Below are 57,164 nucleotides of genomic sequence, written 5' to 3'. Positions count from 1 at the left end.
GAAAATCAGCGCGATATTTTTGCCGACCAGCGTTTTCTTTTCGCGTCCGGCTTTTTTGTCGGCTTTGAGTTGCATAGCGAGATCGATGAGGTACTGGATCTCCGCCGGGGTGTAATCAAGCAGCTTCAGGAAATTACGGTTTTTCAGGTTGATAGTCATGAGGAAATCCTTTTTGTGTCAAAGAGAGAGGCGCCATTTACTGGCGGATCAGCGTGCCTTTATCGCCCGCGAGTATCGCCGGGCCGTCAGCCAGCGCGCCGATCCCGGCGATACCGCCGCACTGCCGGACAAAGGCGCAGCACGCCGCCACTTTCGGCCCCATCGAGCCTGCATCGAAGCGCAGCTCAGCAAGCTGCGCGGGCGTGACGTGCGTCAGCGGCCGCTGGGTCGGTTTGCCCCAGTCGTGATACACCGCGTCGGCGTCGGTCAGGATCAGCAGCGCGTCGGCGTGAAGCTGGCGCGCCAGCAGGGCGCTTGAGAGGTCTTTATCGATAACGGCTTCGACGCCGTGGTAACCGTCGGCTTTCTCCACCACCGGCACGCCGCCGCCGCCATTGCAAATAACCAGATGATCGCGGGCGATAAGCGCCTCAATGGCGTCGCTCTCGACAATCCGTTGCGGCTGCGGCGAGGGCACCACGCGGCGGAAATACGCGCCGTCGGCTTTCATCGTCCAGCCTTTTTCCGCGGCAAGCCGGTCCGCCTGGGCTTTGTCATACACCGGGCCGATGTATTTGGTCGGGTTTGCAAACGCCGGGTCGGCGTCGTCTACCGTCACCTGAGTCAGCAGCACGCTCACCTCGCGTTCCGGCAGCGCATTTTTCAGCGACTGCTGGAGCAGATAGCCGATCATCCCCTGGCTTTCGGCGCCCAGAATATCGAGCGGATAGGGCGTGACGTTAAGGTAGGCGCTGTTTTGCAGCGCCAGCAGTCCGACCTGCGGCCCGTTGCCGTGCACCAGCACCACGCGCCACTCACCGGTGAGCTGCGCGATGGTGCGCGCCGCAAGCTCGACGTTATGGCGCTGAATATCGGCTTCCAGCGGTTCGCCGCGTTTCAGCAGCGCGTTGCCGCCAAGCGCCACGACCAGCGTGGGTTTCATTTCCATGGTGTTCTCCTTAAATGCCGTCGCGTTCCAGCGGGCAGCTCATGCAGCGGGCGCCGCCGCGTCCACGGCCCAGCTCGTCGCCAGGAATGGGCAGCACGGTGATGCCGGCCTTGTCATATTTCTCGTTGGTCCAGATGTTGCGCTCATAGCCAATCACGACGCCGGGGCGCACGGTCAGCACGTTATTGGCGTCGTTCCACTGCTCGCGCTCGGCTTCAAAGGCGTCGCCGCCAGTGGTGATAAGCGTGATGCGATCGACCCCGAGCGCCTGCTCCAGCGCATGCACCAGGCTTTTCTCCTCCCGGCGCGCGAGACCGCCGCGCCCGTCCGGCGTTAAGGTCCAGCATTTCACGTCGGGACGTACCACTTCGGGGTAAACGGAGAAGGTGTCGACATCGATATGCGTCATCACGGTATCGAGATGCATACAGGAGCGGTGTTTTGGTAATTCCACGGCAATCACGCGCGTCGCCTGCTGGTGGTTAAACAGGGCGCTGGCCAGGAATTCCACACCCTGCGGCGTAGTGCGCTCAGACATGCCGATTAACACCGCGCCGCGACCAATCACTAATACATCGCCGCCTTCCAGCGTGGCGTGGTCGTAATTAATGTTCTGGTCGCCAAAATATTTTATAAATTCGCCGTCAGCGAAAGCCGGATGCCAGCGATAAATCGCACGAAGATTATTGGTCTCGCGCTGGCGTGCCTGTTTGGCCATTGGGTTAATCGACACGCCGTTATATATCCAGCAGGAGGTGTCGCGAGTGAATAAATGATTAGGCAGCGGCTCCATAATAAAATCATGGGCGCCGTGGGTATCCACCACCATATTATGAATAGAGGCGGGGATTTCGCTGAATGTCAGACCGCCGCTTAAGCGCCGCGCCAGCTCCCGGTGGGGTAAATCGGCAAGCCAGCCGCGCACGTCCGAGGCGAAAGAAGGGCCGAGGCGGTATTCGGAAACCTGGGTCTCCAGCAGCCAGGCTTTGGCCTCAGGGATATCCAGCGTGCGGGTAAGAAGATCCGTCAGTAATAATACTTCGACGCCCTGGTCACGCAATGTGCGGGCGAAAATGTCATGTTCTTCGCCCGCACGCTCTACCGATAATACATCGTCAAAAAGTAATTCCTGACAATTAGATGGCGTCAGTCGTTTCAGACTTAAATTAGGTCGGTGCAGCATCACGCTGCGTAACTGGCCAATTTCCGATCCCACGTAATGCTTTTCCATATTTATCCCTTGCTGATTTCAGAATAAAAAAGGTGGCGTTATGCGACAGGTGTTCGCATAACCGGTTACCGTGCATATTGAATTCGGAATAAATAGTAATAGAGCACAGGTTTAACTTTGTGATGAAAGTCACGTCAATTAAGGTTTGGCCATTATTCCGCCGTAATGATGATTTATTTCATGGAAACTTTAATTAATTCATCGGGTGATATGAATCGCTACGCAGAAAATGCAGGTCTTATGCAGGCGTGTTAATAAATTGTTTATGATTAATTCGCGCCCAATAATTTAAAATTTTGATAAATAATGATTTTTATTAACGCTGAATATTATTATGCGATAACTTCGCAAGTTTATTTGTGGCTATGAAAAATAGGACAAATAATTATGGCGCCATCGCGCCTGCCTGCACGGTAAGCAAAACGTGACGGCATCGCCTTTTTTATCATAAACGCTGTTAAAACAAGGGCCTGTAATGAAGCTGCAAATTATATTCGTCAGGGTTATGCATAAATGCTGCATAAATGTCGGGCGCGCATTAACAAGCCCGTAACGGCTGGTGCGATAACTATGCGTCAGAGCAGGTTTCCTCGAAAAAGCGGTGGCGAACCGACGCGATTCCTCGTATAACACGTAAAAATGAAACGCTGTTTTACATAAGGAGTTGGCGATGATTATCGGTAATATTCACGCGCTGGGCGCCTGGCTGCCTGCGCCGTTCCGCGAGGCTATTGAGCAGGTGAAGCAACAGGTCACGACGCAGACCGCGCCGGGTAAATACGATCTTGATGGCAACCGGCTGTTCTTCCTGCTTTCGGAAGATACGACAGAGCCGCTGGTGGACCGCCGCGCCGAGTATCACGCGCGTTATCTGGATATCCAGATTGTGCTGGCGGGCCGCGAGGGGATGACTTTCAGTACCCTGCCGCCGGGCGTACCCGAGACCGACTGGCTTGCGGATAAAGATATCGCCTTCCTGCCCGCAGGCGCGCAGGAGAAGACGGTGGTGCTGGAAGAGGGCGATTTCGTGATTTTCTGGCCGGGCGAAGTACACAAGCCGCTGTGCGCGGTTGGCGATCCAGCGCCGGTACGCAAAGTCGTGGTGAAAATGTTAATGGAGTAAGGGGTTTCCAGGGGGGACGCGCCAGAAGCCAACCAGGCGGGGGCGCGTGCGCTTACCCGCCGTCATTATAGTGCGTTCCGGTTTGTCGTTTTGCAGAAGGGTAAGCGCGTCGCATCCACCATTGGGCTATCGCGGGTGCGTTTACTGCGAAAGCGTCGCGACCATCACCGCTTTGATCGTATGCATCCGGTTTTCGGCCTGATCGAACACGATACTGTGGGGCGACTCAAACACCTCGTCGGTCACTTCCATGCCGCCTTTGAGGCCATATTCCTGTGCCATCTGCTTACCGAGCGTCGTCTGATCGTCATGAAACGCCGGCAAACAGTGCAGGAATTTGACGTTCGGGTTGCCGGTAAGCGCCAGCATCTGGCTGTTAACCTGATATGCGCGCAGCAGCGCGATACGCTCCGCCCATTTTTCCTTTGCCTCGCCCATCGACACCCAGACATCGGTATAGATGAAATCCGCGCCTTTCACACCTGCGGCGATATCTTCGGTGAGCGTAATACGCCCGCCAGTCTCTTTCGCCAGCGCCTGGCACTCGGTCACCAGCTCCGGCGCAGGCCAGCAGGTTTCCGGGGCGACAAGACGTAAATCCAGGCCCATCAGCGCAGCGGCTTCCAGCATTGAATTGCCCATGTTGTTGCGCGCGTCGCCTGCGTAAACCAGCGTCATCTCATTGAGCGTTTTCCCCGGCAGATGCTCCTGCATGGTGAGCAGATCCGCCAGCAGTTGCGTCGGGTGAAACTCGTCGGTCAGGCCGTTCCACACCGGCACCCCAGCATATTGCGCCAGCGTTTCGACGATTTCCTGACCAAAACCGCGATACTGAATGCCGTCATACATCCGGCCCAGCACGCGGGCGGTATCCTTAATTGATTCTTTATGCCCAATCTGGCTGCCGCTCGGGCCAAGATAAGTCACGCGCGCGCCCTGGTCATATGCGGCAACTTCGAAAGAGCATCGCGTGCGGGTCGAGTCTTTTTCGAAGATGAGCGCAATATTTTTTCCGGTAAGTTTTTGAACTTCAACGCCGTTTTTCTTATCGTTTTTTAGCTTTGCAGAAAGCGCCAGCAATGAACGGATCTGAGCGGGCGTAAAATCGAGCAGTTTTAAAAATGATTTTTGATACAAGGCGGTCATGTTTCCCTCGCTGGCTAACGCCACTTATTGAATTAAAATTCAACATATATGTATGAATATGCATTTGCAACCCCTCGGGTTAAAACTTTGCGGGGAAAGGTGGAGGCATTCCCGATGGTGTGTGAAAATAGAAGGTATCTGCCGACACACTGAGGAACGAGCCATGGCAAACCCGGAATTACTGGAAGAGCAGCGCGAAGAGACGCGTCTGATTATTGAAGAGCTGCTTGAAGATGGCAGCGATCCTGACGCACTGTACACCATTGAACACCACTTCTCGGCAGACGATTTCGATACGCTGGAGAAACTGGCGGTTGAAGTCTTTAAGCTTGGCTATGAAGTGACAGACCCGGAAGAGCTGGAGCTGGAAGAGGGCGGCGAAACGGTGATCTGCTGCGACGCGCTGAGCGAATGCGCGCTGAACCCGGAGCTTATCGACGCGCAGGTTGAACAGCTGATGAACCTCGCGGAAAAATTCAATGTCGAATATGACGGCTGGGGCACCTATTTCGAAGACCCGGACGGCGAAGACGAAGACGACGAAGGCATGGATGAAGACGACGACGGCGTTCGTCACTAAGTCGCATTATGCGGCAGCGCTGCGCTGCCGCATTTCAGGAACCCCGCATGAATTACGACGCACTCCTTCTCCCCGTTAAAAATTTCCTTCACTGCGCCACCCCGCAAGCCTGGATAGATGAAGCCAGAGCGCCAGAAAACCTGCCGCTGCTGCTGACCGACCACATGATCTGCGAGCTGAAAGCCGCGCAAACCGCGATGCTGCTGATTCGCCGCTATGTCGCGGATAAGAGTGGTTCTGACGAACTCCTCGGCTGGCTGAAGCCGTATGAAGATTTTACCTACCGCGAAGGGCCGGAGCCGGATTTTCTGGCGTTGCATAAGCGCATCGGTAAAAGCGTGATGCCGCAGACTGACGACCCGTGGGGTCAGACGCTTATCGAAAGCATGGTGCTGCTTATCAAAGAAGAGCTACACCACTTCTGGCAGGTGCGCGAAGTGATGCAGGCGCGTAACATCCCCTACGTGAAAATTACCGCCAGCCGCTACGCGCGCGGGCTGCGGCGCGAAATGCGCACGTACGAGCCTGCGACGCTTGTCGATAAGCTGATTTGCGGCGCGTATATCGAAGCGCGCTCCTGTGAGCGCTTCGCCGCGCTGGCGCCGTATCTGGATGACGATTTGCAAAAGTTTTACCTGTCGTTGCTGCGTTCGGAAGCGCGCCACTATCAGGATTACCTGGATCTGGCGCAACGAATTTCACCGGAAGATATCGCGCCGCGCGTACAGGCGCTGGGCGAAGCGGAAGCACGGCTGATTAACCAGCCCGACGCCGAATTTCGTTTTCACAGCGGCATACCGGCGCAAGCGTAAGCGCGCGGGATATATAAAAACTATCAATACCAAAGGGATAAAAAATGAACTGGCATCATGTCTGGCTTTCCGCTGTGGTTGGCGTTGCGCTCGCGGGCGTCGCCTCGACGCTCTATAAAAAAGGCAAAGTCAACAAACTCGCCGCAATTGCGATATTTGTCGTCGGCATTGCGCTGTGGAATGTCGCAGATATCGCCTGGCTTAAAGGCAGCAAGGCAACCTCGCCGGAGCAGGGCTTTGATGAAGCGTTCAACAGCATGCCGCTCTATAAGCTGATTAAAGAAAACGATCCGGCGTTTTATGCGCGCATGCGTAACCAGGCCGTGGAAATGGCGAAGCAGGGCAAAACGCAGCAGGATATTATCGACACGATGCAGGCGCAGATGGCGGAACTGGAGATGCAGCGCATTCAGTTCGCGCCGGACAGTGACGTGATGGCGTATATGCGCGTCAATATGGAGCAGACCCGCGAAATGCAGCAGCACAGCGACGACGCCTGTTTCCGTTTCCTGATGCCGCAGGTGAAAGGCGGTGTAAACCCGGTACAGATGCTGTCGAAAGAGGTTATCGCGAAGCGGATGGACGTAGAGATGAAGCTGCTGTCAGCAAGCTACGGCCCGAACCAGCATAAGGTGACGAGCGAAGAGCAGAAACTGGCTGAAGAGACGCTGGCCCCGATTGGCCAGGCGCTGGCGGCAAAATATGGCGACACGATTGACGTCTTTACCGATCCGCAAAAAGGCGTTGGCCAGGAAAAACAGGTCTGCAACATGGTGCAGGAACTCTGGCGCGACGTGCTGGCACTGCCGCCGGAAAAAGCGGGGCCGGCTATTCGTATCTCCATGCAACAATAAAAAAAAGCCGGGTTAGCCCGGCTTTTTTATTTCATTCTTTCAGAGCGTTTTTAACATACGGACTTCGCAATCCACATGCCCCGTACAGCCCAGCGGCTCGGAAATATGTGTAAAACCGAGTCGTTCATACAGCGCGATCGCCTCTTTTAAAAACGCGGTGGTTTCCAGGTAGCAGCGGCGATACCCCTGAGCGCGGGCGAATTCCAGCGCCTGCAGCGCCAGCTTTTTGGCAAGCCCTCTGCCGCGCGCGACGGGCAGAAAATACATTTTTTGCAGCTCGCAGATATCCGTCTGGCTACACGCCAGCGGCGCGATACCGCCGCCGCCCACCACGTCGCCATCGAGTTCCACGACCCAATACGCGTGGCCCGGCTTGCTGTATTGCGTGTAAAGCACGTCGAGATTCGGGTCCGCGACGGTGTAGCCTTTGTCGGCGGTCAGGCCATATTCTGCGGAAACCTGGCGGATCACCCGGGCGACAGTCGCGTTATCCGCGGCCGTCATCCGGCGCATGATAATGTCAACCGGCGCCTCAACATTCATTTTCTGCTCTGATGTCATATATTCAACATAATGTTGTGCTTAATACCATTACCAGAAGAGACACGCAAGCCCAGGAATATTGGTTGCTATTATTCTTCTTTGGCCTTTATTACACTAAAGTACGCACTGAATTAACCCTAAGAAGTTAAGGGTTATAACGGCGCTTTTTTTCTTTTTTACAGAATAAGGATTGTTATGTCAGACGATAATAAATTCCTGGCAGGGAATAAGACACACGCATTCTCGTTTCAGGGCAGCGGCGGTGGTTATTTCCCCGTCTGGCTGGTCAACATACTGTTAACGGTATTCACCGCCGGGCTGTTTTTACCCTGGGCAATGGTGCGTGCGCGCCGTTATTTCTATGAAAATACAGAGCTTGCTGGCGCGCGTTTTTCTTACCACGCCACGGGCCGCGCGATTTTCGTCGGCTGGCTGTGCCTCGCTATCCTCTACGTCGTGTTCCTGATTAACGCGGTGCATGAGAATACCTTTTTAACGCTGTGCATGGTGGTGCTGTTTATCGCCTTCGCGCCGTTCCTGATTATGCAGGGCCTGCGCTACCAGCTGCTGATGACCCAGCTCAACGGGATGCGTTTTAGCTTTAAAGCGAGCCCGCTGCGCGCATGGTGGGTGATGCTCGGCTGCCCGCTGCTGATTGCCGTGCTTATCTTCGTGGTTATCTCTCTGGTGTTTACCCTCGCGGGCTCCAGCGCCAGCCTGACCGGCATTATCGTCGGCATTGTGCTCTCTATCGTTGTTGGCCTCGGCGGTACCGCGCTGATGCAGGGGATTTACGCCGCCCAGTGGTACGGGCTGCTGGTCAATAATCTGCAATACGGTAAACACCGTTTCGCCATTAACCTGAACGTGAAAACCTGCACCTTTATCTATCTGAAAGCGATGCTGCTGTTTGTGCCGTTTATCGTTATCGTGATGGTGATGGTCGTTCCGATGATGACCCAGGTTTTACAGCAAAGCCTGTACGGTGGGGCCAGCGAAGAAGCCATGATGAGCGCGGGCTTGTCGATGTTGTCCACCATGTTCATGGCCTATATGGTTTATCTTGTCGGCATCCTGGTCTGCTTTAGCTTCGCGTTCGTTAAAGTGCGTAACTACGCTTATCAGCAGATGTCCCTCGAGGGCGGTATCAAATTCCGCTCCACCGCGAGCGTCGGCACCTTTGTGTGGCTGATCCTGAGCAATTTCATCGTCTGCGGTATTACCGCTGGCCTGGCGTGGCCGTGGGCGAAAGTGCGCCTGACCCGCTACCTGCTGGAAAATACCCATGTGGATGGCGAGCTGGATAACCTGGCGCTGGTCGATCACGACGAGCAGCCGCGTAACGATCCGGCAAGCGTGCTGGGCCGCGGTTTCTCCGTTCTGCCTTTCGCACTCTGAAAATACGTCTTCGGGCCTCGCGTCCGGGTAAATAAAAACGGCGCTCTCAGGAGCGCCGTTTTTTTTATATTTTACGTCCGCCAGAATAAACGGGCAGGGGATAATGTCGCCCGTTGGTATTAAGGGAAATTAATCGCCGCGAGCAGGAATAAAAAAAGCCGGGTCGCCCCGGCTTTTTCATTAAACACAGCAATTAAAGCGCGCTAATCACGCCCTGCTGTTCAATCAGTTTCGCTTTCGCTTCGTGATAGCCCGCGAGTTTTTCACGTTCTTTCGCGATCACGGCTTCCGGCGCGCGAGCCACAAAGCCTTCATTACCGAGTTTGCTTTCGATGCGCCCGATTTCACCTTCAATTTTGGCGACTTCTTTAGCCAGACGCGCCAGCTCGGCGTCTTTATCAATAAGCCCCGCCATTGGGATCAGCAGTTCGGCGCCGTCGATAATTTTGGTCACGGATACCGGACCTTTGTCATCGGCAGGCAGCACGGTGATGCTTTCGAGGCGCGCCAGCGTCTGCAGGAAGCCGCGGTTGTCGTTCACACGACGCGCAGCGTCAGCGCTGCAACCACGCAGCAGCAGTTCCAGCGGTTTGCCCGGCGCGATGTTCATCTCGGCGCGGATGTTGCGCACGGCGATGATGGCCTGCTTCAGCCACTCGGTATCGGCCAGCGCCGCGTCGTCCACGCGTGATGCGTCAAACGCCGGGAACGGCTGCAGCATGATGGTGTCGGCATTGATGCCCGCAATCACTTTCACACGCTGCCAGATGGTTTCCGTGATAAACGGAATGATCGGGTGCGCGAGACGCAGCAGGCCTTCCAGCACGGTGACCAGCGTGTTGCGGGTGCCGCGCAGCTCGGCTTCAGAGCCGCCGTTCATGACCGGCTTGGTGAGCTCCAGATACCAGTCGCAGAACTGGTTCCAGGTGAATTCGTACAGGATGCCCGCCGCGATATCGAAGCGGAAGTTATCCAGCGCCTCACGGTACGCTTTCACGGTCTGGTTGAATTCCGCCAGGATCCAGCGGTCCGCCAGCGACAGCACTTTCTCGCCGCCGTTGAAGCCGCAGTCCTGATCTTCGGTATTCATCAGCACGAAGCGGCTGGCGTTCCACAGTTTGTTACAGAAGTTGCGGTAGCCTTCGAGGCGCTTCATATCCCAGTTGATGTCGCGACCGGTCGAGGCCAGCGCCGCCAGCGTGAAGCGCAGGGCGTCGGTGCCGTGCGGCTCGATGCCGTCCGGGAACTGCTTCTCGGTGCGCTTGCGGATTTTCTCCGCCAGCTGCGGCTGCATCATGTTGCCGGTGCGCTTGGCAAGCAGGTCCGGCAGGGAAATGCCGTCAACCATATCCAGCGGGTCAATCACGTTGCCCTTGGATTTGGACATCTTCTGGCCTTCGTCATCGCGGATAAGCCCGGTCATGTAGACGGTGTGGAACGGCACTTGCGGCTTGCCGTTTTCATCTTTGATGAAATGCATGGTCATCATGATCATGCGGGCAATCCAGAAGAAAATGATGTCGAAGCCGGAGACCATCACGCTGGTCGGGTGGAACTGACGCAGCGCGTCGGTGTTTTCTGGCCAGCCGAGGGTGGAGAATGTCCAGAGCGCGGAGGAGAACCAGGTGTCGAGCACGTCGTCGTCCTGGCGCAGCGCCACATCCGCGCCGAGATTGTTTTCCTGGCGCACTTCGTCAACGCTGCGGCCAACGTAGACGTTGCCCTGATCGTCGTACCACGCCGGGATGCGATGACCCCACCAGAGCTGGCGGGAGATACACCAGTCCTGAATATCGCGCATCCAGGAGAAGTACATGTTCTCGTACTGCTTCGGCACAAACTGGATATCGCCGTTCTCAACCGCTTCCACCGCCGGCTTCGCCAGCACATCGGCGCGCACATACCACTGGTCGGTCAGCATCGGTTCGATAACCACGCCGCCGCGATCGCCATAAGGCACGGTCAGGTCATGCGGTTTGATCTCTTCGAGCAGGCCGAGTTCATCAACGGCCGCCACGATTGCTTTACGCGCGGCGAAACGCTCCATTTTCTGGAACTGCGCCGGGATCTCGTTTGAGTAAACGTCAGATTCGTTGCCTTTGGTGTCGTAGACTTCCGCGCTTTCGCGAATATCGCCGTCAAAGGTCAGGATGTTGATCATCGGCAACTGATGACGACGACCCACTTCGTAGTCGTTGAAATCGTGCGCTGGCGTTATCTTCACGCAGCCGGTGCCTTTTTCCATATCGGCGTGTTCATCGCCGACGATCGGAATGCGGCGGTTCACCAGCGGCAGCACGACAAATTTACCAATCAGATCTTTATAACGAGGATCTTCCGGGTTAACGGCAACGCCGGTATCGCCCAGCAGGGTTTCCGGACGCGTGGTGGCGACCACCAGGTAATCTTTGCCGTCAGCGGTTTTCGCGCCGTCCGCCAGCGGGTAGCGGATGTGCCACATGGAGCCTTTCGACTCGCGGTTTTCCACTTCGAGGTCAGAGATGGCGGTACGCAGTTTCGGGTCCCAGTTAACGAGACGCTTGCCGCGATAGATCAGATCTTCTTTATAAAGACGGACGAAGACCTCTTTCACCGCGTTGGAAAGACCTTCATCCATAGTGAAGCGTTCGCGCTCCCAGTCGACCGAGTTACCCAGACGACGCATCTGGCGGGTGATGGTGCCGCCGGATTCCGCTTTCCACTCCCAGATTTTGTCGATGAACGCGTCGCGGCCGTAATCGTGGCGGGTTTTGCCCTCTTCAGCGGCGATCTTACGCTCAACCACCATCTGGGTGGCGATACCGGCGTGGTCAGTACCAACCTGCCACAGGGTGTTTTTTCCCTGCATGCGCTGGTAGCGGATCATGGTGTCCATGATGGTTTGCTGGAAGGCGTGACCCATATGCAAACTGCCGGTGACGTTTGGCGGCGGGATCATGATGCAGAAGCTTTCCTGGCTCTCGTCGCCGTTGGGTTTGAAATAGCCCTGCTGCTCCCAGTGCTCGTAAAGCGGCTGTTCGATATCTTGGGGGTTATATGTCTTTTCCATTTCTACTGTGTCGTTCCGGGCGCCGTGAAGGTGGCCGTGGTCAAGTGGAAACCGGCGGCGCGATAGGCTTTGTAGCGTTCGCGCGCCAGTTGTTTCTGGGATTCGTCGTAAGGTACGAAGTCTACCACTTCATAGAAAGCAGTGGCAAAAGCTGCGAAATCCGGCAGCAGGCTTATCAGCAGCTCGCGCGGGCTGCTGCCGCGTTTTTGCGGCCAGGCTATCTCTACCGGCGCGCCGCCTCGCGGCCCTTCGCCCGCCAGGTTATGCGGCACGAAGCTGTCCGGATCGCGCTTCCAGAGCGCCTCGTCGATGCGGGTCGCCTGGGCTTCATCGACGCAGGCTATCAGGATACGTTTCCCCGCGCGCCAGCGTTCTGCGGCAACGTCGCACACCAGCGCTTCTTGTGCGCTCAGCCCGTCGACGGGCGTGTCGTTGTCAAGCAGGTAGAACGTTGCGTTTTTCATAAGCTAAACCCGTGGTCTTTCACGTTGCCTCGTTGTTGGCTGCCTGGGAATGGCGGGTGGCGCTGCGCTGACCCGCCCGGCGGGGAAGTGCCTCGCCGCCGTCGTGCATGTAGGGTGTTGGCAGGGTGGATAAGCGACGCGCATCCACCGTTAATATTTGCGGCGGGCGCGCCGCGCTGACTCGCCCTGCGGACAGTTGTTACGGCCGGGTAAGCCCCGGCCTTTAACATCACTCTTCGCCGTTAAACCCGGCGCGGTTCAGCAGGAACTGCGACAGCATCGCTACCGGGCGGCCAGTCGCGCCTTTGGCTTTGCCAGAGCGCCACGCGGTGCCGGCGATATCCAGGTGCGCCCAGTTATATTTGCGGGTAAAGCGCGCCAGGAAGCAACCCGCCGTTATCGCCCCGCCAGGACGGCCGCCGATGTTCGCCATATCCGCGAAATTGGACTCCAGCTGTTCCTGGAACTCATCCGCCAGCGGCAGACGCCACGCGCGGTCGCCCGCCTGTTCCGAAGCGCCGATAAGCTCATGCGCCAGCGGATTGTGGTTCGACATCAGCCCGGTGATGTGATGACCAAGCGCGATAACGCACGCGCCGGTCAGCGTCGCGACGTCAATCACCACTTCCGGCTCGAAGCGCTCGACGTACGTCAGCACGTCGCACAGCACCAGGCGACCTTCAGCGTCGGTGTTCAGCACTTCAACGGTCTGGCCAGACATGGTGGTCAGCACGTCGCCTGGACGATATGCGCGTCCGCCAGGCATATTCTCGCAGCCCGCCAGCACCCCGATGACGTTCACCGGCAGGTTCAGCTCGGCTACCATGCGCATCACGCCGTAAACCGCCGCCGCGCCGCACATGTCATATTTCATCTCGTCCATCCCTTCGGAGGGTTTGATCGAGATGCCGCCGGAGTCAAAGGTCAGCCCTTTGCCCACCAGGACAATCGGACGGGCGTCTGGCTCGCTGCTGCCTTTATATTCAATGACCGACATCAGAGATTCGTTCTGAGAGCCTGCCCCGACCGCGAGGTACGAATGCATGCCCAGCTCTTTCATCTGCTGCTCGCCGATGACGCGAGTGACGACGTTTTTACTGAACGCGTCCGCCAGCTGGCGGGCCTGCGAGGCGAGGTAAGCGGCGTTGCAGATATTCGGCGGCATGTTGCCCAGATCTTTGGCCGCTTTAATGCCGGAGGCAATCGCCAGGCCATGCTGGATAGCGCGTTCGCCGCTGGTGAGTTCACGGCGCGTCGGCACGTTGAATACCATTTTACGCAGCGGGCGACGCGGCTCGCTCTTGTTGGTCTTGAGCTGATCGAAGCTGTAGAGCGTCTCTTTCGCGGTTTCAACCGCCTGGCGCACTTTCCAGTAGGTATTGCGGCCCTTGACGTGCAGCTCGGTCAGAAAGCAGACCGCTTCCATCGACCCGGTATCATTCAGGGTATTAATAGTTTTCTGAATCACCTGCTTGTACTGGCGCTCATCCAGCTCGCGTTCTTTGCCGCAGCCGATCAGAAGGATACGTTCTGACAACACATTCGGAACGTGATGAAGCAACAAGGTCTGGCCCGGTTTGCCCTCCAGCTCGCCGCGACGCAGCAGGGCGCTGATATAGCCGTCGCTGATTTTATCGAGTTGTTCGGCGATGGGAGAGAGACGGCGCGGTTCGAAAACGCCTACCACAATGCAGGCACTGCGCTGTTTTTCCGGGCTCCCGCTTTTTACACTGAACTCCATGCACTACGCTCCTGAATCTTAAAGACAACGGCGGCGGCTACAGATAGAATTGACCACTTCGTAACTCTTGCTCCGCTGTTGCGATGACTTCGTGTTAATCTTAACGAATGTTGTTTTGGTTTCGGCTCGTCAGCAACGCTTGAAGCGCGAAGCCGTTAAGATATGTAATCTTAGCGATCTTTTCGACGACTCAAGAGAATAAATGACGTTTAAGCCATGAAACAAGCGATTTTCCTGCAAAAAGACTCGTATTCACAGGCGTATTTAATGTGATAATCATAAGATATCTGGTTCGGGAGACGCTCAAAAGCCAACTGGCGATTTTGTTCATCCTGCTGCTGATCTTCTTCTGCCAGAAGCTGGTGAGAATTCTTGGCGCGGCGGTGGACGGCGATATCCCGACTAATCTCGTGCTCTCTCTGCTTGGCCTGGGCGTGCCGGAAATGGCGCAGCTCATCCTGCCGTTAAGCCTGTTCCTCGCGCTCTTGATGACGCTCGGCAGGCTCTATACCGAAAGCGAAATCACCGTGATGCATGCCTGCGGGCTGAGCAAAGCGGTGCTGGTGAAGGCCGCGATGGTGCTGGCGCTGCTGACTGGCATTGTCGCCGCGGTCAATGTGATGTGGGCCGGCCCCTGGTCGTCGCGCCATCAGGACGAAGTGCTGGCGGAGGCGAAAGCCAACCCCGGCATGGCGGCGCTCGCGCAGGGCCAGTTTCAGCAGGCGACCGACGGCAACGCGGTGCTGTTCATCGAAAGCGTGGACGGCAGCAAATTCAAAGACGTGTTCCTGGCGCAGTTGCGCCCGAAAGGCAACGCGCGTCCTTCCGTGGTTGTCGCGGATTCCGGCGAGCTCTCCCAGCGTAAGGACGGCTCGCAGGTGGTGACGCTCAATCAGGGCACCCGCTTTGAGGGCACCGCGCTGCTGCGCGATTTCCGCATCACCGATTTTAAAGATTACCAGGCGATTATCGGGCATCAGGCCGTGGCGCTGGATCCGGACGATGCCGAGCAGATGGACATGAAAACGCTCTGGCAGTCCGATTCCAAATCGGCCCGCGCCGAGTTTCACTGGCGCCTGACGCTGGTGTTCGCGGTCATTGTGATGGCGCTGATGGTTGTGCCGCTCTCGGTGGTCAACCCGCGTCAGGGCCGCGTGCTCTCAATGCTGCCCGCGATGCTGCTCTACCTTATCTTCTTCCTGCTCCAGACCTCGCTGCGCTCTAACGGCGCGAAAGGCAAGCTTGATCCGATGATCTGGATGTGGGCCGTCAACCTGCTTTATCTGGCGCTGGCCGTAGCGCTGAACCTGTGGGACACCGTGCCGGTGCGCCGCATTCGCGCCCGTTTTGCGCGTCGGGGAGTGATCGATGCTGGGATTTAGCGTTCTCGACCGGTACATCGGCAGAACAATTTTTAACACCATAATGATGACGCTGTTCATGCTGGTGTCGCTGTCGGGCATCATCAAGTTCGTGGATCAGCTGAAAAAGACCGGCGAAGGCAGCTATACCGCGCTTGGCGCCGGGACCTATACGCTGCTGAGCGTGCCGAAAGATATTCAGATCTTCTTCCCGATGGCCGCGCTGCTCGGCGCGCTGCTGGGCCTCGGGATGCTGGCGCAGCGCAGCGAGCTGGTGGTCATGCAGGCGTCCGGCTTTACGCGTATGCAGGTGGCGGCGGCCGTGATGAAAACCGCCATTCCGCTGGTGATCTTCACGATGGCCATCGGCGAATGGGTGGCGCCGCAGGGCGAGCAGATGGCCCGTAACCTGCGCGCGCAGCAGATGTATGGCGGCTCGCTGCTTTCGACCCAGCAGGGCATGTGGGCGAAAGACGGCAGCAACTTCGTCTATATCGAACGCGTAAAAGGCGAGAACGAGCTTGGCGGCATCAGCATCTATTCGTTTAATGATAAGCGACGCTTGCAGTCGGTGCGCTACGCCGCCAGCGCGAAGTTCGATGCTGAACACAAGCTGTGGCGCCTGTCGCAGGTGGATGAATCGAACCTGAAAGATCCGCAGCAAATTACCGGCTCCCAGACGCTGACCGGCACCTGGAAAACCAACCTGACGCCGGACAAACTTGGCGTTGTGGCGCTCGATCCGGATGCGCTGTCGATTAGCGGCCTGCGCAACTACGTCACGTATCTGAAGGCGAGCGGTCAGGACGCCAGCCGCTACCAGCTCAATATGTGGAGCAAAATCTTCCAGCCGCTCTCGGTGGCGGTGATGATGCTGATGGCGCTGTCGTTTATCTTCGGGCCGCTGCGCAGCGTACCGATGGGCGTGCGCGTAGTTACCGGCATCAGCTTCGGTTTTATCTTCTACGTACTGGATCAGATCTTCGGCCCGCTGAGCCTGGTGTACGGCATTCCGCCGATTATCGGCGCGCTGCTGCCGAGCGCCAGTTTCTTCCTGATAAGCCTCTGGCTGCTGATGAAACGCGCCTGACGCCTGCCGCGCTCCCTCGCGCCTGGGGGAGTGCGTTTTCTTCGCTTTTCACGTTCGCAGGGATGCCATGAAAAGACTCGCCTCGCTGTTACTGCTGTTTGTCTCTTATCTTGTCTTCATCCCGGAAGTGCTTGTGCTGGCGGTGATAGCGGGTACTTACTTTTATTTTCGCGATGCGCTGTCATGGCTCCTGTGCGAAGCCGGGTTGTTTGCCCTGCTGGCGCTGTTCTTCGTGCTGCTCGCACGGCATGTCGATAGCCGCAGCCTGGCGGTGGGCGTCGTGACGGCAGGTTCCGCCCAGGAGGCGGATGCCGATGACGTGCTGCGCCTGTTTACCCTCGGCGAGCATCTGCTGCTGGCGACAGCGGTCGCCACGCTGCCGTATTTCATTATCAGCTTCTTTATTTTTGACGGGCGCGTCGCCTTCTGGCTGCACACGGCGTGCCTGGCTGTGGTGTTAGTGGGCGTTCACTTCGCTGGGCGCTGGCTGGACCGCCTGCAACAGCGGCGCGGCTACGGCGAATACGGGCGCTGAGTGCCGCCTGCCTGTGAAACGACTATGCTTTGCATACCGTTCACTGACTCGCAGGAAATCATGTCCAGATTCTTCTTTGACGACCGTAAACACCTCATTAATGACGCCGTTGACGGCCTGATCCTCTCCGCTCGCCATCAAAACCTTACCCGCCTTGATATCGACCCCGCCATCCGCGTTGTGGCTCGCCGCGACTGGGATAAAAGCAACGTGGCGGTTATCTCCGGCGGCGGCTCCGGCCATGAGCCTGCCCATGCCGGATTTGTCGGTAAGGGAATGCTCACTGCGGCGGTATGCGGCGACCTCTTTGCCTCGCCGAGCGTGGAGGCGGTGCTGAACGCCATCGTGGCGGTTACCGGCGATCGCGGCTGCCTGCTGATTGTTAAAAATTACACCGGCGACCGGCTGAACTTCGGGCTGGCGGCGGAAAAAGCCAAACGCCTCGGGCTGAACGTGGAGATGGTAATTGTCGCGGATGACGTGGCGCTCGAAGATAACAAGCAGCCGCGCGGCATCGCCGGGACGGCGCTGGTGCATAAAATCGCCGGTTTCGCCGCCGAACAGGGGAAATCGCTGAGTGACGTGCGCGCGCTGGCGCAGCAGGCGAGCGACGCGGTAAAAAGCCTCGGCGTGGCGCTGCAAACCTGCAATCTGCCGGGCAGCAGAGACGAGGACGGGCGCATCAAACCCGGCGAGGCGGAGCTGGGGCTTGGCATTCATGGCGAACCGGGAGCGAGCACCATTAGCACTCAGAACAGCCGGGAAATCGTCGATATGCTGGTGGAACGCCTCGCGCCGCATGTGCCCGCCGACGCGCGCCTCGCGGTGCTGATCAATAACCTCGGCGGCACCTCAACGCTTGAAATGTCGCTGCTGACCCGTGAGCTATCGCGCTCGGCGCTGAAAGACCGCATCGACTGGCTTATTGGCCCGGCGCCGCTGGTGAGCGCGCTGGATATGAAAGGCTTTTCGCTCTCGTTGCTGCCGCTTAACGACACCTTTGAACAGGCGCTCACCGCGCCGGTAGAGACCGCAGGCTGGCTGCCGCCGGTGCCGTCTGGCGAAGTGCATACCGAGCCGCATCCGCGGGTGCGCGACAGCGTGGAGGCCGTGGCGTCTGATAATTCGCATGTCCGGGCGCTGGTGGACAATGCCACTTCGACGCTTATTGCGCTGGAGGCGCGGCTGAATGCGCTCGACGCAAAGGTGGGCGACGGCGATACCGGCTCCACTTTTGCCGCAGGCGCGCGCGATATTGCGCAGAAGCTGGCGCAAAACCAGTTGCCGCTGAACGACACCGCCGCGCTGTTACAGCTTATCGGTGAGCGGCTCGCCACTGTGATGGGCGGCTCCAGCGGCGTGCTGATGTCGATATTTTTCACCGCCGCCGGGCAGGAGGTGGCCGAGGGGGCGCCGTTACCCGACGCCTTGCTGGTGGGCCTTGCGCAGATGAAACATTACGGCGGCGCGGCGCCTGGCGACCGCACGCTTATCGACGCCCTGCAACCGGCGCTGGAGGCGTTGCAGCGCCACGATCTCGCCGCCGCCGCACAGGCCGCAGAGCAGGGGGCGAAGGCCACCGCGCAGATGGGCAAAGCCAGGGCCGGGCGCTCGTCCTATATAGGGCGCGATAACCTCGAAGGAGTAGAAGACCCGGGCGCGGTCGCCATCGCCGAAGTGTTTAAGGCGATGACATAGCGATGCTGCAGGGGGGAAGCGCACCCACCTTTATGATTATTCACGTCTGATGGCGGGGGCGCTTGCGCTTACCCGCCCTGTAAAGCCCTGAACCCACCGCGCCACCTCATGCTCTGATGTTGTGTAGGTGAGCCTTGCGCGTCCACCACGCCACTATGACTACACCACGTACCTCCCCGTATCCCCACCAGAATCAGGAGCATAGCCTTCTCCCGCGCTATGCTACCATTCCGCCTTTTCCCCCTTTAAAACGCGATGAGCGGCCCACTCGGACGGCGGCCTGCATTTTGACGGGCTATTTCGCCTGAGGAGACATCATGAAAGACGCCTGGCTTGCCGCCTGCGATACCACCATCCAGAACTTCGTTCGCGACTCCACGCGCCTTGAGTCGGGCGAGCTTAGCGTCGTGCCTGTCGACTATATCGATTTCCACTACCAGATAAGCCTGCGGCTGATTTTTAACGTCCGTACCGACACGACAAGCCAGGCCGGGCGGGTTTCCGCAGGGCGGGATATCGATGTCTGCCACTCGCGCACGGAGTATGAGCGTGCTTTACAGGCGCAGACCAGCGCCATACTCGCACGCGACAAAACACTGGATGACGCGCGGGCATCGCTGCTCTCGCGCCCTTATGGCGACTGGCAAAGTGAAGAGGCGGTCTACTTTCACCCGATGCGCGTCTGCCTTACGGAAAACTGTAATAACTGCCACGGCAGAGGCTCGGTGAACTGCGGCCAATGTCACGGCTCCGGGAAAACTTCCTGCTATGGCTGCGGCGGCAGCGGGCAGGTGATGCGCCAGCGCAGTTATTACGATCATTACACCAAACAAAACCGTATCGAAAACTACTACGAGAGCTGCCCCACCTGTTACGGCGGCAGGGTGACCTGTAACGGCTGCGGCGGCTCCGGTAAAAAACAGTGTGTACCCTGTAGCGGCACAGGCGTGATTTCACACATTACCTCACTGAAAGCGACCGCCACGCCGGACTATCAACTGGTCTACCCGCAGGCCGACGTGCCGGAGTATATCCGCGAGGGGCTATATAAGGCGGGCGTGCCGTCGCTCGGCAGTTACGGCCCGGTTGCGCTGACATACAATGATGTGGATTACGCGCGTCGCGACGTGCATGTCATTTATGACGCGAACGTACCTTTTGGCCGGCTGGAAAGCCCGCTCCCGGAAGCGGGCGACGAGCCCATCCGCTGGATCCTCTACGGCGTGACGCCGCACATCCTCGATGCCGGGCACGTATTACAGGCGCTGCTCAAAAACGATCTCGATATGCTGGTGCGCCAGGCGACGCCGGGCAAACGCCGCAACCCGTGGGTAGGGGCTGCCAGCCGTAAAACGGTGCAGACGTTTATGGAATCAGAAGCGCACCAGGCGATGCTTATCGAACATAGCCGCGGCAAGCGGGGCGACGCGCTTCGCGAGGCGCTGAACCGGGCGTTCGCCACGCCGTATCTCAACGAGGCGATCGCAAGCCTCGGCAATATCGTCAGCGCGGTGCAGCGCTGGTCGATGGCGAAGTGGAGCCTGTTCACGGCGCTGATGATGTATCTGTTGCTGCCGGTGGTAACGACCTGGCAACGGCAGGGAATGATGAACGTCGATACCGGGCGTATATACCTGACAGCCCCTGGCCATATTGATGGCGTGTGGAATGTGCAGGCGGGGCTACAGGGTATCGCCCTGGCGCATGGCATACCGATGGTCTGTATTGCGCTGGTCGGCACGCTGGCGGGTTATCTGTGGCGAAGCAACTGGCTCCGCCGCCAGTTTGGCAAGCCGCTCACCGCATGGAGCAAGCAGCAGGGAAGGCTGCGCAGCCGCTGGCTGCTCGGCTCGCTGCTGGCTATTGCTATCGCCACCGCGCTGCTGCTGGCGGCCCCGGTCTGGATTTCGCAGGACGAGATGCTCTATGGCGTGGTGCCGGTGCATGAGGTGATTCAGAAAGTGGTGCAATGGCGTACCTGAGAAAAGGAGAACCGCGCCATGAGTGAGCCGCTTTCTACCTTGCACGAGACGCTCTCGCAGTTCTTTGACGCGTTTGCGCGGGTTCGCACGGTTGAACCTTCTCCCCGCGCTCGCAAGGAAACTGCGCCGTATGATTCCGCGGCGCTCATCTCATTTATGGATAGCCTGGCGCAGGCGTTCGACACCCATAAGGCCAGCGCTCCGCTTTTCGACCCATGGGCCGTGGCGGGGCTTTCTCGCAAGGAAGTCGCGAATACGCGGGTGCTGGCCTGGCTGCTGGATCCCAAAGGCAGCCATGGTTTCGGCGCGCTGGCGCTTCAGGCGTTACTGGCCCATGTCCTGCCGGTAGAATTTCATACCTGTCGTGTAAAAGCCGAAGCGCTCCCCGATGGCAACAGCAGCGAACGGGTGGATATCGTGATTGATGCCGATACCTTTTATCTGCTCATTGAAGCCAAAATCGATGCCGGTGAACAGCCGGATCAACTGGCACGTTACGCCGCTGCGGCGGCCCGCCGCGCGGGTAAACGGGCTTCAGCCATTTTGTTTCTGACGCCTGACGGCAGGCCACCTCGCACCTGTTCCTCCGGCGACAATACACGCTGTATCAGCTGGAAGACCCTGGCTCGCGTGCTGGAGCATGGTCTGCGCCCGCACTTCAGGGAGCCAGTTGAGAAACCGCCCACACGCCATATGGCTGAACAGGCGGCACGCCGCTTTCTTCATCATATCCGCCAGTTTTAATGTTAATGAGGCCCATGATATGCAGGATACACAACGAGACGCTGGCGCGCTGATTTTCTCCCGGCTCGCGATGTTCAACGAGGCAGTAACGCTGTTTGAAACGCAGCTCGACCCGGCTTTCTGGACAGGTTTTTCGCAGTGTCTGGAAACTTTTGCAGAAGCGACGGGTTGGCAGGGGGAATTTGACCTCCAGAAGCGGGGCAGTTGCTGGATGACCTGGGCTATGGAAGAGGAACCCGTTCGTGCCTGGTTTGACGTTGGGCCGGTTGAGGATAGTGGCAACGATTACTATCTCGCTTTATTAACGGATGATGGCGTGAGCCGTAGCCCTTATGGGTTTCGTTTTGTTCCTGATTACCGACGCTTTGGCGGCCAGAGAGCGGTGAATGAAAAGCTACGCACTGCCCAGCAGGCGTTGCTTAACGCACTGGATGAGCTCGGTTTTCGTAAAAATAGCCGTGGCGTTTTATTTCTGCCTGTCACGCTGGATGCGCAGTTGCTGGCGCAAACCTGGCAGAAGTATGGCGAATTTGCGCCAGACGATGAGGTCTTTGCGCCGTTGCGTAGCGCGCTGGAGACGCTTAAACAGGCGGTACCGTGGTTTGATGAACTACTGACGTCGATAAGCGCAAAGTAACACACCTGCAGTTGCTGGGGCGGTAAGCGCAGGCATCACCATTTGAAACCCGTTACCCCATGCGACAAACCATAAAAAAAGGCGCCCGTGGCGCCTTTGCTTTTACTCTTAACTTCAGAAATCCGCTTTCAGCACCACGCGGTAGCGGGCTTTGCCGTCACGCACGTGTTGCAGCGCCTCGTTGATGCGCGACATCGGGAACTCTTCGGTTTGCGGGGCCACTTTAGCGCGCGCCGCGAGCTTCATCAGCGAGCGCAGCTCGTGCGGGGAGCCGGTCGCGGAGCCGGTCACGCTGCGGTCGCCCATAATGAGCGAGAACGCCGGGACTTCAAACGGCTTCATCACCGCGCCGACCGTGTGGAAATTCCCGCCCCAGGCCAGCGCCTGGAAATAGGGCATCCAGTCGAGCGACACGTTCACGGTGTTGATGATCAGATCGAACTGGCCGGCCAGCGCTTCCAGCGCTTTCGGGTCGCGGCTGTTCACCACTTTATCCGCGCCCATCGCCAGGATCTCTTGCTCTTTTGACGGGTTCGAGCTGAACGCTGTCACTTCGCAGCCCATCGCGCGCAGCAGCTTGATGGCGATATGGCCGAGGCCGCCAATGCCGATAACGCCGACACGGCTGGTGGCGGTGATGTGATGCATCAGCAGCGGTTTGAACACCGTAATGCCGCCGCACAGCAACGGGCCGGCGGAGGCGGCGTCGATATTTTCCGGCATCGGGATCACCCACTGCCAGTTCGCGCGAATTTTATCGGCGAAACCGCCGCGGTTCAGGATAGTCGGCACGCTGCCGTGCTGGCAGTTCACCTGATTGCCGCTGATACACGCGTCGCAGTGCTCGCAGCTCGACGCCGTCCAGCCGATACCGACGCGCTGGCCCACTTTCAGGCCCTTGTTCTGCGCGCTGGCGCCCAGTGAACTCACGCGGCCAATCACCTCGTGGCCCGCAACCAGCGGATACGCCGAAATGCCCCATTCGTTGTCGATCATCGAGAGATCGGAGTGGCAGATGCCGCAGTACTCAACCTCAACCTCCACATCCTCAGGCTTCAGCTCGCCTGCGTCGTACTCATAGAGCTCAAGCTCTGCGCCAGCTTCGTGCGCGGCGTAACTTTTGATGATGGTCATCGCGGTTTCCTTTGTTGTGGATATCCCGGAGATTGTAGAACATTCAGGTTACAGAGACTGTTCACGCACTGAGCATGGCTCAAAGTGTGAAAGGGGGTAGGGCAGCGTCAGGGTTCAGCGCTTTACAAGCAACCCATTCAGCCACTGCTCGCGGCGCTCTGGTCGTTTATCCTGGGTGACCCACAGCGCCTGCGCAGACAACTCAGGAAACGCGGCCAGCAGCGCCGTCAGGCGGGTTTCGTTCATATCGGTAAAACGCCGCCCCTGCTGTTCACGCTCGCCCTCTCCATATTTGAACGAGAGATACCAGACGCCGCCGGGCCTGAGAGCATTGGAGAGCTTTTGCATGGCGTCGGGGAGTTCATCATGCGAGAGATGCAATAGCGACGCGCAGCACCAGATGCCGTCGTAGTGTTCAACGGCGTCCACGTCGTGGAACGTCATCTCCTTTACCGGCAGGCCGCTGTGGGCGCGGGCCAGCGCGACCAGCTCGCGGCTGGCATCGAAGGCGTCGACGTCATAGCCCATGCGATGGAACGCGAGCGCGTCGCGCCCGGAGCCGCAGCCCGCGTCCAGAACGCGCGCGCCCGCAGGCAGGTGCGGCGTGAAGGCGGCGTACAGCGAGGACATATCGACCGCGACGGTGCCGTCGAAAAAGGCCTGCGAGTGCGTCTGGTAATAGTTTTGCGTCATCAGAAAATCAGCTCCTGTTGCAGCGCGGGCTCCCACTGTTGCAGGCGGTTCGCGAAGGCGGCGTTCCAGGCGTCCTGCAGGAAGGTTTTACGCAGGCGCTCATTATTACCCGTCTGGTTAATGATTGCCTCATGCAGCGGCAGGCGGCTGCTAATAAAGTATTCGTTACGGGCGTGCAGCCGCGCGAGCAGCGTAAGCGTCGGGACGCGGGCGGATTTGCCGTTTTCGCCGCGGTTACAGCCGCGACAGGCGAGCACCAGATTCCAGACGCCATTCAGGTTGAGGCCCGGCAGCTGTGCCGCGAGCGGCAGAAAGTGGTCGACATCCGCAAGCGTCGCGTCATGTTTCTCAAGACTGATGGGCGCGTTGCAGTAAAAACAGTGGCCCTTCTGGTAGCCGTTCAGGCTGTTGCGACAGCTCGTCAGCGTGATGCGCGATGAGCTTAAGCGGGTGAAGAGCGTTTCCTGCTCCGCGTCGTAATGGACATCCAGCAGTTGTGGCGGCAGATTCATCTGCCAGGCTTTTTCGACCAGCCGCCAGCGCGCGTCCGTTTCCTGCGTGAGATTCGCGAACTGCGCGCTTTCCGTGAGGCGATAAAAGTCATCGGTCAGGCGGATGGCTTTATGGGCGCGCGGTTCGTTGATGAAAAACGGCTTCGCCACAGGCCCGCCGCTCACGTTATGGAACGCTTTGAGCACCACGTTAAAGCCGTGCCGGACCGTGGCTTCAATCAGTTGCCCGTGAGTTATCGCCTGCTCGTTAAACTGCTGACAGGCAATGATGAACTGACCGGGGCGCTTAACGTTGAGGATTTGCTACGGCGCTTCTTTCAGGTGAGCGCAGATATGTGCGCTGAACGGCAGCGCCAGATCCTCAAGCTTTACGAGGCTGTTTTCACGCTTTACCTCACAGAGTGCCTGCGCCAGCGCGAATTTGTACGTGGCGAAGTTGTTTCCAAAAAGGATCACGCCGCGCCAGTAGTTTTCCGGCGTGGGATCTTTCTCGAAAAAATCCATAAGTTGTCCTGTCAGGGAGCGAGGAGGGCGAGCCGCGCAAGTAGTGGAACCCGTAACGGGATCACATACCAAATGAAAGGTGATGTAAACCTGCAAATGATTGCTTTGGTGAATTTATGAGCGGGGGATAGGCGGCAGGGCGGGAGAGCGGGCGATGCGCTATGATGAAATTTTCAGCACTCGACAGGACGGCGCAAGAGCGCTGCTTGCATGGCGGGCCCTGACAGGTATAATCGCAACGTTTTCCGCATCCCTTCCGTGCCGGAGTGGCGAAATCGGTAGACGCAGTTGATTCAAAATCAACCGTAGAAATACGTGCCGGTTCGAGTCCGGCCTTCGGCACCAATCAAGTCTTTTTTTTCGTCTACTAAAGTCTATTTACGTATACAAAATCAATCATTTAGAAATCCTACCTCTTGGTTTAGGTCTATTAAAGTCTACTGTCGTATATCAACATCTACCAACAAATGATGGTATAACTGTTGGTAGCTTCGGTTCGATTGAAATTGATACCAACACGGGGAGGGGGATCTATGGCTCTTACTGATATCAAAGTCAGAACAGTTAAGCCTGCAGACAAACCTTTCAAACTTACCGATGGTGAGGGGATGCACCTGTTGGTTAACCCCAATGGCTCAAAATACTGGCGTCTTCAATATCGTTTTAGTGGCAAACAGAAGATGCTGGCGTTAGGGGTTTATCCAATGGTTTCATTGGCAGAGGCTCGTAAGAGGCGCGATGCCGCGAAGAAACTGGTATCTGATGGTATCGATCCCTCTCAAAAGAAAAAAGAGGACAAGATTGAAGAAAGCGGAGCACTAACCTTTGAGGCTGTAGCAAGAGATTGGCATGCATCCTGTAGCAAAAAATGGTCGGAGTCCCATAGTGAGCGGGTGCTTAAAAGCTTAGTGGATAATCTTTTCTCTGCGTTAGGTAAACGTAAGATTTCGGAACTGAAAACTCGGGATCTACTCGCTCCAATAAAGGTAGTAGAGGCGAGTGGGCGGTATGAAGTAGCTTCGCGTCTCCAACAGCGAACGACTGCAATCCTGCGTTTTGCGGTACAGAATGGTCTACTTGAATATAATCCAGCTCAAGATATGGCTGGCGCAATCGCTGTAGCTAAACGTGTGCATCGCCCAGCTCTGGATTTCGAACACTTCTCCGAATTGCTCGATCGTATCGAATGCTTTAAAGGTCGAAAGTTGACTAAATTGGCAGTAAAACTAACACTGCTGGTATTCATACGTTCAAGTGAACTGCGTTTTGCAAGATGGGAAGAAATCGATTTTAAAAATGCGCTTTGGACGATACCAGCAGAACGAGAACCTATGAAGGGCGTAAAGCACTCACATCGTGGTTCTAAGATGCGTAGCCCTCACCTCGTGCCTCTAAGCCGTCAGGCACTGGAAGTGTTAAAAGATATAAATCAAATCAGTGGGGATTACGAATTGGTCTTCATAGGCGATCACCAGCCGGATAGGCCGATGAGTGAGAACACTGTTAACAAGGCCTTGCGCTCAATGGGCTACGACACTAAAACGGAAGTTTGTGGACATGGTTTCCGATCTATGGCCTGCAGTGCCTTGATCGAGTCCGGTTTATGGTCAAAAGATGCTGTTGAACGTCAGATGAGCCATCAGGAGCGTAATAACGTTCGCGCTGCTTACATCCATCTTGCTGAACATCTCGATGAGCGGAGGCTAATGCTTCAGTGGTGGGCTGACTATCTCGATGCCAATCGAGAAAGAGCGGTCAGGCCGTTTGAGTTTGCTCATAACTGATCGAACGGCGAAGCATTATGCTCTCTAGCAGGCATGAGGCTCGTAACGTTGCCTTTTTTGATGCAAAATATATTCAGTAGCTGACTGGATAATTTTTGACATGGGGCATTGTTATGATAACCGAAAAGGACATTGTTTTCATAAAATTAGGTGTTGACGAGTTCGAAGAATGCATAATGAATGCTAAAAGTATTTGTTTTCATATAAGAGACAGAGCTGATTTACACGAACGTGACTTACTGGAAAGGTTCAACAATATTTTAATGGGAGAAGTCGCTGAGAAAATGGTAATCAAGTGGCTTAATAATAATGGTAAGTTTGCCGTTTCCAGTGTTGATAAATCATCAAAAAAACCAGATCATGGCCATGACATTTTGCTAAAAAATAAAGGAGGTAATGTTTATTGTTCAGTAAAGTCTTCTCTTTCAGCCTTGAAAAATATTGACTACATTATTGATAACTTTAAATTAGCGACTAAAAAAAACGAGCTGACAGAAGTAAATATTCAAGTATATTTCTGGCTTACAATCAACCCAAAGGAAACTGGGGCAACCAGAGTAACTGTGCCTAGCTTAAACCAAGCTGCTATTATTGGATGGTTTGGTCAAAATGACATTAAAAACTTCACAACCTATAATCGTGAACATCGGGAGTCACCAAATGTTGCACTTAAACAATCAAGACCTATGGTTACTTTATTAGAGTATATAATTTAATGCTATTTATGTCTTAAAGACTTATTATTTATAATAAGTCTTTAAGACAGGTATTAGAAGGTAACTTAGTTAATTGAATTAAACAAGCTTTCGTGGTATAGTAAGCACATTTATTTTGACAACTGGTATCTTCAAATGATTAAAAAAGATAGTCATATTACTGGATTGGACACTAATACCTTTTTCGAGGAAAACGCAAAAAAACTAAAATCTTTATTTCCTGAAATTTTTTTTGATAACCATATTGATTATGACGTATTGAAACAGATTTTGGGTGATAACTCTAATAGTCAAGATGAACGCTATGGGTTTAATTGGAATGGAAAGCGTCGTGCTCGCCAACTTGCATTAACGCCATCAAGAGGGACCTTGCGCCCAATTATATCAGAAAGTCTTGAATGGGATACTACACGTAATTTAATGATTGAAGGCGATAACCTTGAGGTATTGAAGCTTTTGCAGAAAAGCTATTCAGGGCTAGTTAAGCTAATTTTTATAGATCCACCTTATAACACTGGCAAGGATTTTGTTTATCCTGATAATTTCAAAGATAATTTGAAAAACTATCTAGAACTGACAAATCAATTTGAAAATGGTATCCAACTTACCTCGAATGTCGAAACCAGCGGAAGGTTTCATACTGACTGGCTGAATATGATTTATCCCCGTTTAAAACTTGCCAAAAATCTACTTAAAAACGATGGGGTTATATTGGTAAGTCTTGATGATAATGAGTCTGCAAACCTGAGGCAAGTTATGAATGAGTTATTCGGGGAAGAATCATTTGTCGGAGTATTTCCTTGGCGCTCAAGAACAGCAAAAGCTGATGTTCCTTTTGGCGTTTCAAATGATGTCGAATGGATCATCGCTTATGCTAATAAAGATTTTCGTGCAGGCAGAGAGGGCGAACGTAAATACTATAAGACAGATGATTTTGAGGATAGATGGCGCCTTCAAGATTTAACCAAAAATACAACCAAGGAACAAAGACCTAACTCTTATTTTACTATAGTCAACCCCAAAAATGGGGATAAGTATCCTGCCAACGAGACAAGGACATGGTCTGTAACGGCAGATACAATCCCTGAGTATCTATCCTTGGGAAAAATTGTCTTTCCGGGTGATTATGAATTCTTGAAATTATCTAAACCTGCATTCCGAGTCTTCGAGAGCGAAGACAAGGAAAAAGCAATTAGAAAATATGGAACTGATGTTCTTAAAATGTCAGTTTCCACCTATTTACCAGAGAAAGAAGTGGGTAGGACGGAACATGGTTCAAAAGACATAAGAGATCTTTTTGGATTGCAAGTGTTTCCCTACCCTAAGCCTGTATCTTTGCTTGAATTCTTCATTAAGAATATGACAAATGAAGATGATATTATTCTTGATTTTTTTGCTGGATCCGGTACTACAGGTCACGCTGTATTTAAAGTATGTGCTGAGGAATTGAAATCTCGTAGATTTATACTTGTACAATTACCTGAGAATCTGTCGGATACTAATAAAGAGCAAAAAACAGCATATGATTACTGTCGCTCTCTTGGCGTAGCTACAAATATTTCCGAGTTAACTAAAGAGCGCCTGCGTCGTGCAGGTAAAAAAGTTCGTGAAGACAATCCAGAATGGAAAGGAGATGTTGGTTTTCGTGTTTTCAAACTCGATACATCTAATATCCTTCCGTGGGAAGCCACAGCAGAAACCCTTTCAGAACAGATTGATGCCTATGTAAGCCCAATCCTTGAAGGCCGTAGTGAAGAAGATTTGCTCACAGAGTTAATGCTAAAACGTGGCATTGACTTGAGTGTAAACATTGAAATCCGTCAGTTTGATGGATTAACCGTTTCTTGCGTTGACGGTGGCAAATTGTTTACCTGCTTTGCTAAACAAATCCCTGCATCTTCAGTAGAAGAACTGACCAAGGGGATCATCGACTGGCATAAGAGTTTGAAGGCTGGCAAAGATACTGTCTGCTATTTCCTTGATGACGCATTTGAAAATAATATTGCTAAAACTAATCTTTGCGCCATTCTGGAACAACACGGCCTGACTAACCTGCACAGCCTGTAAGGGAATGAGATGAAACTACATTTTGAATCTGACCTTACCTATCAGCAAAACGCCATAACATCGGTCTGTGATTTGTTTGAAGGGCAAGAGAAATGGGAAAGCGAAATGACTGTGCTGGCCCCAGCTCAGGGTGCACTCTCATTTGAAGGCGCAACAGGTTCAATGCCTGTAAACCCACAGATACCCGAAGATGATGTTCTGCTAAAAAACTTAAACAATGTTCAATTGAAGAATCAGCTTCCTCCCTCACCTGTGCTCGACAGCCATGACTTTACTGTCGAGATGGAAACAGGGACAGGTAAGACGTATGTTTATCTTCGCACCATGCTTGAGTTGAATAAACGATATGGCATGAGCAAATTTATCATCGTAGTTCCTTCCGTTGCCATCAAGGAAGGTGTTTATAAAACACTACAAATTACTGAGGAACATTTCAAAAGCCTTTATGCGGGAGTTCCATACCAATACTATCTGTATGACTCGTCAAAACCTGCGGATGTGCGAAATTTTGCAACCAGCTCTGTTATGCAGATCATGGTAATGACAGTTGGTGCGATTAACAAAAAAGACGTTAATAAGCTCTATCAGTCCAGTGAAAAAACAACCGTTGACGATCTGGATAAGCCAATTGATCTGATACGTGCTACGCGTCCAATTATTATTGTCGATGAACCGCAAAGTGTTGATGGTGGCTTAAATGGTGCAGGTAAAACCGCACTTGATGCTATGCACCCAATGTTTACCTTACGCTATTCAGCGACACATGTGCATAAACATCATATGGTGTATCGCCTCGATGCCATTGATGCTTACAATCAGAAACTGGTGAAACAAATCGAAGTTGCCGGGCTTGAAGTCCAAAATGCAAGCAATAGCCCCTATGTAAAACTGGTCAGTATTAACAGTAAGAAGAATAGCATTAGCGCGACTGTTATTGTTGATATAGCCGATAAAAAAGGGGGCGTAAATCGTTCTGAAATTACCGTGCATGACGGTATGACACTTGATGACGAAACGGGGCGTGATATTTATCAGGGATACAGGATAAGTGAGATCCGCACGGGCAAAGAAGGCTATCTGACACTGGAGACGCCTTCTAATACCTACTATATGCAAGTGGGTGATGTCGTGGGTGATATTGACCCGATGCTCATCCAGCGTCATATGATTAGGCGTACAATTCGTGAACATCTTGATAAAGAACTTCGCCTGAATTCCCAGCAAATCAAGGTTCTCACCCTGTTCTTCATTGATAAGGTTGATTTCTATCGCCAGACTAATGAAGAAGGACTTCGTGAACCGGGTGAATATGCTCGTATCTTTGAAGAAGAATATCTAAAAGCGATCAAAAGCCCCGCATATAAAGATTTGCTCCCTTCTCATCCAGAACATGCTAAAGACGTTCATGATGGTTATTTCTCCATTGATAAAAAAGGTGGATGGGCTGAAACAACCGAAAGCAATAATGCAGGCCGCGAAAATGCGGAACGCGGTTATAACCTCATCATGAAAAATAAAGAGAAGCTTTTGAGTTTCTCGAATCCGGTGAGGTTTATTTTTTCACACTCTGCTTTGAAAGAAGGCTGGGATAACCCCAATGTATTCCAGATCTGTAGCCTTCGAGAGATGGGAAGTGAACGAGAACGTCGTCAAACATTAGGGCGTGGTCTTCGCCTGTGTGTTAACCAAGAGGGTGAACGTGTTCGTGATGACAGCATTAACATTCTGACTGTCGTTGCCAGTGAAAATTATGAAGCCTATGCCGAACGACTACAGAGCGAAATTGAGAACGAAACAGGCATCCGTTTTGGTATCATCGAAAAAGATGCGTTTGCCCATCTGATCTTCTCTGATTCCTCACAAGCTGTGGGTATCGCCGGTTCACATGAGATTTGGGCTGAACTACAGACCGAAGGATATCTGGAAAAATCGGGGAAAATCACAAAAGCCCTGAAAAACGTGTTATTCGAAGACACTTTTGTTGTTAGTGAGAAGTATGCCTCACTACAGGAACAAATTGAAACTATCCTGCGTAAATCAGCAGGGCGACTCAATATAAACAATGCTGATGAGCGTAAAACAATCAAATACCGGAAAGAAGTCTTAAACAGCCCGGAATTCGAAGCGTTATGGCAGCGCATTTGTCAAAAAACGCTGTACCGACTAGCATTTGATGAAGAAGAATTGATTAAATCCTGTACGAAATCACTTTCTGAAATGCAGCCTGTAGCAAAAGCAATGGTCAGTTTCAGCAAAGCAACAATCAAACAAAGTCAATCTGGCCTTGATGTTAAAGCTCTGTCTAATGGGACAACAAGCACTGTAATTGATGTTGCAGAGCAGCCATTGCCAGATATTCTTGGTGTTCTACAGGAAAAAACAGGACTGACAAGACGCAGTTTAAGCACCATCCTGAAAGAGAGTGGAAGACTCGCTGATTTTGCTAAAAATCCACAGCAGTTTATCAGTGAAGCTATAGGCCGAATCAACTACTGCAAACGCCTATCAATTGTTGATGGTATTAAATATTATCCACTAAAAGGAGAGGTGTATGCGCAAAGTCTCTTTATGGATAAAGAGCTAACAGGATATGCCCGTAATCTTTTTGAAACCTCGTCTAAGTCAGTTTACGAATACGTTCCTAAAGATTCTGAAGTCGAAAGCCGTTTCGCTCAGGAACTCGAAGAACAGGATGAAGTTAAGCTTTATGTGAAGCTTCCCGGTTGGTTTAAAATTCCGACTCCACTGGGAACTTACAATCCTGACTGGGCCTTAGTTATTGAAGACAATGGTGAAGAACATATTTACTTTGTTGTAGAAACAAAAAGTAAACACATTGGTCTTGGTAATGAAGAAGATGCGAAAATTACTTGTGGTAATGCTCATTTTATCTCACTCAAAGATCAGATGAGTAATCCTGCGAGATATATGCGCTCTACAAACATAAATGATGTGTTAAACAGTATATAAAATGGAAAAGGGCCGTAAGGCCCTTTCCTTTTCCCTTGAAGGGAACTCTCCATTGGAGAGAATACATATCCCCACACTTGGGGCAAATAAATCAGCCCATTGGGCTGTAAACTACTCCCCATATATGGGGCAATCAGACACTTCATGAAGTGAATGTTCTTAAGGAACCCTTATTAATTACAACATTAAATGCAGATTGTCAAATATATTTTAATATTTATTAAAATATATTTGCTATCACCAATCACAAATAAATTTAATCCTCCATAATTATAGGATCAAACCAAGTTCCTAATATCTTATCTTTTTTATATCTCATGGTATATTACTGAATGTCAATATATGGTATATAACAACCAGAGAGCATTTGTATAGGCTGCTATTAGTTGACACTCCTTTCCCCGTTGCTGTTTCCTATAAAAGAGCCAGAGATAGATAATAGCATTTTTATTTCTATCCTATTCACTCTGGATCGCTCGGCTCACAGCTTATTGGGGCGCTCGGAACATCAACATAGAATAAAACACCTACCATTTAAATAAATCATAAGATTTTACTTGTCAAGCTAACGCATCAAATTATATAGAGGTTTCACACGGCTATAGACACTTCATTTCTGCCTCCCAACCATATCCTCAAGAAATCTTTTTCCTCTTAATTTTAACCTTGCTTTATCTTCAATGCTAATATTCGAGGATTGTAATATCAATCCTAATATTAACTCTTTATCCACTTCTTCTACTTTGCAGCCAACAGCTTTAGCCACTTCTGCACCCAAAATGATCTTTAAGCGTGTCTCTGCGCTCTTGGATAGAGATTTTTCTTTACTCTTAAGGCGATTCAGACGCATTTGAGCTGATGCTATTTTTTGCTTAATGGTTTTTTCTGATCTCGGCTTTCTACCTTTATCATCCGTATTCATAATTACTTTTCCTTTTAGTTGTCAAAAACATGGAATACAATTAAAAAAGGAAAAGGTCAAACCATAGGCAGAAGGTTGAATGCTTTTTATTCCAGATTAAATAACGCAGCGCGAGATGATTGTTCAAAACAATCACATTGCTGGAACAGGGTTCATCCCTGTTAATGATAGTATTCATCCCGAAAAATGATGTTTTGTTTTTAAAAATATAAATTCAGTAAGCTCAAAATAAAAACATGCAACACATACGAATGCAGTCACTAACATTAATTACCTGATACTCTCCGCGTTACTTATTTTATTAAATCAATGAAAACAATTTTACCTCTTGCTTTTTGACTCTGATTTCTGGTCTTAACCTGTGAATTGTGCAACACATAAAAGTATTTATAATTTTCACTATTTATCTTAAATTCTGTTTTCCCGCCTTACGGCGGGAGACTAATTTAACTACTTTTGCCCTTACGGGCGTTTTCTAAACACCAGCATCCAATATTATTATCCTACCTCAACCGTTTATCCGATTCCTACCTTTTTAATTTCACAGTCTGTAAAACTAGAGTTATTATTTAACTATAGAAAAACTTAAAACATTGTCGTTATTTTTAGCTCCTTTAGGAGATATAAAAATAAAGCAATGCCCACCTATACACTCACTTCGTGAGCGTGTGGGGTCTACCGACGGTTGCCTGCCGCAGGCTAACACCGTTTCCTCCGGAAACAAGGTCAACGTCAACATCAGAGTTTTTCTTACGAAAAACTAAAACCAGCATAGTCGCATTGGAGATTCATATTTTGGTTTGATATTTAAATTTATATTGAGGTTATATTTATTTTATGGCTATTTTTCATCTTGATTTTAAAATTGTGAAACGAAGTGAGGGCAGATCTTCCGTTGCGAAAGCTGCTTACCATGCTCGTTGCAAAATTACAGATGAAAGAACGGGGGATACCTATGATTATAGCCGCCGTACCGATTTATACGGGCATTTCATATTAGCACCAGTTAATGCGCTAGAACATATCGTAAAAGATTCTACAGCATTGTGGAATGAAGTTGAAAGAGTTGAGCGCCAGAGCAACGGACAAACAGCTCGTTATTTCGATGTCGCCATTCCTGCCGAGTTAAATAATGACGACAAGAAAAAACTTGTTCTTGAGTATTGCCAGAAAAACTTCGTTGATAAAGGTATGATTGCCGATATCGCTTTGCATGATCTTGATAGCGATAATCCTCATGCTCACGTTATGTTGACATTAAAAACCATAGGCCCAGAAGGTTTTGGTAAAAAAGAAAGAAGCTGGAATTGCAGAAAAATGTCCGTCCTTTGGCGTGAGTCATGGGCATCGATGGCGAACAGCTTCCTTGCTGCTGCTGGTTCGTCAGAACGTATTGATCATCGTTCCCTTCAGGTCCAGCATGAAGAGGCATTAGAAAAAGCGGCGGTTGCTCTGGATAATGAAGAAAAAGCACTATGGCTTGCCAAAGCCGCTGAAACAAACCGTCCTCCAATGAAGCGTATCCACAGTGCCAAATGGCGTAGTAAAGCAGCTCAAGAGCAAAGAGCCGCAGAACAGGCTGTTCGTGATACTGCCAAGCAAGAAGCGGTTGAGGTTTATAAAACATTTAAAGAGCTTCCCCTTGATATCATCGTTGATGTTAGAAGCTTTACGATTACACATCTTGCTGAACCAGAAGAAATTGTATTACCAGAAACGCGCTCCGGCTCTTCTACCAATGAAAAGCATAGACCTGTGCTGGTAGCGCCTGCTCCTCATACCCGCATCAGAGGTGTTAAATCCTATCGTGATAAATCCAAAGTCAGTAAGGTTGTTGCTGGTAAAAAACCATCGGTCAGTATTTCTGATTCTGGAACAAATACTATTCTGCAAACATCCATCTCTCAAACCCCAAACAGGGCATCCAGAAGCGCCCCTGAACGTGTTAAGAGAAAACAAATCAGTCCACTTAAGGATAATATTTTTAAGCGTTTCACTACCCTATTAGTTTATTTTATCAGGGATAAATTCATATGGGCTAAAACAGAAAAATCCAAAGTTGATATCATCAGTGAAGAGCATGATAAACGTATTGCTGAAAACTACGTATTTGATGAGGTATTAGGTTGTCATATTTCACGTAATGAATATGAACAACGTGATAAATTCAATAATGATGAAAAACAACATCAAACTGAGATCTATGCCCCTAAACCAGCGGCAAGTGAAATTAATCGTTTTCCAAGTCGTGTAAAACAATCTGAACAGCCCAGTAACAAAACGGAGTACATACCTACACTCTCATCTGGTAAGCGCAGCGGGCAAAAATTAAGACCGCCGGGTTTCCCGCCAAAATGATAAAGTTTTTACCGCACAGGTCTCGTGCATTAAACTTGAAAAAAAGATGCCCCCCTGACATAATCCTTGTCTTATATGAAATCAGAGGGTTTAAAAATGACAGACCGTTTCTTGATTACGCCACATAGCACCACACTTACTTACAGAGTCGGTGAAGGTGAGGAAATCACTCAGGAAATAAATCTTTATATTGTATTCGATATTTTTTCTCAGCAAGTTGTTGGGGTTTATGGTTCTTTAGAAGAAGCCCAGCTAAAAAAAAACGAGCTTGAAGAAAAATTAAAGTCTACTTCAAGACCTCGCATAAGATAATTGGCATCTCGTTATATCTGTTTTTATGCTCCTGAATCTCAGGGGCATCAAAGATAATTACCGCGTCATTCCCTTCAGGTGATACATACCAACAACCGTTTTCTTTTTTATTGTAAAAATGCTTTTTATCTTTTCTTGATATAAACCCTTTCCTTATATTAACACTATCAGGCCATGCATTTGTCGGCTCAAGAATAAATGTAGCTTCGTCTATATGTTTATGTCTGAAAAGTTGAAATTCTTTTATCTCGACAGGAAAAGGCATTTTTATATATGACTGATAAATATTACCATCTTCACATAATAGAAAACACTCAATACCGGACCAAGGAATCTTATGAACCCACTCATCAAGGACAGTATTCCCACTCGCATGTTCTGGCCAGTCATTATTCAATTTTATCAAAAACTTCATTCTCTCTCCTTTTTATTATTAATTAGCAAAATAAAATCTAATGTCAAATGAAAAGCTGAGAATTTAACCATGCCTTTTCAAAAAAGACATGGTTTAAATTTTATATTACATTTTTCGCCTGAACACTACATTATCACAGAATATAACCTTACCAGCTATAAACCCAACAGCCGCAATGATTGGTAGGCTTATCGTCGCTCCCGCCATTCCTGTAGACATTCCGATTAGTACAGACAGGCCGAAGGACAATACTATAATCACGAAAGTATACCAGCCGGGGTAGGCCCCATACAAAGCAGTCGCCATACATCCTGTGCAGACATGAACCCCTCTCTGACTTTCCTTTAAGCAGAACGGGCATTTAATTGTGTTATTTTCCATCACTCAATCCTTTTTAAAAACCGCACCTTGATAAACAACGCCGTCCTTGACTTTTTCGATTTTAAAAGTCCAAGAGCCGAGATCTTTGTTTTGCGTTTTGGCAATATATATTGGCTTTTGACTCTCATCCCAGCTTTTTACCGTAAAAACGCCATCCCGGAACTTGATCACATCTTTCTGAATATCAAGTCGTACCCCATATTGAGGGTTTTCATATCTGCCATAAATACCATCATCCCCGCAGCCGGATAACAGTGCAGCAAGACCCGCAACGACTAAAAATTTGCCTAAAATTTTACGCATTGTTTTTACCCCTTTTAATGATTGATGGTGCCATTGCTCAACACAATCAGACGAACTGGCATATCGGCGTTGTTGACGGTAGCGAATCCACGGACTTCGAAATTGTTTACAGTTCCGGTGACGCTGACTTTCTGGCCTTTCTTATAGGTAAGAACTGCATCATCGATACCAGAGTAGTAATCCAGCCAGACCATCCCGCCGCAGTAGTTTGTATCAGCTGTTTTAAAGAGCAGATAATAGTTAGGGTTAGATTTGGGCATTCCCGTCATCATATCGCTGGCACTTCTGCCCTTCGTAACTTCCAGAACAGTGGCATTGGTGATAGCGATCCTTTTGCCTGTCCATTTCTTTTCTGCTGCCATTGCATTTTCTTCATAGTCTTTACAGACAGCACCAAGGCCAGATACAGACGATACCGGACCAAGGTTTTGAGTGGTGGCAGTTCCCCCCAGCACTTTACCTACTGAAGACAACGAAGAACTGATTGCTCCATTAACTGTATTCACGCCATCGTTGAGCTGCTGGCAGCCAGAAAGAAACATCAGAGAGACCGCCAGTGGTAAGAAGTTATGTCCTTTCATTTATTCCTCAAGGGTTTAGTCAGATTCGTATACCCCAATCCCGGCGCTCTCACCGAGAGATCAGGAGTTATCATCTAATCAATTGATAGAATTGAATTATTTTAAGTGATCGTCATATCGTTTAAATCGATCGATGAAAAGCAATTGATAGTTTTAGTCTATCATAAGTGATTAATCGATCGATTAAAGCAATTAAATAACCGATCGATAAACGGTTTTCAATCGATTAAACCTATCAATATTTATTTATCGATCTTTAATATCAATTAAAAGCGGTATTGATAGCTACAAATCGCCACAGTTGATGTGCTTTAGCTAAATGTTCGAGGGATAAGAAATAAAGCGCACACATGATTTTTTCTGCTGCTTTTATAGGAGGAGCGAAACCTGTCTACAGAGGTCTGAAGCAAGGAACAGTGTCACAGACTTGACCTAAGCTGAAATGACATAGCTTATGCCCCATGATGTTCGGTGATGAACGCACTAGTTTTATCACTTACCAATTTCTAGCTTTACTTAAAAAGTAATATTTTTCATGAGGTTAAAATTGTAACAGCAGCACTGCGATGTTCAGGTTAGAGCATTAATGATTTTACGGTTTCTTCACTGATCTGACTGAGTTCAGAAATCAACCTCCTGTAGCTGCTTACCATTCGCTCCCTGTCCAAATCGCCTTTTGCCTCTGACAAGAAGAAATAACCGTAATCTTTAATATTGATGTTTTCGCCGTTTTCTAGTGTAAGTTTTATTCCATTTTTATTTTCCTCAATATCTTTTACGATACACGTCATAAAGGGGATGTTTTCATTTGATTTGAAGATACTTATTGTTTTTATGTTTTTCACTACATGCTTTCCTTATTTTGTTTGTTATGTAATTAAATATCATTTTCCCATGAGTTAAATCAAATTTAACTCACAATACGCAGCATGGATTACTTCTTTGTCATTATTTTTTTGAACATATATTTATCTTATGAGCTAACGCTCATGTGCTTCCGCACGGCTACGCCCTGACGCTAATTTAAAATAGAATTTAATAGTAAACGTGTTTTCCATTACTTTAATATTGACACGCACAAATCCTGTTTATGTGCATACGCTCCTACTTTGGTATATGGTACTTTCTCTAAAATACATAGGAAACTATATTTTCAGAAGCAGCACTTCGTGATTGTTCAAAACAATCACATTGCTGGAACAGGGTTAATCCCTGTTAGGGATGGATTTATCCATAAATAATTGCGGCGATAGCCGCTATGAAGTAAAGGAAAAAAAATCATCTGTACAACGACATACGCAGCGCTTAGTGATTGTTTGAAACAATCACTTTGCTGAAAACATAAAACACAGAAAAATCATAACAACTTATAAAACAGGTTCATTGTAAAATAGAGATCAATGCAATAAAAGTAAAACTGCACCCCTAAAATATCTCTGCATAGTTGTTCTCAGCTTCGCTAGTTGAATAATGAAGAAGAAAAATGCTCTCAGGCCAGCTATAGCTTAAAACCAAGTACCGACATCCGGGAGTTAAAGTCCCGAATCCCGGTACTTAAGTTGATAACTATTCTCGAATAAAAACGATAAAGTATTATTTATATATATGCTGTCGCACTACAAGTTTCATAAGTAAAAACATTAAGTGTTAGTTATTTTAAAAAATATAAACTTTAAGTATTGACTTGCACGCAAAACATAGTATTTACTTAAATGTATAACTAAAAAAATAAAGGGGTAAATACCATGATAGAAAATAACATACAGTCTGAAGTTAAAAAATCAAGAAGAGGTCTCCCACGTCATACTAAAAACCCATTTCTTAATGATACAAGTCTACATACAAAAACTGGCGTCAGACGTATTACCACAGGAAAAGATCGATTAGCATTAGTTAATGAAAATACTGGAGAGCAAGTTGGTAATGGCGGTTTCTATCAGGCTATGGAGGTTGATAAGACACAGTTCGTGAAACTTTATGTTGATGGAGTATCTGCTATTGAAGGACTGTCTTCATCGGGTAAAAAAGTTTTCAAGATCCTTTATCTTGCTATCAGAGATAATAAGGATACTGATACTATTTTGATGTCATACGATATTGTTGATCAAGATGTCGTAAAAATATCAAGAACAACATATTTCAAAGGTATGAAAGAACTTGCTGACAAGAAGTTTATCGCAGAGACAATGATACAGAATTATTATTTTATCAATCCAGACTATATGTTTAATGGTGATAGACTGACCTTTATGAAGGCTTACTATTTGAAAGATAAGAATGAGAAGAGATAAAAAATTAAGAGCATAAATAAAAATCATCTTTGATAACATACTCATTTTTTTTGGTTGGCATTTAATTACCTTCTGATGTTGGGATTTTCGAACATCATTATTATATATAAAATTAAAACAATAACACCATTGATTCATTGTGGTATCGGCTCCTTTCGGAGCCTAACAATCAACTACCAATAAAGACCGAAAACTAGTATTTCGATGTGAATGCCTCTCATGTCAGATATGACCTCATTCATATTTACATAGGTCAATCGTTCATCATTACCGGCCTCTTCCATTTGTTCATCGAAGCGATTTGCCAGATAATCCGTGATATGTAATATATAGGACTCTCTTTTATCATTATCCACCATCATAGATGCGAAGAGGTCATAATCTTCTAGTCCTTTATATATTTCAAGTATAGTCCCATAGAGATTTCTCGCCAGTAAATAAAAAGCATTTGTCGATGCTTCTTCAATGTAACTCCTTTCTTGATTGTTCATTCTTGATCCTCATATTTTGTTTGTGTAAATAGCTGCATTTTTCATGCATTATTTGGGGATTGCTTGTATTATTCACTAATAACGGTGGTTTTTTACATATATCCTCCTGTGCTTACAATATTATTTAGATTTCCTCTAAGAGATTTCATTATGTGATAAATAAATCTTTTCCTCTATCCACTTATCAATATCACTCTCTAAAAATGCGACTGCTCTTGCACCAAGTTTTACTTGTGTCGGGAATTCATTACGACTAATCAGACGATAAATCCACGCCTTACAAAGTCCTGTGCGATTTAATACTTCTGGTAAACGGATGAGTCTTTTACTGGTTGATACTACAGGCGTATTCATATTCATCTCCTTCATGTTGTTCTCGATGGAAATAATTATCGTATTTTTTCTAGGAGCTAACTAGGGAGGGTCAGGAGAGAGATTCTAAAGCTGCAATGAGCTTTGATGAGTTTCGGGGAAATTCAGTCTAAGTGAAGATCCCCCTTTTTGCTTTTTGCTTTTTACTTTTCTTCTTCGTCTTTGGGTAAGTAGTGGTTGATGAAATCCCAAACGTTCCAGTTGCTGTCAGAATCGTATTTGACTATAAAATCACCTAACGATTTTATGTAGCTTTGGTTGGTTAGGAAACCAACAGCTAAAGGATAATCTGTATCTTTGACCATACCTTCACTGCGGTTATTTTCACTAATCAGATGAGGGTAAAGCAGTCTCGACAGCAGCGCTATACCAATCTTATTGCCAGTCTTTTTCTCCCAGAACATGAGATCAAACATCGGGATGAGGTTATAGTTCATGACTCTTTTTATCGAACCGACGCCAAAACGATATCCCCTTTCCTCATGAGGCTTCACTTTAAGCTCCTTCTTCCATCGCGGTATCATCGTTTTCAGATGCTCAATGATGTCTTCTGTAGAAGCCTCTGAGAGATGAATTTCAACAAACATGACATCTTTACTGATGCCCGCTTGACTAAGGTATTGCGAAAGCTGCCTTGACCTCTTAACCTCTTCTTCCGGGCCAATAAGTCTATTCACCATATCAACAGCCCCAATGACATCTTTCGCACCAGCAATAGTCAGTGGATTTGCTATGTAGCTTGATGAAAGGATTTCTTCTGGCTTGTCAATTTTAGCGTCCTCTTTAAAGAGGACTTGCCCGGACTGTACCTTCTGCTCATGATCATCAACAAGAGCTTTAAGTTGAGGTTTAAGCGAATCGTATTGGGTGAGCAGATTGTAAGCAAGAACACGTCTTTCTACTTCTATGTATATCTGTTCAACCGTCAGCTCGTTCAGCACATTATACTTGTCAACGTCGAACCATTTAGTCACTGCCTTTACTATTTCTGTTCTTGTCATTTTTTCCTCAACTCATTCACAGCAATCTGCGGAAGCACCAATACTGACTTAAGACTTACCTCAATTCGACTGATGATTGCTTCTCGTGGGCCGCTGCGCCAACCCGCACTCGCATAGAAATCATTAAGAACGCTTTTAATCTCAAAAGCCCGTATGAGGTAGTAGCTGTCAGCATCGTGCAGAGAGTTTCCGTACGCAACCACATCGATACCGTTACGGGTATGAAGTGGAACACTGACTTCATGCATGATTTGATGAAAGTCAGAACCAGAATCTTTTTTCAGGGTGTATTGTAGTATTTCGACGATCCTATCCTTCATACCTTCTCCATCAATGACCATGAGAAACTGTTTAAATAACGCTAATGCATTCGGTTGGTTAAAGGAAGAAGAGCTGTGAGTTTTAGTCTAGTTATGATGCGGGGTAGCAGAAGCGACGCTTTTTGTAAGAGGGGACATAATTGACACGCCATTTCTATCTAATATTATTTTAGCCTCCTTAAAAGGAATGTTAGAGTTGTTCTTGCCAATAACTCGCTAAGAGATTTAAGCTGTAGGTATACTAATGATTTATCACGCTGTTCAATAATCACTGAATGGCACTGTTGGTATATTTGTTGGTACTGAAAATAGTCTGTTATGTTTTATTATTCTTTAACATAGGGTTAAATGCGATGTTCGAGTCCGGCCTTCACCATAAAGCGTTGCGAAAAAAGAAGCTGCCCACTGAGGCGGCTTTTTTTGTGTCTGAAACCCGGGCTTAACAAAATGTTGAATTTCCAGACACCAACCAAATACCCCAACTGTCTTTTGCAAGCGCCTTAAAACGGCGCGTGAAGCGAAGGGCCTTTCTCAGAAGAAGCTTGGCATCCTGGCCGGGATAGATGAGTTCGTCGCGAGTGCACGTATCAACCGCTACGAAAAGGGCGTTCATCAGGCAAGTATCGAAATCGCACGCAAGCTGGCGGACGCTTTAGCGGTTCCACTGGCTTACTTTTACACTGAAGATAATGAGCTTGCCGAATTGCTGCTTCGCTGGAAGCTGCTTGATCAAGACGTTAAAGATGCCATCCTGAGTCATATTAAATAAGTTTTTCAGCTGAGTTAAAGCAACCCTTAATTAATTATCCGAAAATGAAAACTTCAGATTTTATCTAATGAATGAATTTTTCATTTGATTAATAAGGGATTACGACTTTTTGCGATGGTTCTTTATTGAATGAATTAATATCCCTCCCGTTACTTCTCTCTCTTGTCTGATAAATAATAAAAGCAAAATCATATTTGCGTTTCAGGGACAAGACGATGCAAAACGATGTTGAAGGATCATTACGGCTGATGACGCCTGGTGAAATTGCGATGGCGAAGCGTGTGTTTGGGCATAGCATTGTGTATAGCCGGGTATGGATTCATTGCGATAGTTATTTACCTTTTGGGTTGCAAAGTACCAAGTTTGCGATGACGCCGAACGGTGAGCTGTGGTTCAGAAAAGAGAAAAATGCAGCCGATTACTCAGACATATCGGTTACTCCAGGCTCTAAACACTTATTTATTCACGAGATGGGACATGTCTGGCAGCACCAGACCGGCAGATGGGTTAGATTGCGCGGGTCGTTTAGCTGGGCTGCTGATTATACGTACAGGCTTGATAAAGAGAAAATTACGGACTATACCCTCGAACAGCAGGCAGCAATAATCGCAGACTACTGGTTTTTATTAACCTACGGAATGAAAGTTTGGCGGGATAATCAAGGGCCAAATCGATTAGGGAATTACAGGGGAGTAGACCTTTTAAAAGATGTGCCAATGCTTTATAGGAAAATTATTTATGGACGCGGATAAGATGACTAAATATACGTTAGTTGCAATGGCATTTCTGTTAAGTGGCTGCCCAGGCCCAATGGATCCTGTCCCTGTTGAGGAGCCTGCACAGGTCAGACTGCTCGGCAATCGGGTATGTATTACTACGCCAGCCGGTACGGGTGAAAAAATATTTTCTGTACATATAAGCAACGGGGCCGGGCAGGAGATATATAAAACTTTTAGTCGTTATGCGCAGCAGCCCGTCGTTGCTCACGGGGAGTGCCTTCCCACCTTTGGTTTTGAGTTTAAGCCTGGCAACAGGTATGCGGCTTTTTATCAAACAGAAAAGAACGCTACTGAGCCGGGGAAGACGTATGCTGTGAGCTTCTCACTGGAGCAGAATGAGAATGGTAGCTTCAGGTTGGCCTCATATAGGCGCAATGGCTGACTAACTATTGAGAGTCACTTACTGCGGTGTTTTTCTTTTCGCACCACGACTATTTTCATGCCAGCCAGATTAACAACATGCTCATGTGGTTAACGCCTTGGACAGCGCGCCGGGTGATGGTTCGCAACATCGCGCCTTTAATTGGCCGGACGATTCCTTTGCCCGGTGTTATTATTTTGTCGGCAGAGGTATCACAAATTATTTTCTGTACGATACGCGATGACAACGCTATCGCCAGAGGAGATGACAAAATATGGTAGACAACCTCGAAAAGCAGATCTACGACCTTATTCGGCCTTACGCCGGTACGTATCTCTTCACGGGTAAGGAAGTTCCGCTAACGCCGGAAACGGATTTAGATACCGATCTGCAAATAGACGAGGCGGAAATAGAAGATTTAATGGATGCCTTTTTTACCACATTTAACGTTGATCGCGCCGGGTTTACGATAACAACCTATTTTCCCGAGTCGCCTTTCTCATGGAATATTTTTAATAAACCGGAGCCTATTCCGGTGCCCGATTTCACCATAGGGATGTTAATCGCCTCTGCCAGAGCTGGTCGCTGGTTGTATGACTAAACGCTGAAATAAGGACAATTAATAACAGCCCTTTACTCAGCCGCCCATAAAAATCCCCGCCGCAGCGGGGATTTCCCAGTTAATACGCTTCAAAACACGAGTCGCCGCGCTTACTCCCACTCCTGCAAAAAGCGCTGGCCGTACTGGTCGGCGACCAGCAGCGCGGCATAGACCTGATCGGGCGAGACCTCACCCGGCATATTGTGAATGGTTTCGCCCTTCGCGCACGCCGCCTGCGCCACCAGACGCATTTTGGTTTGCACATCCTCTTTAATATCGAGCTGCGCGAGCGTAATCGGCAGCCCGACGCTGTGGCACAGCGCGGCAACAGTTTCAATCTCCTCTAACGGCGCATTTTCCAGCACCAGCTGGGTGAGCGTGCCGAAGGCGACTTTCTCGCCGTGGTAGTAATGATGCGCGTCCGGAATGGCGGTAAGCCCATTGTGAATGGCATGCGCCGCCGCGAGGCCGCCGCTCTCAAAGCCGACGCCGCTGAGATACGTGTTGGCCTCGATGATGCGTTCGAGCGCCGGGGTGACGACGTGCTGCTCAGCCGCCAGCATCGCTTTTTCTCCCTGTTCAAGCAGCGTGTTGTAGCACAGCTCCGCAAGCGCCAGCGCGGCCTGGGTGCATTTGCCGCCCGCCATGGTGGTCGCGCCGCTACGCGAGCAGGCGCGCGCTTCAAACCAGGTGGCCAGCGCATCGCCAATCCCAGCCGCCAGCAGGCGCGCCGGGGCGCCCGCCACGACCTGCGTGTCGACGATAACGATATTGGGGTTGTGCGGCAGCATCAGGTAGCGGTCGAACTCGCCGTTGTCGGTGTAGATAACGGAAAGGGCGCTGCAGGGCGCGTCGGTAGAGGCGATGGTCGGCGCGATAGCGACCGGCACCACCATAAAGTGCGCCAGCGCTTTTGCCGTATCGAGCGTTTTACCACCACCGATGCCGAGCACGGCGGCACAGCGGGCGCTGTCGGCGAGCTTGCGCAGGCGATCGATTTCATTCTGCGAGCATTCGCTACCAAAGGGTGCGATTTCGACGTTAAGTCCGGCCTGTTTAAAGCTCTGGCGCAGCGTCTCTTCTGCAAACCCGAGCACGAATTTATCGCCGACGACCAGCCAGCGTTCGGCCAGCGGTTTTAAATAGTCGCCGATGCGGGTGAGCACGCCTGCGCCCTGAATGTATTTACCGGGTGACTGAATAATACGATCCATACCATTTCTCCTTCAGAGTGAGTTAACGGATGTGTTTCCTTGTCCTGCTCAGACTTCTCAGTCTTTGACTCTACCGCCGGGTGGGTGCGCATTTGTTGCGCTACATCTAAAGGCGGCGCAATAGCGTCGCATCTGCGGGCAGGTGATTTAATGAGTTAAATGAAGCCGTGATCATCGAAGCAAAAACGCCTTCAGTTCTGGCGTTCGATCATTTCATTAAATATCTTGGTTTATGTAGTAATGGTTCGTTGTATTCAATAGATTAACAATGAGGTTAGTTATATTCTTTTGAATTACAGTGCCTGTTAAATATATATTTTTGGTAATGTGTTTAAGTGTGGTGATGTTTATATAAGTTTCAGATAATCATTCTCTAAAAAAAGGCCTGAACTTTAAGGCCTTTTATCATTATTAAGCTGTTAATTACGCCGCTTATCTTTTTCTTTGGCTACGCCTTTGAAAGGGGTGCCGTCCGTCTTCTGGTCTATAAATTTCCCTGTTTCCGTGTCTCGTTTTGTAAAGTTACCATTCTGTGGGTTCTGGACTTGCGTACGGTCCTTAACTGATCCTTCACGATGTCCTTCTCCAGTATTTTTAGCCATTATAAATTTCCTTTTATGAGGGGGAGTCCTCATGAAAATAATCCATCTGGTTATTGTCTCATGCAATAGCAAATGGCAGAATATGTGAGGCCAGTAAGTATTTTACGAGCATCTAATAAATGTGAAATTAAAGATGCTCTCATTAATTAAATAATTAATCACTTAAATATTCAGGTAAATAATATGTCGGTACCGACCTATGATAAATTTATTGAGCCTGTTTTACGTTACCTGGCAGGTCATCCTGATGGCGTACCTGCCCGTGATGCCCATGAAGCGGCAGCTAATGCCTTGCATCTTACTGAAAACCAACGTTCGGAAGTGATTACAAGCGGTCAGCTTGTTTATAAAAACAGAGCGGGATGGGCCCATGATCGTCTTAAGCGGGCCGGATTATCGCAAAGTTTATCCAGAGGCAAATGGTGCCTGACGCCAGAGGGATTTAACTGGGTAAATACACACCCTCAACCACTCACAGAAGCAGAGGTCAATCACCTGGCTTTTGATTTTATGGACGTCAAACTGAAGCAGCCTGATGCCGTTGATCTTGACCCAAAGCCTGCGCCGCTTGCGCAGGAAGATCTTGCCAAAAGCAGCCCTGACGATCGTCTGGAACAAGCCTTGAAAGAGTTGCGTGATGCCGTTGCAGATGAGCTTTTAGAAAATCTTTTACAGGTTACGCCTGCGCGTTTTGAAGTGATCGTTCTGGATGTTCTTCATCGCCTGGGTTATGGCGGCCACCGCGATGATTTACAGCGCGTGGGTGGCCCAGGGGATGGAGGGATCGACGGTATTATCTCTCTCGATAAACTGGGGCTGGAAAAAGTCTATGTTCAGGCCAAGCGCTGGCAAAATACCGTCGGTCGCCCTGAACTACAGGCTTTTTATGGCGCGCTTGCAGGGCAAAAAGCAAAGCGGGGCGTATTTATTACCACTTCCGGGTTTACAGCCCAGGCCCGCGATTTTGCCCAGTCAGTAGAAGGTGTCGTGCTCGTCGATGGAGAACGCCTGGTGCATCTGATGATCGAACATGAAGTTGGTGTATCATCGCAACGGCTCCGCGTACCCAAACTGGATCTGGATTATTTCGAATAAACCTATCGCCAAAAGCTTGATGTATTCAGAAGCGCCGGTATCTGCGACAGCAAATACAGCACCAGCCCGATGGTGCCGCCGACCAGCGTGCCGTTGATGCGGATAAACTGTAAATCTTTGCCGATGTTGAGCTCTATCTGCTGCGACATCTCGCGCGCGTCCCAGCTCTTCACTGTGTCGCTGATATGGCGCGTGAGGAATGTCGCGAATTCCGGCGCGACGCTGGTGGCGGCCTGCTCGAGATGCTCATTGAACGAGGCGCGCAGGGCGTCGTCGTTCATCAGCGATTCGCCGAACCACTGTCCGGCATCGGCGATACGCTGGCGCGTGCGGGAATCTTCGGCCTGCATGTCGTTTTTCAGCCAGCCGCACAGGTCGCCCCACAGCTCTGCGAGGTAGCGGTTAAACGCCTCGTCCTCTTTCAGGTACGCTTTGATGCCATCGGCGCGGGCGGCCATCTCCGGGTCGCTTTTCAGTTTTTCAATAAACTCGACGGTGATGCGGTCAAAGGCGAGGCGTAGCTGGTGCGCCTGATCGTGGCTGATGTCGTCGAGCATCGAATTGACGGCGCTGGAAACCAGTTCGGCGCTGTGTTCGCCAAGCCACTCGGTCGGCAGGATTTTCGCTTTGCGCGGGTGTTCGGTCTGTAACCAATGGACAATCTGGCGGGCGATAAAGTCGCGCGTGCTCTGCTTTTGCACCAGGCGGATCAGCCTGCCGATGAGCGCGTCCAGCAGCACCTGATGCCGGTTGTTTTTGGTCATGCTCTCCAGCATCAGCGCGCTGGTCTGGGTGAGGTCGACTTTATCAATCGCTTTATGCACCGCGCGCTTTAACAGGCCCTGAATGCGGGTATCGTCGGTCAGCTCCAGAAAACCGCTCATCACCTGTACGAGGTTCTGGCCCACGCGCTGCGCGTTCGCGGGCTGGCTGAGCCACTGGCCCAGCAGCTGCGCCGGTTCATGGCGACGGATAAGCGCCACCAGCGAGTCGGTATCGAGGAATTTCTCCTGGACAAACTGCCCGAGGTTTTCGCCGATGCGGTCTTTCTTGCGCGGAATAATCGCGGTGTGGCGCGAGATAAACGGGATAGGCACCCGACGGAACAGCGCCACTACGGCGAACCAGTCCGCCAGCGCGCCGACCATCGCCGCCTCTGCGATGGCCTTAACGCCGCTGACCCAGAAGCCGGGCGGCAGAAACAGCGTGGTGACAAAGGTGGCCGCTGCCGTCAGCAGCAGCGCGAGCGCAATACGCTTGGCGCGCTTCAGTTCAGCTAATTTTTCCATGTGTTAAGCATATAACCCGTCAGGATGTTGCGACAGGAGATTTCTCCAAAGCTTAGCTCTCTTCCATCGCATGATGCAGCGCTTCGCCGACCTGACTGAGCGCCTGCTGGTGGCTGTCGTTCGCCGGTAGCGCGCAGTTGATGCGCAGGCAGTTGCGGTATTTGCCCGAGGCGGAAAAGAGCGAGCCGGGGGCCACGCGGATCTTCAGGCGCGTGAGCTGGCGCGCGACGCAGACCATATCGACGCTCTCCGGCAGCTCTATCCAGAGCATAAAGCCGCCTTTAGGCCGCGTGACGCAAATTCCGCACGGGAAGTATTCGCGCACCCAGCAGGTGTAGATCTCCATCTGCCGCTGATAGTGCAGCCGCATACGGCGCAGATGCCGGTGATAGTGACCTTCGCGGATAAACGCCGCCACCGCAAGTTGTGTCGCGGGCACGTTGGTGCCGCTGGCGGCATATTTCATTTGCAGCACGCGTTCGCGATAGCGCCCTGGCGCTATCCAGCCGACCCGCAGGCCGGGGGCGAGCATTTTCGTAAATGAGCTGCACAGTATGACGCGCCCGTCGATATCCCAGGATTTTATGGTGCGGGGCCGTGGATAATCGATGGCGAGCTCGCCGTAGATATCATCTTCGAAAATTACAATGTCGTGGCGCTGAGCGAGCGCCAGCACCGCGCGTTTGCGTGGCTCGGGCATGATAAAACCGAGCGGGTTATTGCAGTTCGGCACCAGGATCACGCCTTTAATCGGCCACTGTTCCAGCGCCAGTTCCAGCGCTTCGACGCTGATGCCGGTCTGCGAATCGGTCGGGATTTCAATCGCTTTGATATCAAAGCTTCGCAGCAGCTGCATGGTGCCGTAATAACAGGGCGATTCCACGGCAACGATGTCGCCGGGCTTGCAGACCGCCAGCAGGGCGACGGAGAGCGCATTGTGGCAACCGCTGGTGATGATAAGCTCATCGGCGGTGATATTCGCGCCGCCATCCAGCATCAGGCGCGCTATCTGCTGGCGCAGCTCCAGCCTGCCCGCGAGATCGTCATAGCTGAACACCTCCTGAAGATTATGCTGCACCACGCGGCTCATCTCCCGCCACAGCGGTTTGAGCGTGGGCTGCGAGATATCCGGCGCGCCGCCGCCGAACGTCGTCAGGCTTTTATCACCGCGTCCGTCCAGCAGCATCATTACTTCATCCCACTGGGTGACTTCAACCGGTCGCTGTACCGGGCGTGTCATCGCGGGCACCGGCGGCTGCATTTTGCGCGGCGCGACAAAATACCCCGAACGCGGGCGCGGCACGATGAGCTGCTGGTTTTCCAGCACCTGGTATGCCTGCTGCACCGTGCTGATGCTCACGCCATGCTCCTGGCTCAGGCTGCGTACCGACGGCAGTTTTTCTCCGTGGCGATAAAGGCCCTGCTCGATACGCTCCGCCAGCAGGCTGGCCAGATGCTGATAACGCGTCATGCTGTATGCTCCATTAATACTGTACAGATACTTAAACCAGTACAGATAACGGCAGAATACGCCTTTCAGCCGACTGTGTCGCTATTCTGTATGGTCAACAAAGATATTCTCTGAATCTGTATTGCAACCGGCGATCGCGACCATCATAAGGCTCTGCGTTAAACAGGAGAGCGACGATGGAATTTTATGAGAACCGACCCCGCCGGCCGTTTATCGGCTTTACGCTGTTGTGGCGCGCCTGGAAAGCCTGGCGGCTGCGCGCCCGCACGCGCGCGTTCATTCTGCCTTTTTACGCTTACTGGCGACGACGTCGATAAACTCCTGCACCTGCTGCTGCTTGCGGGCAGACAACTTGCAAACGCGGCGCAGGGATTTCATCACCGGCGGCTCTTCTGGCTCCGGCGGGCGCGCCGTAATAACAATACAGCCAGGCATCACCCTTACGTCGGCGTCGGTGCCGGTAGGGAACCCTGCTTCTTCCAGCCACCGACCGCGCAGGGTGAGCGCCGCCAGATTCACCCCGTCGTGAAAACGACTGGCGTAGCTCACGCGAATGCGGCGCGGCTCTGGCAGCTCGACGGGCGCAGGCGCGGGTTGCGCGGGGGCACTGGTGAAGGGATTGGTAACGGATAACGATAATGTCGACATGGTTCCTCCTTAAACGGATGACAGGTCAGCGTGTAAATTACTGGTATTATATACAGTAATCAGGGGAGGGGATCTTTGTGAAATCCGAAAAGCGGGGCGTAAAGGCAGGAAAACACCGGCCCGTTGCGGGCCGATGCGGAGCGTGATTAATGCGCGTGCGGCACGTCCGTCTGCGCGCTGATGCGCAGGCCGTCTGCGTCAAACACCATACAGTCGCGCGGGCTGAAGCCCACCTCGACAGCCTGCCACGGGCGAAAATGCACGTCGCCGGGCAGCAAAATCTTCACATTGTCATGCCCGTAACACTGACCGAACAGATAGGTGTTGTTGCCGAGCCGTTCCACCACCTCGCAGTTAAAGGTGAGGGTGACGTCTGCCTGCGCGTTAGTCGAGAGATGCTCCGGGCGAATACCGAGCGTAACGGCATCGCCGGGCTTCAGCGGCGCGGTATCGAGCGCCAGACGCAGCGTTTTACCCTGCGAGAGCGTCACGTCCAGCGCGCCTTTTTCCCAGTGCGCGACGGTCGCGGGCAGAAAATTCATCTTCGGCGAGCCGATAAATCCGGCCACGAATTTATTCACCGGGTTGTAGTAGAGCTCCATCGGCGAGCCCATTTGCTCCACTTTGCCGTAGTTCATCACCACGATTTTATCGGCGAGCGTCATCGCCTCGACCTGATCGTGGGTGACATAAACCATCGTGGTTTTCATCTCCTGATGCAGCCTTGCGATATGCAGGCGCATCTCCACGCGCAGTTCGGCGTCAAGGTTTGAAAGCGGCTCGTCGAACATAAACACCTGCGGGTTACGCACAATCGCGCGGCCAATCGCCACGCGCTGACGCTGACCGCCGGAAAGCTGCTTCGGTTTGCGATCCAGCAGGTGCGAGAGTTGCAGCGTTTTCGCCACCATCTCCACCTGATGACGAATCTGATCTTTCGGCACTTTGTTGACCTTCAGCCCGTAGCCCATGTTCTCCGCCACTGTCATATGCGGGTAGAGCGCGTAGGACTGAAACACCATCGCCACGCCGCGGTGCGCGGGCGCCACGTCGTTCATGACTTCATCGCCGATCAGCACTTCGCCGTCGCTCACCTCTTCCAGGCCCGCGATCATGCGCAGCAGCGTGGACTTTCCGCAGCCGGACGGCCCGACGAACACCGCAAATTCGCCATCGGCAATATCGAGATTGATATTGTGCAGGGTTTCGGTTTTCCCGAACCGTTTGGTGACATTCCTCAGTCTTATGCTGGACATCAGGGTTCCTCGAAAGTGTAAGCCGTGGTGGCCGCTGGCGTGACAGACGGGCGCTGAACTTCTTTTTGTATTACGTGTAACAATTCAGCGGAATGATGCGCAACGGCTTTAAATCAGTGCCATGACTATAACTTCCCCGGATTTCGCCCCCTATCTCCGCTTTTCATTTCTGTAATGACGATCACACAACGCACAGTTTTTTGTAGAGTTATCAGGGTTGGCAGCGTAGCGTATAACAAAATGAACTCTCGCTAAGCTGTCCTTCGCAGGCTGCGTGGTGACAGCGATCGGGTTTTAAAACAGAACGACCACATTCAATAAAAACCGCCTGTTTGTTATACCTTCACATGAGGTTGATAATGAAAAAGAACATACTTACCGCCCTGGTGCTTTCCGCCCTGATGACCGGCTCGCTGACCAGCGCCAGCGTCCAGGCGGCGGCCCGACAGCTTAACGTCTGGGAAGACATTAAAAAATCCGCCGGAATTAAGGATGCCGTGGCGGATTTTGAAAAACAGTACGACGTGAAAGTGAATATGCAGGAGATGCCGTTCGCCCAGCAGCTTGAAAAGCTGCGCCTCGACGGCCCGGCGGGGATCGGTCCGGATGTGCTGGTGATCCCAAACGATCAGCTGGGCGGCGCGGTGGTGCAGGGGCTGTTAACGCCGCTCAGCATCGATAAAAAACAGACCGACGCGTTTACGCCATCCTCCATCGCCGCGTTCCGCATGGATAACGCGCAGTACGGCGTGCCGAAAGCCGTCGAAACGCTGGTGCTTATCTACAACAAAGATTTGGTCGAAAAACCGTTCGACAGCCTGCAAGCCTGGTATGACTTCTCTAAAGCGCAGCGCGCGAAGAACCAGTACGGCCTGCTCGCCAAGTTCGACCAGATCTACTACAGCTGGGGCGCTATCGGCCCGATGGGCGGCTATATCTTCGGTAAAAACGACAAAGGCGGGTTCAACGCCACCGATGTGGGCCTGAACAAACCCGGCGCGGTGGAAGCCGTCACCTTCCTGAAAAAATTCTACGCCGACGGAGTCTTTCCGGCGGGCATCATCGGCGATAACGGCCTGAACGCCATTGATTCGCTGTTTACCGAGAAAAAAGCGGCGGCGGTGATTAACGGCCCGTGGGCGTTCCAGCCTTACGAAGCCGCTGGCATTAACTACGGCGTGGCCCCGCTGCCGACGCTGCCGGACGGCAAGCCGATGAGCTCGTTCCTCGGCGTGAAAGGTTATGTCGTCTCCACCTGGAGCAAAGACAAAGCGCTGGCGCAGCAGTTTATCGCGTTTATCAACCAGCCGAAGTACGTGAAAACGCGCTACATCGCGACCCGTGAGATCCCGCCGCTGGTGTCGCTGATGGAAGATCCTGTGATTAAAGACGATCAGAAAGCGAGCGCCGTCGCGGTACAGGCGGCCCGCGCCAGCGCGATGCCGGGCATTCCTGAAATGGGTGAAGTCTGGGCGCCGGCCAACGCCGCGCTGGAGCTGAGCGTCACCGGCAAGCAGGAGCCGAAAACCGCGCTCGATAACGCGGTGAAACAGATAACCATGCAGATAGAAGCGATGCAGGCCAGTAATCAGTAAGCCGTACCTGGCGGCGCCTGCGGGCGTCGCCGGATGAACAGTCAAAAGCGGGAGGGGCGCCTCCCGTTTTCAGAAGGAGCCGTGTGTGATTATCAGTCCCAGCGAAAAGATGCCCGTTGCCAGAGGGGCGGGCCGACACGCCTGGTGCGCGCTGCTCTGCGCTCTGCTGCCGGGCGTGGGCCAGTTTTATAACCGTCAGTGGCTAAAAGGCGTCACCTTCCTGGTGCTGCTGGCAAGCTTTCTCGGGGTGTTTCACGATTTCCTGCGTGTCGGGCTGTGGGGGCTCTACACGCTGGGTGAAGAGGTACCGCGCGATAACTCCATCTTCCTGCTGGCGGAAGGCATTCTGAGCCTGCTTGTCGTGGGCTTTGGGGTGACGGTCTATTACTTCTCGCTGCGCGATGCCTGGGTGAACGGCAAGCGACGCGACGAGGGGCTGACGCTAAGCAGCGTGCGCAAACAGTATCAGCTGCTGCTTTCGGACGGCTTTCCGTATCTGATGATTGCGCCCGGCTTTATCCTGCTGGTGTTTCTGGTGGTATTCCCGATCCTGTTTGGGTTTGCGATAGCCTTCACCAACTACAACCTCTACCACACGCCGCCTGCAAAACTGGTGGACTGGGTGGGCTTGAAGAATTTCGTCAATATTTTCACGCTCTCCATCTGGCGCTCGACATTCTTTGACGTGTTGCAGTGGACAGTGGTCTGGACGCTGCTCGCCACTACGTTCCAGTGCACCGTAGGCGTGCTGCTGGCGATTCTGGTAAACCAGAAAGATCTGCGCTTCAAGCCGCTTATCCGCACCATTTTCATTCTGCCGTGGGCGGTGCCGGGCTTTGTCACCATTCTGGTATTCGCCGGGATGTTTAACGACAGCTTCGGGGTGATTAACAACGCGATCCTGGCGTTTTTTAACATCGCGCCGAAGCCCTGGATGACCGATCCATTCTGGACCAAAACCGCGCTCATTATGATGCAGACCTGGCTCGGCTTCCCGTTTGTGTTCGCGATGACCACCGGCGTGTTGCAGGCGATCCCGGACGATTTGTATGAAGCGGCGAAGATGGACGGCGCCAGCACCTGGACGCGTCTGCGCACCATTACGCTGCCGCTGGTGCTCTACGCGATTGCGCCCATCATCATCACGCAATACACGTTCAACTTTAACAACTTCAACATCATCTATCTGTTCAACAACGGCGGCCCTGCGGTGGCCGGCTCGAACGCAGGCGGCACCGATATTCTGGTCTCCTGGATCTACAAGCTGACGATGTCTTCGTCCCAGTACGCCATCGCCGCGACGATAACCATTCTGCTCTCCATTTTTGTGGTAGGGCTGGCGCTGTGGCAGTTCCGCGCCACGAAGTCGTTCAAAAATGACGAGACGGCATAAGGAGACGTCATGGCCAAAAGACAAAGCATGAAACAGGAAAAGTGGCTGCGGCTCTCACTCTCGTGGCTACTGATCCTGACCGTGAGCGTGATTATTATCTATCCGCTGATCTGGACCATCGGCGCGTCGCTGAATGCGGGCAACAGCCTGCTCAGCAGTTCGATAATCCCGGAAAACCTGTCGTTCCAGCATTATGCGGATCTCTTTAACGGCCAGGTGAATTACCTCACCTGGTACTGGAACTCGATGAAGATCAGCTTTATGACGATGGTGCTGACGCTTATCAGCGTTAGCTTCACCGCCTATGCGTTCTCGCGCTTTCGCTTTAAAGGACGCCAGAACGGGCTGATGCTGTTCCTGCTGTTGCAGATGATCCCGCAGTTCTCGGCGCTGATTGCCATTTTCGTGCTCTCGCAACTGCTCGGGCTGATTAACAGTCATCTGGCGCTGGTGCTGATCTACGTCGCCGGGATGATCCCGATGAATACGTATCTGATGAAGGGCTATCTCGACGCGATCCCAAAAGATCTCGACGAATCCGCGCGCATGGACGGCGCCAGCAATTTCCGCATTTTCATCGAAATCATCATGCCGCTCTCGAAACCCATCGTGGCGGTGGTGGCGCTGTTCTCCTTCACCGGGCCGCTCGGCGATTTCATTCTCTCAAGCACGATTCTGCGCACGCCGGATAAATACACGCTGCCTATCGGGCTCTATAACCTGGTGGCGCAGAAAATGGGCGCGAGCTACACCACCTACGCCGCAGGCGCGGTGCTGATTGCCGTACCCGTCGCCATTCTCTACCTGGCCTTACAGAAATACTTCGTCTCCGGCCTGACCTCCGGCAGTACCAAAGGATAATCTGATGAAACTGTGTAAACCCGCACTGCTTGCCGCCTCGCTGGCCTGCTGTTTTTCCGCTTTCGCCGCCAGTACGACGCAGATAACGCCGAAGCCGCTCTCTCTCCCGGCCGATTTTATTAAGGGCGCGGATATCTCCACGCTGCCGGAGCTGGAGCGCCAGGGCGCGACGTTCTACGATGCGAACCACAAACCGCAGGACGCGCTGACTATTCTGCGTGAGAACGGCGTGAACTACGTGCGTCTGCGCCTGTGGGTCGACCCGAAAGACAGCGCGGGCGCGCCTTACGGCGGCGGCACCAACGATCTCGCTACGACGCTTGCGCTGGCCAAACGTGTTAAAGCGCAGGGCATGCGGCTGCTGCTCGATTTCCACTACAGCGATTTCTGGACCGATCCGGGCAAACAGTTCAAGCCGAAAGCCTGGGAAAACCAGAATTACGACCAGCTCAAAACCACGATCCATGACTACACCCGCGACACGATCGCTGCATTTAAAAAGGCGGGCGTGCTGCCGGATATGGTGCAGATCGGCAATGAAATCAACGGCGGCATCCTGTGGCCGGAAGGCAAAAGCTGGGGGCAGGGCGGCGGCGAGTTTGACCGTCTCGCGGGCCTGCTAAACGCGGCCATCAGCGGCCTGCGTGAAAATCTCACCCAGGGCGAGCAGGTGAAAATCATGCTGCATCTGGCCGAAGGCACCAAAAACGACACCTTCCGCTGGTGGTTCGATGAAATCACCAAACGTCAGGTGCCGTTCGATGTCATCGGGCTGTCGATGTACACCTACTGGAACGGCCCCATCAGCGCGCTCAAAGCCAATATGGACGACATCAGCAAGCGCTACGACAAAGACGTGATCGTGGTGGAAGCTGCCTATGCGTACACGCTGGAGAACTGCGATAACGCCGAAAACAGCTTCCAGCAGAAAGAAGAAAAAGATGGCGGCTACCCGGCAACGGTACAGGGCCAGTACGACTACGTGCATGACCTAATGCAGAGCGTGG

General features: G+C 51.4%; 53 protein-coding genes, 1 tRNA gene and 5 pseudogenes (2 of these 59 only partly in view). 31 read left to right on the top strand and 28 right to left on the bottom strand.

Going from position 1 to position 57,164, the window contains the following annotated elements:
* The 3 genes in view from argF (BJP61_RS18890) to arcA are tightly spaced (at most 37 nt apart) and all read right to left on the bottom strand, a layout consistent with a single transcriptional unit that may run on beyond the window.
* On the bottom strand, window positions 1–159 hold the beginning of the coding sequence (argF, locus tag BJP61_RS18890; RefSeq protein ID WP_171999068.1) for an ornithine carbamoyltransferase. It extends 846 nt beyond the left edge of the window; 159 of the gene's 1,005 nt are visible here — the first part of the coding sequence; it begins with the start codon at window positions 157–159; its stop codon lies off the left edge, out of view.
* 37 nt (window positions 160–196) lie between these two features.
* The gene (arcC, locus tag BJP61_RS18885; RefSeq protein ID WP_171999066.1) at window positions 197–1,108 is read right to left on the bottom strand and encodes a carbamate kinase; all 912 of its coding nucleotides are present in this window, start codon (window positions 1,106–1,108) and stop codon (window positions 197–199) included.
* A gap of 10 nt (window positions 1,109–1,118) precedes the next feature.
* Window positions 1,119–2,339, bottom strand: coding sequence for an arginine deiminase (gene arcA / locus BJP61_RS18880; RefSeq protein WP_075192520.1), 1,221 nt, complete (start codon window positions 2,337–2,339; stop codon window positions 1,119–1,121).
* A 670-nt stretch (window positions 2,340–3,009) separates the two neighbouring features.
* On the opposite strand from arcA, the gene BJP61_RS18875 reads away from it, so the two are divergent.
* Window positions 3,010–3,462 carry a YhcH/YjgK/YiaL family protein gene (locus BJP61_RS18875; protein WP_171999064.1) on the top strand — a complete coding sequence of 151 codons (453 nt, stop codon included), beginning with the start codon at window positions 3,010–3,012 and terminating at the stop codon, window positions 3,460–3,462.
* Window positions 3,463–3,603: 141 nt separating this feature from the next.
* Here BJP61_RS18875 and argF (BJP61_RS18870) read toward each other — a convergent pair whose 3' ends face one another.
* Window positions 3,604–4,608 (bottom strand): ornithine carbamoyltransferase, encoded by a 1,005-nt coding sequence (gene argF, locus BJP61_RS18870; protein WP_171999062.1) that lies wholly within the window; start codon window positions 4,606–4,608, stop codon window positions 3,604–3,606.
* Window positions 4,609–4,771: 163 nt separating this feature from the next.
* Here argF (BJP61_RS18870) and rraB point away from each other — a divergent pair, with 163 nt between their 5' ends.
* The 3 genes from rraB to BJP61_RS18855 are packed head-to-tail and all read left to right on the top strand — an operon-like array spanning window position 4,772 to window position 6,854.
* On the top strand, window positions 4,772–5,188 hold the full coding sequence (rraB, locus tag BJP61_RS18865; protein ID WP_038865322.1) for a ribonuclease E inhibitor RraB: 417 nt from the start codon (window positions 4,772–4,774) through the stop codon (window positions 5,186–5,188).
* Window positions 5,189–5,235: 47 nt separating this feature from the next.
* Window positions 5,236–6,000, top strand: coding sequence for a tRNA isopentenyl-2-thiomethyl-A-37 hydroxylase MiaE (gene miaE, locus BJP61_RS18860; protein WP_171999060.1), 765 nt, complete (start codon window positions 5,236–5,238; stop codon window positions 5,998–6,000).
* A gap of 44 nt (window positions 6,001–6,044) precedes the next feature.
* Window positions 6,045–6,854: a hypothetical protein gene (locus BJP61_RS18855; RefSeq protein ID WP_075192524.1), complete on the top strand. Its 810-nt coding sequence runs from the start codon at window positions 6,045–6,047 to the stop codon at window positions 6,852–6,854.
* Between the two features lie 39 nt (window positions 6,855–6,893).
* On the opposite strand, the gene BJP61_RS18850 is transcribed toward BJP61_RS18855, so the two are convergent.
* On the bottom strand, window positions 6,894–7,397 hold the full coding sequence (locus BJP61_RS18850; RefSeq protein ID WP_038865317.1) for a GNAT family N-acetyltransferase: 504 nt from the start codon (window positions 7,395–7,397) through the stop codon (window positions 6,894–6,896).
* A gap of 195 nt (window positions 7,398–7,592) precedes the next feature.
* Here BJP61_RS18850 and BJP61_RS18845 point away from each other — a divergent pair, with 195 nt between their 5' ends.
* On the top strand, window positions 7,593–8,795 hold the full coding sequence (locus tag BJP61_RS18845; RefSeq protein WP_171999058.1) for a DUF898 family protein: 1,203 nt from the start codon (window positions 7,593–7,595) through the stop codon (window positions 8,793–8,795).
* Window positions 8,796–8,988: 193 nt separating this feature from the next.
* Here BJP61_RS18845 and BJP61_RS18840 read toward each other — a convergent pair whose 3' ends face one another.
* The 3 genes from BJP61_RS18840 to pepA all read right to left on the bottom strand — a co-directional run bounded on the left by BJP61_RS18840 (window position 8,989) and on the right by pepA (window position 14,049).
* Window positions 8,989–11,844, bottom strand: coding sequence for a valine--tRNA ligase (locus BJP61_RS18840; RefSeq protein ID WP_161580754.1), 2,856 nt, complete (start codon window positions 11,842–11,844; stop codon window positions 8,989–8,991).
* 2 nt (window positions 11,845–11,846) lie between these two features.
* A complete protein-coding gene (locus BJP61_RS18835; RefSeq protein WP_038865312.1) occupies window positions 11,847–12,308 on the bottom strand; it encodes a DNA polymerase III subunit chi in 462 nt (153 codons plus the stop codon).
* 229 nt (window positions 12,309–12,537) lie between these two features.
* Window positions 12,538–14,049 (bottom strand): leucyl aminopeptidase, encoded by a 1,512-nt coding sequence (pepA, locus tag BJP61_RS18830; protein WP_038865310.1) that lies wholly within the window; start codon window positions 14,047–14,049, stop codon window positions 12,538–12,540.
* A gap of 269 nt (window positions 14,050–14,318) precedes the next feature.
* Here pepA and lptF point away from each other — a divergent pair, with 269 nt between their 5' ends.
* The 7 genes from lptF (at window position 14,319) to BJP61_RS18795 (ending at window position 22,096) form a co-directional block, all read left to right on the top strand.
* On the top strand, window positions 14,319–15,431 hold the full coding sequence (gene lptF, locus BJP61_RS18825) for an LPS export ABC transporter permease LptF (protein WP_038865308.1): 1,113 nt from the start codon (window positions 14,319–14,321) through the stop codon (window positions 15,429–15,431).
* Window positions 15,418–16,500, top strand: a complete 1,083-nt coding sequence (lptG, locus tag BJP61_RS18820; protein ID WP_038865306.1) for an LPS export ABC transporter permease LptG — start codon at window positions 15,418–15,420, stop codon at window positions 16,498–16,500. The genes lptF and lptG overlap by 14 nt, the downstream gene beginning before the upstream one ends.
* A 67-nt stretch (window positions 16,501–16,567) precedes the next feature.
* On the top strand, window positions 16,568–17,035 hold the full coding sequence (locus tag BJP61_RS18815; RefSeq protein ID WP_038865304.1) for a hypothetical protein: 468 nt from the start codon (window positions 16,568–16,570) through the stop codon (window positions 17,033–17,035).
* A 60-nt stretch (window positions 17,036–17,095) separates the two neighbouring features.
* Window positions 17,096–18,733: a glycerone kinase gene (locus tag BJP61_RS18810; RefSeq protein ID WP_171999056.1), complete on the top strand. Its 1,638-nt coding sequence runs from the start codon at window positions 17,096–17,098 to the stop codon at window positions 18,731–18,733.
* A gap of 317 nt (window positions 18,734–19,050) precedes the next feature.
* A complete protein-coding gene (locus BJP61_RS18805; protein WP_171999054.1) occupies window positions 19,051–20,715 on the top strand; it encodes a hypothetical protein in 1,665 nt (554 codons plus the stop codon).
* Between the two features lie 18 nt (window positions 20,716–20,733).
* On the top strand, window positions 20,734–21,459 hold the full coding sequence (locus BJP61_RS18800; protein ID WP_171999052.1) for a PD-(D/E)XK nuclease family protein: 726 nt from the start codon (window positions 20,734–20,736) through the stop codon (window positions 21,457–21,459).
* A 19-nt stretch (window positions 21,460–21,478) separates the two neighbouring features.
* On the top strand, window positions 21,479–22,096 hold the full coding sequence (locus BJP61_RS18795; protein ID WP_171999050.1) for a hypothetical protein: 618 nt from the start codon (window positions 21,479–21,481) through the stop codon (window positions 22,094–22,096).
* A gap of 114 nt (window positions 22,097–22,210) precedes the next feature.
* On the opposite strand, the gene BJP61_RS18790 is transcribed toward BJP61_RS18795, so the two are convergent.
* From BJP61_RS18790 to BJP61_RS18780, 3 genes and pseudogenes are all read right to left on the bottom strand, one after another.
* Window positions 22,211–23,230, bottom strand: coding sequence for an NAD(P)-dependent alcohol dehydrogenase (locus tag BJP61_RS18790; protein ID WP_038865293.1), 1,020 nt, complete (start codon window positions 23,228–23,230; stop codon window positions 22,211–22,213).
* Between the two features lie 114 nt (window positions 23,231–23,344).
* A complete protein-coding gene (locus BJP61_RS18785) occupies window positions 23,345–23,923 on the bottom strand; it encodes a class I SAM-dependent methyltransferase (RefSeq protein WP_171999048.1) in 579 nt (192 codons plus the stop codon).
* Window positions 23,923–24,939 (bottom strand): annotated as a pseudogene (locus BJP61_RS18780) (HNH endonuclease domain-containing protein). Before BJP61_RS18780 ends, BJP61_RS18785 begins: the two are co-directional and overlap by 1 nt.
* Window positions 24,940–25,199: 260 nt before the next feature.
* On the opposite strand from BJP61_RS18780, the gene BJP61_RS18775 reads away from it, so the two are divergent.
* From BJP61_RS18775 to BJP61_RS18755, 5 genes are all read left to right on the top strand, one after another.
* A tRNA-Leu gene (locus tag BJP61_RS18775) sits at window positions 25,200–25,284 on the top strand.
* 188 nt (window positions 25,285–25,472) lie between these two features.
* Complete coding sequence (locus BJP61_RS18770) at window positions 25,473–26,723, top strand: integrase arm-type DNA-binding domain-containing protein (protein WP_171999046.1); 1,251 nt, start codon at window positions 25,473–25,475, stop codon at window positions 26,721–26,723.
* Window positions 26,724–26,899: 176 nt separating this feature from the next.
* Complete coding sequence (locus tag BJP61_RS18765; protein ID WP_171999044.1) at window positions 26,900–27,439, top strand: hypothetical protein; 540 nt, start codon at window positions 26,900–26,902, stop codon at window positions 27,437–27,439.
* A gap of 135 nt (window positions 27,440–27,574) precedes the next feature.
* Complete coding sequence (locus tag BJP61_RS18760) at window positions 27,575–29,506, top strand: site-specific DNA-methyltransferase (protein ID WP_171999042.1); 1,932 nt, start codon at window positions 27,575–27,577, stop codon at window positions 29,504–29,506.
* A 9-nt stretch (window positions 29,507–29,515) separates the two neighbouring features.
* Entirely contained in the window at window positions 29,516–32,476 is a 2,961-nt protein-coding gene (locus tag BJP61_RS18755) for a DEAD/DEAH box helicase family protein (protein WP_116327699.1), read from the top strand.
* 610 nt (window positions 32,477–33,086) lie between these two features.
* On the opposite strand, the gene BJP61_RS18750 is transcribed toward BJP61_RS18755, so the two are convergent.
* On the bottom strand, window positions 33,087–33,398 hold the full coding sequence (locus tag BJP61_RS18750; protein ID WP_116327698.1) for a conjugal transfer protein TraD: 312 nt from the start codon (window positions 33,396–33,398) through the stop codon (window positions 33,087–33,089).
* An 837-nt stretch (window positions 33,399–34,235) separates the two neighbouring features.
* Between BJP61_RS18750 and mobQ the strand changes: the two genes are divergently transcribed.
* On the top strand, window positions 34,236–35,756 hold the full coding sequence (gene mobQ / locus BJP61_RS18745; RefSeq protein ID WP_171999041.1) for a MobQ family relaxase: 1,521 nt from the start codon (window positions 34,236–34,238) through the stop codon (window positions 35,754–35,756).
* Window positions 35,757–35,852: 96 nt separating this feature from the next.
* The gene (locus BJP61_RS18740; protein ID WP_171999039.1) at window positions 35,853–36,068 is read left to right on the top strand and encodes a hypothetical protein; all 216 of its coding nucleotides are present in this window, start codon (window positions 35,853–35,855) and stop codon (window positions 36,066–36,068) included.
* A 187-nt stretch (window positions 36,069–36,255) separates the two neighbouring features.
* Here the strand turns inward: BJP61_RS18740 and BJP61_RS21785 are convergent.
* The 5 genes and pseudogenes from BJP61_RS21785 to BJP61_RS18715 form a co-directional block, all read right to left on the bottom strand.
* Window positions 36,256–36,483, bottom strand: a pseudogene (locus BJP61_RS21785) (hypothetical protein); the annotation flags it as partial.
* Window positions 36,484–36,588: 105 nt separating this feature from the next.
* Entirely contained in the window at window positions 36,589–36,864 is a 276-nt protein-coding gene (locus tag BJP61_RS18730) for a hypothetical protein (RefSeq protein ID WP_171999035.1), read from the bottom strand.
* A 3-nt stretch (window positions 36,865–36,867) separates the two neighbouring features.
* A complete protein-coding gene (locus tag BJP61_RS18725; protein ID WP_171999033.1) occupies window positions 36,868–37,167 on the bottom strand; it encodes a hypothetical protein in 300 nt (99 codons plus the stop codon).
* Window positions 37,168–37,181: 14 nt separating this feature from the next.
* On the bottom strand, window positions 37,182–37,748 hold the full coding sequence (locus BJP61_RS18720; RefSeq protein WP_171999031.1) for a hypothetical protein: 567 nt from the start codon (window positions 37,746–37,748) through the stop codon (window positions 37,182–37,184).
* Window positions 37,749–38,323: 575 nt separating this feature from the next.
* Window positions 38,324–38,593, bottom strand: coding sequence for a hypothetical protein (locus BJP61_RS18715; RefSeq protein ID WP_171999029.1), 270 nt, complete (start codon window positions 38,591–38,593; stop codon window positions 38,324–38,326).
* A gap of 900 nt (window positions 38,594–39,493) precedes the next feature.
* Between BJP61_RS18715 and BJP61_RS18710 the strand changes: the two genes are divergently transcribed.
* Window positions 39,494–40,039: a replication/maintenance protein RepL gene (locus BJP61_RS18710; protein WP_171999027.1), complete on the top strand. Its 546-nt coding sequence runs from the start codon at window positions 39,494–39,496 to the stop codon at window positions 40,037–40,039.
* Window positions 40,040–40,212: 173 nt separating this feature from the next.
* On the opposite strand, the gene BJP61_RS18705 is transcribed toward BJP61_RS18710, so the two are convergent.
* The 4 genes from BJP61_RS18705 to BJP61_RS18690 form a co-directional block, all read right to left on the bottom strand.
* Window positions 40,213–40,530 (bottom strand): hypothetical protein, encoded by a 318-nt coding sequence (locus BJP61_RS18705; RefSeq protein ID WP_171999025.1) that lies wholly within the window; start codon window positions 40,528–40,530, stop codon window positions 40,213–40,215.
* A gap of 135 nt (window positions 40,531–40,665) precedes the next feature.
* Window positions 40,666–40,884 carry an AlpA family transcriptional regulator gene (locus BJP61_RS18700; RefSeq protein ID WP_171999022.1) on the bottom strand — a complete coding sequence of 73 codons (219 nt, stop codon included), beginning with the start codon at window positions 40,882–40,884 and terminating at the stop codon, window positions 40,666–40,668.
* 161 nt (window positions 40,885–41,045) lie between these two features.
* The gene (locus tag BJP61_RS18695; protein WP_171999020.1) at window positions 41,046–41,903 is read right to left on the bottom strand and encodes a DUF6387 family protein; all 858 of its coding nucleotides are present in this window, start codon (window positions 41,901–41,903) and stop codon (window positions 41,046–41,048) included.
* Window positions 41,900–42,223, bottom strand: a complete 324-nt coding sequence (locus BJP61_RS18690) for an NIPSNAP family protein (RefSeq protein WP_171999018.1) — start codon at window positions 42,221–42,223, stop codon at window positions 41,900–41,902. The genes BJP61_RS18695 and BJP61_RS18690 overlap by 4 nt, the downstream gene beginning before the upstream one ends.
* A 454-nt stretch (window positions 42,224–42,677) precedes the next feature.
* Here BJP61_RS18690 and BJP61_RS18685 point away from each other — a divergent pair, with 454 nt between their 5' ends.
* From BJP61_RS18685 to BJP61_RS18670, 5 genes and pseudogenes are all read left to right on the top strand, one after another.
* A complete protein-coding gene (locus BJP61_RS18685; RefSeq protein ID WP_171999372.1) occupies window positions 42,678–42,992 on the top strand; it encodes a helix-turn-helix transcriptional regulator in 315 nt (104 codons plus the stop codon).
* Between the two features lie 215 nt (window positions 42,993–43,207).
* Window positions 43,208–43,744, top strand: a complete 537-nt coding sequence (locus BJP61_RS18680; protein WP_171999016.1) for a type IV secretion protein Rhs — start codon at window positions 43,208–43,210, stop codon at window positions 43,742–43,744.
* 1 nt (window position 43,745) lies between these two features.
* Complete coding sequence (locus BJP61_RS18675; RefSeq protein WP_255485399.1) at window positions 43,746–44,153, top strand: putative T6SS immunity periplasmic lipoprotein; 408 nt, start codon at window positions 43,746–43,748, stop codon at window positions 44,151–44,153.
* A gap of 92 nt (window positions 44,154–44,245) precedes the next feature.
* A pseudogene (locus BJP61_RS21830) lies at window positions 44,246–44,413 on the top strand (STM2901 family protein); the annotation flags it as partial.
* Complete coding sequence (locus BJP61_RS18670) at window positions 44,407–44,733, top strand: DUF1493 family protein (RefSeq protein WP_171999012.1); 327 nt, start codon at window positions 44,407–44,409, stop codon at window positions 44,731–44,733. The pseudogene BJP61_RS21830 and the gene BJP61_RS18670, both read left to right, overlap by 7 nt.
* A gap of 110 nt (window positions 44,734–44,843) precedes the next feature.
* On the opposite strand, the gene BJP61_RS18665 is transcribed toward BJP61_RS18670, so the two are convergent.
* The 3 genes and pseudogenes from BJP61_RS18665 to BJP61_RS18660 form a co-directional block, all read right to left on the bottom strand.
* Window positions 44,844–45,947, bottom strand: coding sequence for a glycerol dehydrogenase (locus BJP61_RS18665; protein WP_171999009.1), 1,104 nt, complete (start codon window positions 45,945–45,947; stop codon window positions 44,844–44,846).
* A 41-nt stretch (window positions 45,948–45,988) separates the two neighbouring features.
* Window positions 45,989–46,078, bottom strand: a pseudogene (locus BJP61_RS21780) (fructose-6-phosphate aldolase); the annotation flags it as partial.
* A 288-nt stretch (window positions 46,079–46,366) separates the two neighbouring features.
* Window positions 46,367–46,549: a hypothetical protein gene (locus BJP61_RS18660; protein WP_171999007.1), complete on the bottom strand. Its 183-nt coding sequence runs from the start codon at window positions 46,547–46,549 to the stop codon at window positions 46,367–46,369.
* Window positions 46,550–46,732: 183 nt separating this feature from the next.
* On the opposite strand from BJP61_RS18660, the gene BJP61_RS18655 reads away from it, so the two are divergent.
* The gene (locus BJP61_RS18655; RefSeq protein ID WP_171999005.1) at window positions 46,733–47,644 is read left to right on the top strand and encodes a restriction endonuclease; all 912 of its coding nucleotides are present in this window, start codon (window positions 46,733–46,735) and stop codon (window positions 47,642–47,644) included.
* Window positions 47,645–47,646: 2 nt separating this feature from the next.
* On the opposite strand, the gene BJP61_RS18650 is transcribed toward BJP61_RS18655, so the two are convergent.
* Together BJP61_RS18650 and BJP61_RS18645 are read right to left on the bottom strand one after the other, a co-directional pair.
* The gene (locus BJP61_RS18650; protein WP_171999004.1) at window positions 47,647–48,933 is read right to left on the bottom strand and encodes a DUF445 domain-containing protein; all 1,287 of its coding nucleotides are present in this window, start codon (window positions 48,931–48,933) and stop codon (window positions 47,647–47,649) included.
* Between the two features lie 52 nt (window positions 48,934–48,985).
* A complete protein-coding gene (locus BJP61_RS18645) occupies window positions 48,986–50,404 on the bottom strand; it encodes a PLP-dependent aminotransferase family protein (RefSeq protein WP_171999002.1) in 1,419 nt (472 codons plus the stop codon).
* Between the two features lie 176 nt (window positions 50,405–50,580).
* Here BJP61_RS18645 and BJP61_RS21775 point away from each other — a divergent pair.
* Window positions 50,581–50,676: pseudogene (locus tag BJP61_RS21775) on the top strand (DUF1127 domain-containing protein); the annotation flags it as partial.
* Between the two features lie 4 nt (window positions 50,677–50,680).
* On the opposite strand, the gene symE reads toward BJP61_RS21775, so the two are convergent.
* A complete protein-coding gene (gene symE / locus BJP61_RS18640) occupies window positions 50,681–51,052 on the bottom strand; it encodes an endoribonuclease SymE (protein WP_038865244.1) in 372 nt (123 codons plus the stop codon).
* A 146-nt stretch (window positions 51,053–51,198) separates the two neighbouring features.
* Window positions 51,199–52,308 (bottom strand): sn-glycerol-3-phosphate ABC transporter ATP-binding protein UgpC, encoded by a 1,110-nt coding sequence (ugpC, locus tag BJP61_RS18635; protein WP_038865242.1) that lies wholly within the window; start codon window positions 52,306–52,308, stop codon window positions 51,199–51,201.
* A gap of 359 nt (window positions 52,309–52,667) precedes the next feature.
* Here ugpC and BJP61_RS18630 point away from each other — a divergent pair, with 359 nt between their 5' ends.
* From BJP61_RS18630 to BJP61_RS18615, 4 genes are all read left to right on the top strand, one after another.
* Window positions 52,668–53,903, top strand: a complete 1,236-nt coding sequence (locus BJP61_RS18630; protein WP_171999000.1) for an extracellular solute-binding protein — start codon at window positions 52,668–52,670, stop codon at window positions 53,901–53,903.
* A gap of 109 nt (window positions 53,904–54,012) precedes the next feature.
* Window positions 54,013–55,296: a sugar ABC transporter permease gene (locus BJP61_RS18625; protein WP_108695681.1), complete on the top strand. Its 1,284-nt coding sequence runs from the start codon at window positions 54,013–54,015 to the stop codon at window positions 55,294–55,296.
* Window positions 55,297–55,305: 9 nt separating this feature from the next.
* Entirely contained in the window at window positions 55,306–56,157 is an 852-nt protein-coding gene (locus BJP61_RS18620) for a sugar ABC transporter permease (protein ID WP_038865231.1), read from the top strand.
* A gap of 4 nt (window positions 56,158–56,161) precedes the next feature.
* Window positions 56,162–57,164: the 5' portion of an arabinogalactan endo-beta-1,4-galactanase gene (locus BJP61_RS18615; protein ID WP_038865230.1), read on the top strand. The gene runs 197 nt beyond the window's last position; 1,003 of the gene's 1,200 nt are visible here — the first part of the coding sequence; its start codon is at window positions 56,162–56,164; its stop codon lies beyond the right edge, outside the window.

This window comes from Cronobacter sp. JZ38 (genome assembly GCF_008932145.1).
GTDB classification, from domain to species: Bacteria; Pseudomonadota; Gammaproteobacteria; order Enterobacterales; family Enterobacteriaceae; genus Cronobacter; species Cronobacter muytjensii.
The sequence above is the reverse complement of the archived record's forward strand: the minus strand, read 5'-3'. Positions and strand labels throughout refer to the sequence as shown.

Bases quoted from the DNA above. Each gene is read 5' to 3' on its own strand.
- BJP61_RS18750 (WP_116327698.1), bottom strand. From the start codon at position 33,398: ATGAATACGGATGATAAAGGTAGAAAGCCGAGATCAGAAAAAACCATT.
- BJP61_RS18815 (WP_038865304.1), top strand. From the start codon at position 16,568: ATGAAAAGACTCGCCTCGCTGTTACTGCTGTTTGTCTCTTATCTTGTC.
- BJP61_RS18625 (WP_108695681.1), top strand. From the start codon at position 54,013: ATGCCCGTTGCCAGAGGGGCGGGCCGACACGCCTGGTGCGCGCTGCTC.
- arcA (WP_075192520.1), bottom strand. From the start codon at position 2,339: ATGGAAAAGCATTACGTGGGATCGGAAATTGGCCAGTTACGCAGCGTG.
- BJP61_RS18855 (WP_075192524.1), top strand. From the start codon at position 6,045: ATGAACTGGCATCATGTCTGGCTTTCCGCTGTGGTTGGCGTTGCGCTC.
- ugpC (WP_038865242.1), bottom strand. From the start codon at position 52,308: ATGTCCAGCATAAGACTGAGGAATGTCACCAAACGGTTCGGGAAAACC.
- BJP61_RS18755 (WP_116327699.1), top strand. From the start codon at position 29,516: ATGAAACTACATTTTGAATCTGACCTTACCTATCAGCAAAACGCCATA.
- BJP61_RS18690 (WP_171999018.1), bottom strand. From the start codon at position 42,223: ATGAAGGATAGGATCGTCGAAATACTACAATACACCCTGAAAAAAGAT.
- symE (WP_038865244.1), bottom strand. From the start codon at position 51,052: ATGTCGACATTATCGTTATCCGTTACCAATCCCTTCACCAGTGCCCCC.
- BJP61_RS18725 (WP_171999033.1), bottom strand. From the start codon at position 37,167: ATGCGTAAAATTTTAGGCAAATTTTTAGTCGTTGCGGGTCTTGCTGCA.
- BJP61_RS18785 (WP_171999048.1), bottom strand. From the start codon at position 23,923: ATGACGCAAAACTATTACCAGACGCACTCGCAGGCCTTTTTCGACGGC.
- BJP61_RS18645 (WP_171999002.1), bottom strand. From the start codon at position 50,404: ATGACGCGTTATCAGCATCTGGCCAGCCTGCTGGCGGAGCGTATCGAG.
- BJP61_RS18660 (WP_171999007.1), bottom strand. From the start codon at position 46,549: ATGGCTAAAAATACTGGAGAAGGACATCGTGAAGGATCAGTTAAGGAC.
- BJP61_RS18740 (WP_171999039.1), top strand. From the start codon at position 35,853: ATGACAGACCGTTTCTTGATTACGCCACATAGCACCACACTTACTTAC.
- BJP61_RS18680 (WP_171999016.1), top strand. From the start codon at position 43,208: ATGCAAAACGATGTTGAAGGATCATTACGGCTGATGACGCCTGGTGAA.
- BJP61_RS18700 (WP_171999022.1), bottom strand. From the start codon at position 40,884: ATGAATACGCCTGTAGTATCAACCAGTAAAAGACTCATCCGTTTACCA.
- BJP61_RS18670 (WP_171999012.1), top strand. From the start codon at position 44,407: ATGGTAGACAACCTCGAAAAGCAGATCTACGACCTTATTCGGCCTTAC.
- argF (WP_171999062.1), bottom strand. From the start codon at position 4,608: ATGACCGCCTTGTATCAAAAATCATTTTTAAAACTGCTCGATTTTACG.
- BJP61_RS18800 (WP_171999052.1), top strand. From the start codon at position 20,734: ATGAGTGAGCCGCTTTCTACCTTGCACGAGACGCTCTCGCAGTTCTTT.
- rraB (WP_038865322.1), top strand. From the start codon at position 4,772: ATGGCAAACCCGGAATTACTGGAAGAGCAGCGCGAAGAGACGCGTCTG.
- BJP61_RS18840 (WP_161580754.1), bottom strand. From the start codon at position 11,844: ATGGAAAAGACATATAACCCCCAAGATATCGAACAGCCGCTTTACGAG.
- BJP61_RS18720 (WP_171999031.1), bottom strand. From the start codon at position 37,748: ATGAAAGGACATAACTTCTTACCACTGGCGGTCTCTCTGATGTTTCTT.
- BJP61_RS18675 (WP_255485399.1), top strand. From the start codon at position 43,746: ATGACTAAATATACGTTAGTTGCAATGGCATTTCTGTTAAGTGGCTGC.
- BJP61_RS18805 (WP_171999054.1), top strand. From the start codon at position 19,051: ATGAAAGACGCCTGGCTTGCCGCCTGCGATACCACCATCCAGAACTTC.
- mobQ (WP_171999041.1), top strand. From the start codon at position 34,236: ATGGCTATTTTTCATCTTGATTTTAAAATTGTGAAACGAAGTGAGGGC.
- BJP61_RS18695 (WP_171999020.1), bottom strand. From the start codon at position 41,903: ATGACAAGAACAGAAATAGTAAAGGCAGTGACTAAATGGTTCGACGTT.
- BJP61_RS18705 (WP_171999025.1), bottom strand. From the start codon at position 40,530: ATGAACAATCAAGAAAGGAGTTACATTGAAGAAGCATCGACAAATGCT.
- BJP61_RS18845 (WP_171999058.1), top strand. From the start codon at position 7,593: ATGTCAGACGATAATAAATTCCTGGCAGGGAATAAGACACACGCATTC.
- BJP61_RS18770 (WP_171999046.1), top strand. From the start codon at position 25,473: ATGGCTCTTACTGATATCAAAGTCAGAACAGTTAAGCCTGCAGACAAA.
- BJP61_RS18710 (WP_171999027.1), top strand. From the start codon at position 39,494: ATGATAGAAAATAACATACAGTCTGAAGTTAAAAAATCAAGAAGAGGT.
- BJP61_RS18730 (WP_171999035.1), bottom strand. From the start codon at position 36,864: ATGGAAAATAACACAATTAAATGCCCGTTCTGCTTAAAGGAAAGTCAG.
- BJP61_RS18650 (WP_171999004.1), bottom strand. From the start codon at position 48,933: ATGGAAAAATTAGCTGAACTGAAGCGCGCCAAGCGTATTGCGCTCGCG.
- BJP61_RS18795 (WP_171999050.1), top strand. From the start codon at position 21,479: ATGCAGGATACACAACGAGACGCTGGCGCGCTGATTTTCTCCCGGCTC.
- miaE (WP_171999060.1), top strand. From the start codon at position 5,236: ATGAATTACGACGCACTCCTTCTCCCCGTTAAAAATTTCCTTCACTGC.
- BJP61_RS18655 (WP_171999005.1), top strand. From the start codon at position 46,733: ATGTCGGTACCGACCTATGATAAATTTATTGAGCCTGTTTTACGTTAC.
- BJP61_RS18765 (WP_171999044.1), top strand. From the start codon at position 26,900: ATGAATGCTAAAAGTATTTGTTTTCATATAAGAGACAGAGCTGATTTA.
- BJP61_RS18760 (WP_171999042.1), top strand. From the start codon at position 27,575: ATGATTAAAAAAGATAGTCATATTACTGGATTGGACACTAATACCTTT.
- arcC (WP_171999066.1), bottom strand. From the start codon at position 1,108: ATGGAAATGAAACCCACGCTGGTCGTGGCGCTTGGCGGCAACGCGCTG.
- BJP61_RS18630 (WP_171999000.1), top strand. From the start codon at position 52,668: ATGAAAAAGAACATACTTACCGCCCTGGTGCTTTCCGCCCTGATGACC.
- lptG (WP_038865306.1), top strand. From the start codon at position 15,418: ATGCTGGGATTTAGCGTTCTCGACCGGTACATCGGCAGAACAATTTTT.
- BJP61_RS18850 (WP_038865317.1), bottom strand. From the start codon at position 7,397: ATGAATGTTGAGGCGCCGGTTGACATTATCATGCGCCGGATGACGGCC.
- BJP61_RS18790 (WP_038865293.1), bottom strand. From the start codon at position 23,230: ATGACCATCATCAAAAGTTACGCCGCGCACGAAGCTGGCGCAGAGCTT.
- BJP61_RS18835 (WP_038865312.1), bottom strand. From the start codon at position 12,308: ATGAAAAACGCAACGTTCTACCTGCTTGACAACGACACGCCCGTCGAC.
- pepA (WP_038865310.1), bottom strand. From the start codon at position 14,049: ATGGAGTTCAGTGTAAAAAGCGGGAGCCCGGAAAAACAGCGCAGTGCC.
- BJP61_RS18810 (WP_171999056.1), top strand. From the start codon at position 17,096: ATGTCCAGATTCTTCTTTGACGACCGTAAACACCTCATTAATGACGCC.
- BJP61_RS18620 (WP_038865231.1), top strand. From the start codon at position 55,306: ATGGCCAAAAGACAAAGCATGAAACAGGAAAAGTGGCTGCGGCTCTCA.
- BJP61_RS18875 (WP_171999064.1), top strand. From the start codon at position 3,010: ATGATTATCGGTAATATTCACGCGCTGGGCGCCTGGCTGCCTGCGCCG.
- BJP61_RS18665 (WP_171999009.1), bottom strand. From the start codon at position 45,947: ATGGATCGTATTATTCAGTCACCCGGTAAATACATTCAGGGCGCAGGC.